This is a genomic window from Streptomyces sp. NPDC049585 (assembly GCF_040675615.1).
In the GTDB taxonomy this organism is placed as follows: Bacteria; Actinomycetota; Actinomycetes; order Streptomycetales; family Streptomycetaceae; genus Streptomyces; species Streptomyces luteosporeus.
The window spans coordinates 396921-444484 of the sequence record NZ_JBFAPE010000002.1 but is presented as its reverse complement, the minus strand read 5'-3'; the positions used below and the strand labels follow the sequence as shown (position 1 = coordinate 444484).

At 73.6% G+C, this 47564-nt stretch carries 26 protein-coding genes, 1 tRNA gene and 3 pseudogenes (1 of these 30 only partly in view); 18 read left to right on the top strand and 12 right to left on the bottom strand.

The window, feature by feature from the left end; genetic code table 11:
* Nucleotides 1-249 (top strand): integrase core domain-containing protein (locus AB0K17_RS04305; protein WP_365982040.1); only part of this gene is annotated, 249 nt, incomplete at its 5' end.
* A gap of 188 nt (nucleotides 250-437) precedes the next feature.
* Here the strand turns inward: AB0K17_RS04305 and AB0K17_RS04300 are convergent.
* The 5 genes from AB0K17_RS04300 to AB0K17_RS04280 form a co-directional block, all read right to left on the bottom strand.
* Nucleotides 438-2798 carry a BTAD domain-containing putative transcriptional regulator gene (locus tag AB0K17_RS04300; protein WP_365982039.1) on the bottom strand — a complete coding sequence of 787 codons (2361 nt, stop codon included), beginning with the start codon at nucleotides 2796-2798 and terminating at the stop codon, nucleotides 438-440.
* Between the two features lie 87 nt (nucleotides 2799-2885).
* Nucleotides 2886-3230, bottom strand: a complete 345-nt coding sequence (locus tag AB0K17_RS04295; protein WP_365969433.1) for a helix-turn-helix domain-containing protein — start codon at nucleotides 3228-3230, stop codon at nucleotides 2886-2888.
* Nucleotides 3231-3393: 163 nt separating this feature from the next.
* A complete protein-coding gene (locus tag AB0K17_RS04290) occupies nucleotides 3394-3813 on the bottom strand; it encodes a nuclear transport factor 2 family protein (RefSeq protein WP_344433257.1) in 420 nt (139 codons plus the stop codon).
* Nucleotides 3814-3889: 76 nt separating this feature from the next.
* Nucleotides 3890-5317, bottom strand: coding sequence for an NAD(P)/FAD-dependent oxidoreductase (locus tag AB0K17_RS04285; protein ID WP_365982038.1), 1428 nt, complete (start codon nucleotides 5315-5317; stop codon nucleotides 3890-3892).
* 194 nt (nucleotides 5318-5511) lie between these two features.
* Complete coding sequence (locus AB0K17_RS04280; protein ID WP_365969437.1) at nucleotides 5512-5892, bottom strand: SgcJ/EcaC family oxidoreductase; 381 nt, start codon at nucleotides 5890-5892, stop codon at nucleotides 5512-5514.
* Between the two features lie 274 nt (nucleotides 5893-6166).
* Between AB0K17_RS04280 and AB0K17_RS04275 the strand changes: the two genes are divergently transcribed.
* The 6 genes from AB0K17_RS04275 to AB0K17_RS04250 all read left to right on the top strand — a co-directional run bounded on the left by AB0K17_RS04275 (nucleotide 6167) and on the right by AB0K17_RS04250 (nucleotide 35005).
* A complete protein-coding gene (locus AB0K17_RS04275; protein WP_365982037.1) occupies nucleotides 6167-19984 on the top strand; it encodes a type I polyketide synthase in 13818 nt (4605 codons plus the stop codon).
* Nucleotides 19985-20053: 69 nt separating this feature from the next.
* Nucleotides 20054-25513 carry an SDR family NAD(P)-dependent oxidoreductase gene (locus AB0K17_RS04270; RefSeq protein WP_365982036.1) on the top strand — a complete coding sequence of 1820 codons (5460 nt, stop codon included), beginning with the start codon at nucleotides 20054-20056 and terminating at the stop codon, nucleotides 25511-25513.
* Between the two features lie 57 nt (nucleotides 25514-25570).
* Nucleotides 25571-32002 (top strand): thioester reductase domain-containing protein, encoded by a 6432-nt coding sequence (locus AB0K17_RS04265; protein WP_365982035.1) that lies wholly within the window; start codon nucleotides 25571-25573, stop codon nucleotides 32000-32002.
* 56 nt (nucleotides 32003-32058) lie between these two features.
* Nucleotides 32059-32823, top strand: coding sequence for a glucose 1-dehydrogenase (locus AB0K17_RS04260; protein ID WP_365982034.1), 765 nt, complete (start codon nucleotides 32059-32061; stop codon nucleotides 32821-32823).
* Nucleotides 32824-32977: 154 nt separating this feature from the next.
* A complete protein-coding gene (locus tag AB0K17_RS04255) occupies nucleotides 32978-33610 on the top strand; it encodes a ScbR family autoregulator-binding transcription factor (protein WP_365982033.1) in 633 nt (210 codons plus the stop codon).
* A gap of 201 nt (nucleotides 33611-33811) precedes the next feature.
* A complete protein-coding gene (locus tag AB0K17_RS04250; protein ID WP_365982032.1) occupies nucleotides 33812-35005 on the top strand; it encodes a transposase in 1194 nt (397 codons plus the stop codon).
* A gap of 7 nt (nucleotides 35006-35012) precedes the next feature.
* Here the strand turns inward: AB0K17_RS04250 and AB0K17_RS04245 are convergent, their stop codons facing one another.
* Nucleotides 35013-35504, bottom strand: coding sequence for a flavin reductase family protein (locus tag AB0K17_RS04245; RefSeq protein ID WP_365969444.1), 492 nt, complete (start codon nucleotides 35502-35504; stop codon nucleotides 35013-35015).
* A gap of 250 nt (nucleotides 35505-35754) precedes the next feature.
* Between AB0K17_RS04245 and AB0K17_RS04240 the strand changes: the two genes are divergently transcribed.
* Both AB0K17_RS04240 and AB0K17_RS04235 read left to right on the top strand, forming a co-directional pair.
* Complete coding sequence (locus AB0K17_RS04240; protein WP_365969445.1) at nucleotides 35755-36537, top strand: AfsR/SARP family transcriptional regulator; 783 nt, start codon at nucleotides 35755-35757, stop codon at nucleotides 36535-36537.
* A 64-nt stretch (nucleotides 36538-36601) separates the two neighbouring features.
* Nucleotides 36602-37777 carry an acyl-CoA dehydrogenase family protein gene (locus tag AB0K17_RS04235; RefSeq protein WP_365982031.1) on the top strand — a complete coding sequence of 392 codons (1176 nt, stop codon included), beginning with the start codon at nucleotides 36602-36604 and terminating at the stop codon, nucleotides 37775-37777.
* A gap of 90 nt (nucleotides 37778-37867) precedes the next feature.
* Here AB0K17_RS04235 and AB0K17_RS04230 read toward each other — a convergent pair whose 3' ends face one another.
* Nucleotides 37868-38449 carry a maleylpyruvate isomerase N-terminal domain-containing protein gene (locus AB0K17_RS04230; protein WP_365969447.1) on the bottom strand — a complete coding sequence of 194 codons (582 nt, stop codon included), beginning with the start codon at nucleotides 38447-38449 and terminating at the stop codon, nucleotides 37868-37870.
* 229 nt (nucleotides 38450-38678) lie between these two features.
* On the opposite strand from AB0K17_RS04230, the gene AB0K17_RS04225 reads away from it, so the two are divergent.
* Nucleotides 38679-39854, top strand: a complete 1176-nt coding sequence (locus AB0K17_RS04225) for an acyl-CoA dehydrogenase family protein (RefSeq protein ID WP_365982030.1) — start codon at nucleotides 38679-38681, stop codon at nucleotides 39852-39854.
* 198 nt (nucleotides 39855-40052) lie between these two features.
* Nucleotides 40053-40940: an NAD(P)-binding domain-containing protein gene (locus tag AB0K17_RS04220; protein WP_365968951.1), complete on the top strand. Its 888-nt coding sequence runs from the start codon at nucleotides 40053-40055 to the stop codon at nucleotides 40938-40940.
* A gap of 179 nt (nucleotides 40941-41119) precedes the next feature.
* Here the strand turns inward: AB0K17_RS04220 and AB0K17_RS04215 are convergent.
* Nucleotides 41120-41530, bottom strand: a pseudogene (locus tag AB0K17_RS04215) (ArsI/CadI family heavy metal resistance metalloenzyme); the annotation flags it as partial.
* Between the two features lie 80 nt (nucleotides 41531-41610).
* Here AB0K17_RS04215 and AB0K17_RS04210 point away from each other — a divergent pair.
* The 4 genes and pseudogenes from AB0K17_RS04210 to AB0K17_RS04195 form a co-directional block, all read left to right on the top strand.
* Nucleotides 41611-42006 (top strand): metalloregulator ArsR/SmtB family transcription factor, encoded by a 396-nt coding sequence (locus AB0K17_RS04210; RefSeq protein WP_365968950.1) that lies wholly within the window; start codon nucleotides 41611-41613, stop codon nucleotides 42004-42006.
* A pseudogene (locus AB0K17_RS04205) lies at nucleotides 42003-42409 on the top strand (hypothetical protein); the annotation flags it as partial. The gene AB0K17_RS04210 and the pseudogene AB0K17_RS04205, both read left to right, overlap by 4 nt.
* Before the next feature lie 46 nt (nucleotides 42410-42455).
* Nucleotides 42456-42869 carry an arsenate reductase ArsC gene (locus AB0K17_RS04200; RefSeq protein ID WP_365968949.1) on the top strand — a complete coding sequence of 138 codons (414 nt, stop codon included), beginning with the start codon at nucleotides 42456-42458 and terminating at the stop codon, nucleotides 42867-42869.
* A gap of 154 nt (nucleotides 42870-43023) precedes the next feature.
* Nucleotides 43024-43122: pseudogene (locus tag AB0K17_RS04195) on the top strand (YjbQ family protein); the annotation flags it as partial.
* Nucleotides 43123-43157: 35 nt separating this feature from the next.
* Here AB0K17_RS04195 and AB0K17_RS04190 read toward each other — a convergent pair.
* Nucleotides 43158-43634: a DUF5994 family protein gene (locus AB0K17_RS04190; protein ID WP_365968948.1), complete on the bottom strand. Its 477-nt coding sequence runs from the start codon at nucleotides 43632-43634 to the stop codon at nucleotides 43158-43160.
* A gap of 306 nt (nucleotides 43635-43940) precedes the next feature.
* Here AB0K17_RS04190 and AB0K17_RS04185 point away from each other — a divergent pair, with 306 nt between their 5' ends.
* The 3 genes from AB0K17_RS04185 to AB0K17_RS04175 all read left to right on the top strand — a co-directional run bounded on the left by AB0K17_RS04185 (nucleotide 43941) and on the right by AB0K17_RS04175 (nucleotide 45210).
* The gene (locus AB0K17_RS04185) at nucleotides 43941-44450 is read left to right on the top strand and encodes a DUF5994 family protein (RefSeq protein ID WP_365968947.1); all 510 of its coding nucleotides are present in this window, start codon (nucleotides 43941-43943) and stop codon (nucleotides 44448-44450) included.
* 2 nt (nucleotides 44451-44452) lie between these two features.
* Nucleotides 44453-44743 (top strand): hypothetical protein, encoded by a 291-nt coding sequence (locus tag AB0K17_RS04180; protein ID WP_365968946.1) that lies wholly within the window; start codon nucleotides 44453-44455, stop codon nucleotides 44741-44743.
* A 218-nt stretch (nucleotides 44744-44961) separates the two neighbouring features.
* On the top strand, nucleotides 44962-45210 hold the full coding sequence (locus AB0K17_RS04175) for a hypothetical protein (RefSeq protein ID WP_365968945.1): 249 nt from the start codon (nucleotides 44962-44964) through the stop codon (nucleotides 45208-45210).
* 144 nt (nucleotides 45211-45354) lie between these two features.
* Here the strand turns inward: AB0K17_RS04175 and AB0K17_RS04170 are convergent.
* The 3 genes from AB0K17_RS04170 to AB0K17_RS04160 form a co-directional block, all read right to left on the bottom strand.
* Nucleotides 45355-45431 (bottom strand) — tRNA-Thr (locus AB0K17_RS04170).
* Between the two features lie 76 nt (nucleotides 45432-45507).
* Entirely contained in the window at nucleotides 45508-47106 is a 1599-nt protein-coding gene (locus tag AB0K17_RS04165; protein ID WP_365968944.1) for an alpha/beta hydrolase, read from the bottom strand.
* A gap of 197 nt (nucleotides 47107-47303) precedes the next feature.
* Nucleotides 47304-47564: the 3' end of a DNA polymerase III subunit delta' gene (locus AB0K17_RS04160; protein ID WP_365968943.1), read on the bottom strand. 930 nt of this gene lie beyond the right edge of the window; only the last 261 of its 1191 coding nucleotides appear in the window; its start codon lies off the right edge, out of view — the gene reads right to left on this strand; its stop codon occupies nucleotides 47304-47306.

The following is a 47564-nucleotide window of genomic DNA, read 5'->3' as shown; positions in this document are numbered from 1 at the left end:
TGCCACGATCTGGGCATCAGCCCCCGGTGGACCCGCCCCTGGCGGCCACAGACCAACGGCAAAGTCGAACGCTTCCACCGCACCCTGCTCGAGGAGTGGGCCTACCACCGGCCCTACACCTCAGACGGTGAGCGGATGGAAGCGTTTGCCGACTGGCTGCACTGGTACAACTACCACCGACCCCACACCGGCATCGGCGGCCACACACCCGCCAGCCGCGGAACCAACCTCGCCGAACAACACACCTAGGGCGTGTCCGGCGGATCATGCAGTGCCCCGTAAGGGGCGCGGGGAACTGCGCGATCGACCAGCGACGGCCCGCAGCTGACACACCACCCCGAGGGGCCGACTGCGGGCGCGTCGTGGCTTGTCGCGCAGTTCCCCGCGCCCCTACAGGGCGCCGTGGTGGCGCGTGACGAAGATCCGCCCCTGACGGCCTAGACCGCCAGGGGCGGTTGGGCGGCCAGGGCGAGTGGGCGGCGCAGGCGCCCGTACAGGTGGTGCAGGGTGCCGGTGGGCGCCCCCGAGGCCAGCAGCTTGCGCAGGTGGCTGCGGCGCGCGGCGGTCTCCTCGCCGACGGCGTCGCGCAGGCTGTCGTCGCCGGCGAGCAGGAACTCCACGAGCCGGTCGATGGCCGCGTCCGAGAGCGGGTCGAGGCCGATGGTGGTGGCGTGCCGCCGGCCCGCGCCCCAGCCGGGGCGGCGCTGCAGCAGCTCGGGCCGGGCGGCGGCGACGACCAGCAGCGGTACGGCGGCGGCCGACTCGACCAGTTCCTCGACGCAGTCCAGCAGCGCGTCCTCGGCCCGGTGCAGGTCGTCGACGACGAGCACGAGGGGCCGGCGGCCGGCCAGGGCGACCAGGAGGTGCCGCCAGGCGTGCAGCAGCCGGGCCCGTTCGGGGCCCGTGCGCCGCCAGTCGCCGGCCCCGGGGGTGACCAGCGGGGTCAGCAGCTCCACCAGGGAGTGCGCCTGCGCGGGGTCGGCGACGGCCCCGCCGACGGTGGCGGCGAGCCGGCCCAGGGCCCGCTCGTCGCTCTCGCCGGGGACGATGCCGCAGGCCGCGGCGAGGATCTCGCCGTGCACGGCGAGCGCGTTGTCCTCGGGGAAGGACGGTGTGCGGCCCACCAGGAACAGGGGCGGCTCTGCCTGCTCGGTGACGATCCGCTCGAACTCCGCCACCAGGCGCGTCTTGCCGATGCCGGGGTCGCCGAGCACGGTCACCAGGTGCGGCACGGCGCGGTGGCGGGTGCGGCCGAGGAGGCCGCCGAGCAGGTCGAGCTCGCAGTCGCGGTCGACGATGGGGACCGTCCGCTCGCCCGGGTACTCGCGGCGGGTGCCGCGCACCTCCCAGCCGCTGGCGGCGTCGCCCGCCGAGGAGACGACGATGGCGCCCTCGGTCCACTGCCGGGTGGTGGCGCACACGCGGACCTCGCCGGCCGGTACGCGGGAGAGCAGCGCCTGGCCGTTGTGAAGCAGCGAGCCGATCATGGTGGGCGGTGCGGCGGGGTCGTCGGGCCGGTAGCGCACGATGGCCTCGCCGGTGACCACCGCGGCGCGGACGGCCGGGCGGCGGGCGGGGCGTACGGCGGCGTACGCGGCGGAGCCGAGCGCGGCGCGCACGGCCAGGCCGGCGTGGACGGCGCGTTCGGCGGCGTCGGCGGCGTGCCGGTCGTCGTCGTGCACGCCGAAGGCGACGAGGGAGACCGGGCCGATGGTGGCGACGACGGTGCCGCCGAAGTACTCGGCCTTCTCCTGGATGGCCGCGGCCACGGACTCCAGGGCGGTGTCGGTCTTCTCGCAGACGCCGCCGGGCGTCCCTGCCTCGCCGCATTCCAGTTCGGTGGCGATGAGGGCGACGCTGACCTGGGTGCGCTCGGTCACCGTGGCCTCCCGCTCGCCGGTGCCGCCGGCCGGGACGGGGGTGAGCGGGGGACGCACGGCGGGGGGCTCCGGCTCGTGGCGCACCGGCGCCTCGCGTACGGGCTCGGGCACCCGGATCACCGTGTACGGCTCGGCCGGGGCCGGGGGGAAGGCCGGGGAGAGCTCGGGGTCGTGGGTGAGGATCGCGTGCTGCAGGCTGCGCAGCGAGCGGCCCGGTTCGAGGCCCAGTTCCTCGACGAGGGTCGAGCGCACCCGGTCGTAGACGGCCAGGGCGTCGGCCTGGCGGCCGCAGCGGTACAGGGCGAGCATCAGCTGCCCGCAGGAACGTTCCCGCAGGGGCTCGGTGGCGACCATCGTCTCCAGCTCGCCGAGGACGGCCCGGTGCCGGCCGCCGGCCAGCTCCGCCTCGAAGTAGTCCTCCATGGCGTCGAGCCGGCCCTTCTCCACCGCCGCCAGCTCGGGCCAGGCGATGCCGGTCTCCACCAGGTCGGACAGCGCCGGGCCCTGCCAGAGGGTGAGGGCCTCGCGCAGCAGGACGGCGGCCTCCTGCGGGGCGCCGGAGGCGAGGCGGGAGCGGCCCTGCTCGACCTGGCGCACAAAACGGTGCAGGTCCACGTCCTCGGGGTCGACCCGCAGGACGTAGCCGGGGGCCTGGGTGAGCAGGGCGGGGGCCGACGGCGCGCCGTCCTCGGCCGTGAGCACGCCGCGCAGACCCCACACGGCGTTCTGCAGGATCTTGCGGGCGGAGGTGGGTGCTTCGTCGGTCGGCCACAGGGCCTTGAGCAGCTGGCTGGTGGCCACGACCCGGTTGGCGTGCAACAGCAGGAAGGCCAGGGTGGCACGCTGCTTGATGCCACCGAGGGCCAAGGGCCTGTCGTGGTCGACGAGTTCCAGGGGACCTAGCATTCGAAACCGCACGCCCGCAGGCTAACCACGCCCTATCGGGGCAACCTTGAGATTCTCTCGAGGCCCGTTCGAGGCCGTCTCGCGACGGTTGTGCGGCCCTCAGCCGGAGGGGCGCAGGGCGCGCAGCTCGTGGTCCGCGCCCCAGGCGGCCAGCGGCTGCAGACTCTCGTGCAGAGCGATACCCAGCTCGGTCAGGGAGTACTCCACGGCCCGGGGCAGGATCTGGTGGCACTCCTCGCGGTTGACCACGCCGTCGAGCTCCATTTCGCGCAGCTGCTGGCTGAGCACCTTCTCGCTGACGCCGGGGATCGCCCGCCTGAGCTCGCCGAAGCGCAGGGGGTGGCGGTGCAGCTCGGTGATGATCAGCGGCTTCCACTTGCCGCCTATGACATTGAGGGCCGCAACCAGACCGCAGGTGAACGACTGCGACAACTGCTGTGCCATGCCCACTCCCCTACCCCGTATCCCGCTGTCCCCACCGCTCCCCGAAGCCGAACCATACCGCATAAACGGTTTGTTTTCGCCCCCGGTGCGGGCATACAGCAGCACACGAAGGCCCCGCCGCCGTGAGGAACACACGGCGGCGGGGCCCCGGCCGGCCCTCGCGTCAGGCCACCAGGCCGCTCTTGGCGACCGGGCGGTCGATGGCCATCAGCCAGCGGCCGTCCTCCACCCGCACCAGGACGTCGGTGCAGTTGCCCTCCAGGCGCAGCGGCTCGCCGTCGGGGCCGGTGGTGTCGATGGCGTACTCCACGCCGATCAGGGCCACGTCGCCCGCCACGTACGAGTGGGTGACCTTGGCCTCCAGCTTCGGCTTGTTCGCCAGGAACTCCTGGAAGAACTTCAGCCGGGCCTCGCCGGTCAGCGGCTCGCCGGAGAAGTTGGAGATGGAGTCCTCCCGGTACAGGCTGTTGAACAGCGCGCCGTCACCGGAGTTGAAGACCTGGAGGAAGATCTCGTTCTGGGTCCAGGTGTCGTCGGTGAGGTCCGGCTTCTCCGGGTCGAAAGGAACGGTGAACGTCGTCATGACGGCATTGCCTCTCTGTTGGGGGTGGTGCTTTCAGGGGGTGTGCCGGCTTTAAGGGGGTGTGCCGGCGGATGCGTCACATCTCGCCGGCGGCCAGCTGGGCCGCGCGCATGCCCGACTCGATCGCGCCGTCGATGAAGCCGCTCCAGCCCTCGGCGATGTCACCGCTGGCGAAGGTGATCCGGCTGGTCGCCTGGTTGAGCACGTCCGGGTACAGCGAGGTCAGCTGCCCGGGCTTGCGGAACGCCCAGCCGCCGCGCGCCCATTCGTCGGCGCCCCAGTTGTGCGCCCGGATGCCGATGATGTCCAGGTCGACGCCGAGCTTGCGCACCGCGTCGCGCACCTGCGTCACGTTGTTCGGGTCGAGGGCCGGGTCGACGCTGAAGCCGATGTAGAGCTGGCCCTCGGCGGTCTTCTTGTTGGGGATGATCAGCGGGATGGGCGAGCCGCCCTCGGCGGCCTGGCCGTAGACCCGGCCCTGGCCGCCCTTGGCGTGGATCCACAGCTTGACCGCGTTCTTCACGGCTATGCCCTGGGTGGTAGCCGCCGTGTGGGCCGCGGGCAGGCCGGGCGAGAACTTGATCGTGTTCCAGGCGTTGACCGGCAGGGCCACGACCACGCCGCGCGCCGAGTAGGTCTTGCCGGACTTGGTGGTCACCCGCGCCCACTTGCCGTCGTCGGTGATCGCCGTGACCGGCGTGTTGAGCATCAGCGTCGGCTTGGCCTCCGCCAGCATCGCCGAGAGCAGGCTCACCGAACCGGTCTTGAAGCGGAAACAGGTGGTGTTCGCCCAGCCGTCCACGTCCCAGCCGCACAGCGCCCACCACTGGGCGAACATCGTCAGCGCACCCTGGGTGCTGGAGCCGCCCGAGTAGATGGCCGTCTGCCCGTTGAAGAGCATCTCCTCCTCGGGGCTGAGCTTCAGCTCCGTGAAGCGGTCGCGCAGCGAGAGCTTGTCGAGCTTCTGCAGCAGGTCCGGGCGGGCCAGCGGCTGGAACGGCTTCTCGAAGTACTGCCGCGAGCCGTCGAACAGCTTCGACATCACCGCGCCCATGCGGGCGTTGCCGTCGTCCGGCGTGAACGCCTTGGGGCCGGCCGGCGTCGGCAGCATCATCCGGTCCAGCGGCTCGTCGGTCTCCAGCTCCAGCTTGTAGCGCTGCAGCTCCCGGCCGATGTTGGGCTGCGTGGCCTCCACCCACGTGCCGCCGATCTCCACCTGCTGGCCGGCGAAGGTGTCCGTCCAGGTACGGCCGCCGATGCGGCCGCGCGCCTCCAGGATCGTCACCCGGTAGCCCCGGGCCCGCAGCTCACGGGCCGCCGTGACGCCCGCGAAGCCCGCCCCGACGACGATGAAGTCCAGGGGGACGCTGTCGGTGCCGTCCTCCGCGGCGTGGGCCGGCCCGGCCAGGGTCGTGGCGGCGGAGGCCGCGAGCGCGGCGGCGCCACCGGCCTTGAGGACCGTACGGCGGGACGGCCGGCGGGCGGCGAGGCGTTCAGTGTTCACGAGGTGCTTCCCCCTAGGCGAAGGCCCGGGACCGCGGTGGGCGATGCCGGACGGGACGAGCTCTTGAGGACGGACGGGGACACGGGGTCACGGGGCCGGGACGGACGCCGGCGCCGCGGGCGGGACGGACGACGGGGCCGCGGCGGGCCGGCTCGCGGCCGGCGCGGCCGCGCGCCGCTCGCGCCCTGCCGCCCTTACTCGGCCTGGCCGTACGGGTCGTCGACCGCGTAGCGCCAGTGGCCGTCGGCACCCTTGCGCAGCACGTCCACGCCCACGCCCTCCAGGTGCTCGGGGTTGCCGTCCTCGTCCACGGTGTCGATCTGCCAGTCGACGATGAGCAGCGCGGTGTCGCCGGTCACGAAGGACTGCCGCGGCACGGCCGTCATCTTCGGGCGGTGGGCGAGGAACTCCTTGACGGAGTCGATGCGGGCCTGGCCGGTCAGCGGCTGACCGGGCTCCCACACCGCGACGGCGTCCTCGGTGTAGAAGGCGTTGACCGCGTCGGCGTCACCCGCGTTGAACGCCTCCACATACAGCGCGGTGTGCTTTTCGACATCATTCGTGAGCTGCGTCATGGCGAGACTGCTCCCAACTTCTTTCGGGTAGGGACGAGTTCCGCAACCGGTGCGGGAAATCGCAGTCGGACAATAACGGGACGCATTCCGCCAAACGCTCACCGCCGGGTCACGGCGGACCCACCGCCCCTTGCCATCAAGGCGATTACCGTGCCGTGACCGCACGCAGAAGTTCCGCTGGAGACCCCGCACCTACGATCGTTGCGCTTTCCACGTTTCCCTAAACGCCTTTGTGCGGTTGCGGAATTCTGCCGAGAAAGGGCTGTCGAGCGCGATGACGAAGAAGCACGATCCCGAAGCCGTCGCGGTGGTCGGCCTGTCCTGCCGGCTCCCCCAGGCGCCGGATGCGGCCGCCTTCTGGGAGCTGCTGCGCAGCGCCTCCAGCGCCATCACCGACGTACCCGAGGACCGCTGGGTCTCCGTCCTCGACGGGCAGGCCGGGCAGGATGGACAAGACGCCACCGGGCGGCCGGCGGGCGGCGTGCGGCGCGGCGGCTTCCTCGACCGCGTCGACGCCTTCGACGCCGCCTTCTTCGGCATCTCGCCCCGCGAGGCCGCCACCATGGACCCGCAGCAGCGGCTCGTCCTCGAACTCGCCTGGGAGGCCCTGGAGGACGCCGGCATCGTCCCCGGCGAACTGGAAGGCAGCCGCACCGCCGTCTTCGTCGGCACGCTGCGCGACGACTACGCCTCCCTGCTGCACCAGCACGGCGAGGCGGCCCTCACCCAGCACACGATGACCGGCGTCAACCGCGGCGTCATCGCCAACCGCGTCTCGTACCACCTGGGCCTGCGCGGGCCGAGCCTGACCGTCGACGCCGCCCAGTCCTCCTCGCTCGTCGCCGTCCACCTGGCCTGCGAGTCGCTGCGCAGCGGCGAATCGGCCATGGCCATCGCCGCCGGCGTCAACCTCAACATCCTCGCCGAGTCCGCCGTCACCGAGGAGCGCTTCGGCGGGCTCTCCCCCGACGGCACCGCCTACACCTTCGACGCCCGCGCCAACGGCTTCGTCCGCGGCGAGGGCGGCGGCGTCGTCGTCCTCAAGCCGCTCGCCGCCGCCCTCGCCGACGGCGACCACGTCTACGGCGTCATCCGCGGCAGCGCCGTCAACAACGACGGCACCACCCCCGGCCTGACCGTGCCCAGCCAGAGCGCGCAGGAACAGGTGCTGCGCGAGGCCTACCAGAAGGCCGGCATCGAACCGGCCCGCGTGCAGTACATCGAGCTCCACGGCACCGGCACCCCCGTCGGCGACCCCATCGAGGCCGCCGCCCTCGGCGCCGTCGCCGGCACCGGCCGCACCTGCGGCACCCCGCTGCTCGTCGGCTCCGCCAAGACCAACGTCGGCCACCTCGAAGGCGCCGCCGGCATCGTCGGCCTGCTCAAGACGCTCCTCGCCCTCGACCACGGCCAGCTGCCGCCCAGCCTCAACTTCGCCACCCCCAACCCCCGCATCCCGCTCGCCGAACTCGGCCTCGCCGTCCAGCGCGAGCTCACCGACTGGCCGGGCGGCGACGCCGAGCGCATCGCCGGCGTCTCCTCCTTCGGCATGGGCGGCACCAACGCCCACGTCGTCCTCACCTCCGCCCCCGCCCCCGCGCCCCGCCCCGAGGCCGGCCCCGGACCGGCCGTGACCCCGTGGGCGGTCTCCGCCCGCACCCGCGACGCGCTCGCCGCCCAGGCCGGCAAGCTGCAGGCCCACGTCGCCGCCGACGCCTGCGCCTCCCCCGCCGGCATCGGGCACGCGCTCCTGACCACCCGCACCGTCTTCGACCACCGCGCCGTGGTGCTCGGCGAGGACCGGGCCGCGCTGCTCGCCGGCCTCGGCGCGCTCGCCGCCGGCACCCCCGCCCCGGACGTGGTCACCGGCACCGTCCAGCCCGGCCTGCTGGGCGTGGTCTTCACCGGACAGGGCGCCCAGCGCGCCGGCATGGGCGAGGAGCTGCACGCCGCCTTCCCCGTCTTCGCCGCCGCCTACGACGAGGCCTGCGCCGCCCTCGACGCCCACCTGCCCCGGCCGCTGCGCGAGGTGATCGCCGACGGCGAGGGCCTGGACGACACCGCCTGGACCCAGCCCGCCCTCTTCGCCGTCGAGGTCGCCCTCTTCCGCCTCGTCGAGTCCTGGGGCGTGCGCCCGGACTACGTGGCCGGCCACTCCATCGGCGAGATCGCCGCCGCCCACGTCGCCGGCGTGCTGTCCCTGGCCGACGCCGCCACGCTCGTCACCGCCCGCGGCCGGCTGATGCAGGCCCTGCCGGCAGGCGGCGCGATGATCGCCGTCGAGGCCGCCGAGGACGAGGTGCTGCCGCTGCTCGCCGGCCGCGAGGACGAGGTGGCCGTCGCCGCCGTCAACGGCCCGCGGTCCGTCGTCGTCGCCGGCACCGAGGCCGCCGCCGAGGAGATCGCCGCCCGGCTGAAGGAGCAGGGCCGCAGGACCAAGCGCCTGACCGTCAGCCACGCCTTCCACTCACCCCTCATGCGCCCCATGCTGGAGGAGTTCCGCGCGGTCGTCGCAGGCCTGGACTTCCGCACCCCCCGCATCGCCGCCGTCTCCACCGTGACCGGCGAGGTCGTCACCGACGACCAGTGGGCCACCCCCGGCTACTGGGTCGACCACGTCGCCCGGCCCGTGCGCTTCGCCGACGCCACCCGCGCCCTGGAGGACGCCGGCGTCACCACCTTCCTCGAACTCGGCCCCGACGGCGTGTGCTCCGCCATGGTCACCGGCTCCCTGCGCGACGCCGGCGCCGGTGCCGCCGTACCCGCCCTGCGCACCGGCCGCGGCGAGACCCGGACCCTGCTCACCGCCCTGGCCACCCTCTTCGTGCGCGGCGCCGCCGTCGACCTCGCCACCGCCTTCGCCGGCACCCCCACCGGCCGGGTGCCCCTGCCCACGTACGCCTTCCAGCGCGAACGGCACTGGATCGACGGCGCCGCCGGCCGCACCGCCGCCCTGCCCGCCCGCACCGCCGCGCCGGCCGCTCCTCGCGGGGAACTCGGCACCCGCCTCGCCGCCTTGCCCCCCGCCGAGCGCGCCCGTGCCGTCGCCGACCTGGTCGGCGCGCACGTCGCCGCCGTCCTGGAGTACGGGCCCGGGCAGGCCGTCGAGACCGGTGCGCCCTTCAAGGAGCTCGGCTTCGACTCCCTGATGTCCGTCGAGCTGCGCGGCAACCTCGCCGAGGCCACCGGCCTGCGCCTGCCCAGCGGCCTGCTCTTCGACCACCCCACCCCGGCCGCCCTCGCCGCCTACCTGGAGGCCGAACTCACCGGCCTCGCCGACGGTTTTGACGACATCGCGCAGGCCGCCGGCGACCACGACGAGCCCATCGCCGTCATCGGCATGGCCTGCCGCTACCCCGGCGGCGTCGCCTCCCCCGAGGACCTGTGGCGCCTGGTCGCAGGCGGCGTCGACGCCGTCGGCGGCTTCCCCACCGACCGCGGCTGGGACGAGGAGCTGTACGACCCCGACCCCACCCGCACCGGCAAGTCCACCGTGCGCGAAGGCGGCTTCCTGCACGACGCCGCACGCTTCGACGCCGCCTTCTTCGGCATCTCCCCCCGCGAAGCCCTCGCCATGGACCCCCAGCAGCGCCTCCTGCTGGAGACCGCCTGGGAGGCCGTCGAGCGCGCCGGCATCGACGCCGCCCGCCTCAAGGGCACCCGCACCGGCGTCTTCGTCGGCGCCACCCCCCTCGACTACGGGCCGCGCATGCACGACGCACCCGAGAGCGTCGAAGGCCACCTGCTCACCGGCACCACGCCCAGCGTCATGTCCGGCCGCATCGCCTACCAGCTCGGCCTCGTCGGCCCCGCCGTCACCGTCGACACCGCCTGCTCCTCGTCACTGGTGGCGCTGCACCTGGCCGTACGCTCGCTGCGCTCCGGCGAGACCACGCTGGCCCTCGCGGGCGGCGCGACGGTGATGTCCTCGCCCGGCATGTTCGTGGAGTTCTCCCGGCAGCGGGGCCTCGCCCCCGACGGCCGCTCCAAGTCCTTCGCCGAGGACGCCGACGGCACCTCCTGGGCCGAAGGCGTCGGCCTGCTCCTCGTCGAACGCCTCTCCGACGCCCGCCGCAACGGCCACCGCGTCCTCGCCGTCATCCGGGGCTCCGCCGTCAACCAGGACGGCGCCTCCAACGGCCTCACCGCCCCCAACGGCCCCTCCCAGCAGCGTGTCATCCGCGCCGCCCTCGCCGACGCCGGCCTCCAGCCGGCCGACGTCGACGCCGTCGAGGCCCACGGCACCGGAACCCGCCTCGGCGACCCCATCGAGGCCGAGGCGCTCCAGGCCACCTACGGCCGCGACCGCGACGAGCCCGTCCACCTCGGCTCCCTCAAGTCCAACATCGGCCACACGCAGGCCGCCGCCGGCGTCGGCGGCGTCATCAAAATGATCCAGGCCATGGAGCACGGCATCCTGCCGCGCACCCTGCACGCCGACACCCCCACCAGCCACGTCGACTGGACCGCCGGCGCACTGCAACTCCTCACCACCGAACGCGCCTGGCCGACCGTCGACCGGCCGCGCCGCGCCGCCGTCTCCTCCTTCGGCATCAGCGGCACCAACGCCCACGTCGTCCTCGAACAGGGCGACCCCGCGCCCACCCCCCGTACCGCCGGCGACCTGCCCGCACCCGCCCCCTGGGTGCTCTCCGCCCGCGACGACGCCGCCCTGCGCGAGCAGGCCGCACGGCTGCGCGACCACGTCGCCGATCGCGGCATCCACCCCGCCGACGCCGGGCTCACCCTGGCCACCGGCCGCACCCTCCTCGACCAGCGGGCCGCCGTCACCGGCCGCACGACCGAGGAGTTCCTCGCCGGCCTCGACGCCCTCGCGGCCGGGGGCAGCGCACCGAACCTCGTCACCGGCAGCGCCGCCCGCGCCGGCCGCACCGCGTTCCTCTTCACTGGCCAGGGCGCCCAGCGCATCGGCATGGGCCGCGAACTGTACGCCGCCCACCCCGCCTTCGCCGCCGCCTTCGATGCCGTCGCCGCCGCCCTCGACCCCCTGCTGGAACGGCCCCTGCGCGAGGTGATCGAGACCGGCGAGGGCCTCGACGAGACCCGGTACACCCAGCCCGCGCTCTTCGCCCTCGAAGTCGCCCTCCACCGGCTCCTCGAACACCACGGACTGACCCCCGACCTCGTCGCCGGCCACTCCATCGGCGAACTCGCCGCCGCCCACGTCGCCGGCGTCCTGTCCCTGGCCGACGCCGCCACGCTCGTCGCCGCCCGCGGCCGCCTCATGCAGTCCGCACGCGCCGGCGGCGCAATGATCGCCATCCAGGCTGCCGAGGCCGACGTCGCGGCCTCGCTCGCCGGGCACGAGGGCGCGGTCTCCCTGGCCGCCGTCAACGGCCCCGACGCTGTGGTGATCTCCGGCGACGAGGACGCCTGCGACGCCGTCGCGGCAGCGTGGCGCGAGCGGGGCGCCAAGACCAAGCGGCTGTCGGTCAGCCACGCCTTCCACTCGCCGCACATGGACGACGTCCTGGAGGAGTTCCGGGCCGTCGCCGCCGGCCTCACCTTCCACGCCCCGCGCATCCCGCTCGTCTCCACCGTCACCGGAGCACTCGCGGACCCCGAGCAGCTCACCTCCCCCGACTACTGGACCGGCCAGATCCGCGAAGCCGTCCGCTTCGCCGACGCCGTACGGGCCCTGCGCGACGCCGGCACCACCGTGTTCGTCGAGGTCGGCCCCGATCCGGTGCTCACCGCCATGGCACGCGCCACCCTCGGCGACGACGACGGCGCCACCGCCGTCGCCCTGCTGCGCACCGGACGACCCGAGACCGAACAGTTCGCGGGCGCCGTCGCCACCGCCCACGTCGCCGGCACACCGCTGGACACCGCCACCTTCTTCCCCGGCGCCACGCCGGTCGACCTGCCCACGTACGCCTTCCAGCGCGAGCACTACTGGCTCACCGCCCGACCCGCCGGCGACGCCCGCAGCCTCGGCCTCGACGTCGCCGGACACCCCCTCCTCGCCACCGCCGTCGACCTCGCCGACCGCGACGAACTCCTCCTCACCAGCCGCCTCGCCCTCGCCACCCACCCCTGGCTCGCCGACCACGCCATCGACGGCACCGTCCTGGTCCCCGCCACCGCCTTCCTCGAACTCGCCGTCGCCGCCGCCGACCGCGCCGGCGCCGGCCGCATCGAGGAACTCACCCTGCGCGCCCCGCTCCCCCTGCCCGAACGCGGTGCCGTCCGCGTCCAGGTCGCCGTCACCGCCCCCGACGCGGGCGGCAGCCGCCCCTTCACCGTCCACGCCCGGCCCGACGGCCCCGACGCGCCCTGGACCCTGCACGCCGCCGGCACCCTCGCGGCGACGGTCTCCCCCGCCCCCGCCGTTGCCGACACCACCGCCTGGCCCCCCGCCGGCGCCGTCGCCGAACCCCTCACCGACGTCTACGCCCGACTCGCCGCCCTCGGCTACGGCTACGGGCCCGCCTTCCAGGGCCTGCAGGCCGTGTGGCGCGCGGGCGAGGAGACGTACGCGGAGGTGGCCCTGCCGGTGGAGGCGGCGGAGGCCGCGGGCTCCTACGCCCTCCACCCCGCCCTCTTCGACGCCGTCCTGCACCCGCTGGTCCTGGCCACCGCCGACCCCTCGGCACCGGAACAGATCCGGCTCCCCTTCGCCTGGAGCGACGTCGCGCTGCACGCGACCGGGGCCACGGCCCTGCGGGTACGCATCGCGCCGACGGGCACCGACACGGTCTCCCTCGACCTGACCGATACGGCGGGCGCGCCGGTCGCCTCGGTGGGTGCGCTCACCCTGCGCCCGGTGGACAAGGCCCGCCTCGGCACCACGTCGCAGACCGACTCCCTCTACACCGTGACCTGGCAGCCGGTGCCCACCCCCGACGGCGCCGCCGTCACCTGGGCCAAGGCGCAGGGCGACGAACTCCCGGCGTTCGACGGCCCGGCACCGCAGGTCGTCGTCGCGACCCCGGTCGCCGAGCAGGACGCCCGTTCCGCGGCGCGGCGCGCGCTGCGCCTGGTCCAGGCATTCCTTGCCGACGAGCGCCTGGACGGCTCCCGGCTGGTGTTCGTCACGCGGGACGCGGTGGCGACGGACCCGGACGAGGACGTGGCCGGCCTGGCCTCGGCCCCGGTCTGGGGCCTGGTACGCGCGGCCCAGTCGGAGCACCCCGGGCGCTTCGTCCTGGTGGACGCGCCCACCCTCCCGGACCGCGAGCTCCTGGCATCCGCCCTCGCCACGGACGAGCCGCAACTGGCGGTGCGGGACGGGGGGCTGCGGGTGCCGCGGCTGGCGCGGGCGGGAGATCTCCCCCACCCCGCCCCTTCCCGACAGAATCACTTGGCGGCTCCGCCGCGGGGGGGCTCCGCCCCGGCCCCCGGCGGCGCGGACGCGCCGGCTGCGGGCAGCGCAACCGCACCGGTTGTGGGCAATCGTCCCGCTGGGCGGTGGGGGCCCCTCCCAGCGGTAGCTGGGGGAGGGTGGGCACAACCGGGCCATCGGGCCGCAGACGGCGACGAAAGCCCCGCCACCGGCGGCCCCGCCGTCCTCGGCACCGACGGCACCGTCCTCGTCACCGGCGGTACCGGTGGGCTCGGGGCGCTCTTCGCGCGGCACCTCGTCACCGCGTACGGCATCCGGCATCTGTTGCTCTCCAGTCGGCGGGGCGTCGACGCCCCCGGCGCCGCCGAGCTCGTCGCCGCGCTCGAAGCCCTCGGCGCGCACGTCACCGTCGTCGCGGCCGACGCCGCCGACCGCAGTGACGTCGAGGCCCTCCTCGCCCGCGTCGACGACGCGCATCCGCTCACCGCGGTCGTGCACACCGCCGGTGTGCTGGACGACGCCACCGTCGAGGCGCTGACCGAGGAGCAGTTGGACACCGTGCTGCGGCCGAAGGTGGACGCCGCCCGGCATCTGCACGAGCTCACCCGCGAGCTGGACCTCGCCGCCTTCGTGCTGTTCTCCTCCGTCTCCGGCATCACCGGCACGGCCGGCCAGGCCAACTACGCCGCCGCCAACACGTACCTGGACGCCCTCGCCGCCCACCGCCGGGCGAACGGTCTGGCCGGCACGTCCCTGGCCTGGGGCCTGTGGGATGCCACGCACGGCATGGGCGGCACCCTCGGCGCCGCCGACCTCGCGCGCTGGACACGTGCCGGTGTGGCGCCGCTGACTCCGGCGCAGGGCCTGGCCCTGTTCGACGCCGCCCTGTCCGGCGGCGAGGCCCTGTACGTACCGGCTTCGCTGAACCTCGCCGCATTCGCCGACGCCCCGCCCGCGCTGCTGCGCGGCCTGGTGCGGGCGCGGCCCGTCCGCCGTACCGCGCAGGCGGCGGCCGCGCCCGCCGGCGGCTGGGCGCAGTCGATGGCGGCGCTGCCCCAGGACGAGCGCGCGGCGGCCGTCACCGATCTGGTGCGCGGTGTCGTGGCGGGCGTCCTGGGTCACGCCACGCCCTCGGGCATCGACCCGGAGCGGGCCTTCAAGGAGCTCGGCTTCGATTCCCTCTCCGGTGTCGAGCTGCGCAACCGTCTGAACGCGGCCACCGGCCTGCGCCTGCCGACCACCGTCGTCTTCGACCACCCCTCCCCCGCCGCCCTGGCCGCGTACCTGCTTTCCAAGGTGGCGGACAGCGGTCCCAAGAGCGCCGCACCGGCCGTACGGGCGACCAGCGACGAGCCCATCGCCATCGTCGGCATGGCCTGCCGCTACCCCGGCGGCGTGGCCTCCCCCGACGACCTGTGGCGTCTGGTCGCAGGCGGCGTGGACGCGATCAGCGAGTTTCCCGTCAACCGCGGCTGGGACCTGGACGCGCTGTACGACCCGGACCCGGAGCGGACCGGCAGCTCGTACGTCCGGCACGGCGGTTTCCTGCACGACGCCGACCTGTTCGACCGGGAGTTCTTCGGGATCTCGCCGCGCGAGGCGACCGCGACCGATCCGCAGCACCGGCTGCTGCTGGAGACGGCGTGGGAGACGTTCGAGAGCGCGGGCATCGACCCGGCCACCGTGCGGGGTTCCCGCACCGGCGTGTTCACCGGCGCCATGTACGACGACTACGCCTCCCGACTGGCGGGCACACCCGAGGAGTTCGAGGGCTTCCTGCTCGCGGGCAACCTCTCCAGCGTCGTCTCGGGCCGGCTGTCGTACACGTACGGGCTGGAGGGCCCGGCGGTGACCGTGGACACGGCCTGCTCGTCCTCCCTCGTGGCCCTGCACCTGGCGGCGAACGCGCTGCGGTCGGGCGAGTGCGACCTGGCGCTGGCGGGCGGTGTGACGGTGATGGCCGGTCCGCACGTGTTCATCGAGTTCAGCCGGCAGCGCGGGCTGTCGCCCGACGGGCGCTGCAAGTCGTTCTCGGCGGACGCGGACGGCACGGGCTGGGCGGAGGGTGTGGGCCTGCTGCTCGTCGAGCGCCTGTCCGACGCACGCCGCAACGGCCACCACGTCCTGGCGGTGCTGCGCGGCTCAGCGGTCAACCAGGACGGCGCGTCCAACGGCCTGACCGCACCCAACGGCCCGGCACAGGAACGCGTCATCCGCCAGGCCCTGGCGAGCGCCGGACTCCAGCCCTCCGACGTCGACGCGGTGGAGGCACACGGCACCGGTACGACCCTGGGCGACCCCATCGAGGCGCAGGCGCTCCTCGCCACCTACGGCCAGGACCGGCCCGACGACCGCCCCCTCTACCTCGGATCCCTCAAGTCCAACATCGGACACGCCCAGGCCGCCGCCGGCGTCGGCGGCATCATCAAGATGATCCAGGCCATGGACCACGGCGTCCTGCCGCGCACCCTGCACGCCGACGAGCGCTCCCCGCACGTCGACTGGGAGGCGGGCGCCATCGAGCTGCTCACCGAGGAGCGGGCGTGGCCCGACGCGGGCCGCCCGCGCCGCGCGGCGGTGTCGTCCTTCGGCATCAGCGGCACCAATGCCCACGTCATCATCGAGCAGCCCCCCGTCGAGGAACCCGCCGGCGAGCGTCCCGCGGCCGGCGGCGTCCTGCCGTGGCTGCTGTCCGGCCGCGGCGAGGAGGCGCTGCGGGCCCAGGCCGAGCGCCTGCACGCCCACGTCACCGCCCACCCGGAGGTCCACCCGGCCGACATCGGCCACGCGCTGGCCACCACCCGGGCGCTGCACGAGCACCGGGCGGCCGTCGTCGGCGCCGACCGCGCCGAACTGCTGGCCGGGCTGGAGGCCCTGGCGCGCGGCGAGTCCTCGCCGGCCGTGGTGCGCGCCACCGGGTCGGGGCGCGGGAAGACGGCGTTCCTGCTCACCGGTCAGGGCTCGCAGCGGCTGGGCATGGGCCGTGAGCTGTACGCGGCCTCGCCGGTCTTCGCCGCCGCCCTCGACGCGGTGTGCACCCACCTGGACAGTGAGCTGCCGCGCCCGCTGAAGAGCGTGCTCTTCGCGGCCGAGGGCTCGCCGGACGCGGCGCTGCTGGACATGACGCAGTTCACGCAGGCGGCCCTGTTCGCCGTGGAGACCGCGCTGTTCCGGCTCGCCGAGCACCGCGGGCTGGTCCCCGACTACCTGCTGGGGCACTCGATCGGCGAGGTCACCGCCGCCCACCTGGCCGGCGTCCTGGACCTGCCCGATGCCTGCCACCTGGTCGCCGAGCGCGGCCGGCTGATGCAGGCGGCGCGCGACGGCGGCGCCATGGCCGCGATCCAGGCGAGCGAGGACGACGTCGTCGCCACGCTCGCGGCCTACGCCGACGACGAGCGCGTCGCCGTCGCCGGCGTCAACGGCCCCCGTTCCGTCGTCGTCTCCGGCGACGAGGACGCCGTCGACGCCCTCGTCGCCCTGTGGCGCGAGCGCGGCGCCAAGACCAAGCGGCTCCCGGTCAGCCACGCCTTCCACTCCCCGCACATGGACGACGTCCTGGACGAATTCCGGGCCGTCGCCGCCGGCCTCACCTTCCACGCCCCGCGCATCCCCGTCGTCTCCAACGTCACCGGCACCCTCGCCACCACCGAGGACCTCACCTCGCCCGACTACTGGGCGCGCCACATCCGCGGCGCCGTCCGCTTCCGCGACGGCGTGCGGTACCTGGAGGAGCAGGGCGTCACCGACTGGCTCGAACTCGGCCCCGACGGCGTGCTCACCGCCCTCGTCGAGGAGAGCCTGACCGGCGAGGCCGGCTCGCTCGCCCCCGCCCTGCGCCGGGGCCGGCCGGAGGACCGTACGGCCGAGGCGGCCTTCGCCCGGCTGGCCGCGCGCGGCGCCCGCACCGACTGGGACGCCGTCTTCCCCGGCGCCCGCCGGGTGCCCCTGCCCACGTACGCCTTCCGGCACAGCCGGTACTGGCTCGACGCCCCCGCCACGGCCGGCGCCGGCGCCGAGGGCCTCGGCCTGGGCGCGGCCGGGCACCCGCTGCTGGGGGCGGCGGTCCAGCTCGCCGAGCGCGACGAGTACCTCTTCACCGGGCGCGTCTCCCGCCGCACCCACCCCTGGCTCGCCGACCACGCCGTCCTCGGCGCGGTGCTGCTGCCGGGCACCGGCCTGCTGGAGATGGCCCTGCGCGCCGGCGAACAGGCCGGCTGCGACTCCGTCGAGGAACTCACCCTCGCCGCACCGCTCGTCCTGCCCGAACGCGGCGCCGTCCGGCTCCAGCTGGCTGTCGGCGCCGCCGAGGACAACGGACGGCGCACCGTCACCGTCCACTCCCGGCCCGAGGACAGCGACGACGAACGGCCGTGGGTCCTGCACGCCACCGGCACCCTCGCCCCCGGCCGCGCCGCCGGGCAGGGGTTGGCGGCGTGGCCGCCCGCCGGCGCGACGGAGGTCCCGCTGGAGGGCGCGTACGAGCGGCTCGCGGAGGGCGGCTACGGGTACGGGCCGACGTTCCGCGGCCTGCGCCGCCTGTGGCGGGGCGGGAGCGAACTGTTCGCCGAGGTCGCCCTGGCCGACGACCTGCGCACCGACGCCGCGTCGTTCGCCCTGCACCCCGCCCTGCTCGACGCCGCGCTGCACCCGCTCCTGCCGGGCGTGACGGACGAGGACGGCCCCTCGTGGCTGCCCTTCTCGTGGGCGGGCGCCACGGTCCACGCCACGGGCGCCACGGTGCTGCGTGTCCGCCTCGCCCTCGACCGGCCCGACCCCACCACCCTCCTGGCCACCCTCACGGTGACCGACACCACGAACACCCCGGTGGCCACGATCGACTCCCTCACCCTGCGCCCCCTCTCGAAGGAGGCACTGGCGTCGACCACGTCGCCGGACGGCCTGTTCAAGGTGACTTGGACGGCCCTGGTTGTGGGCAATCGTCCCGCTGGGCGGGACGGGTGGGCACAACCCACCCACCGGGCCGCACCCGGCGACGAGACCCCGTCGTACGACGACCTCGCCGCCCTCCGCACGGCGTTCGATGCCGGGGCAAAGGCCCCGACCACCGTGGTCGTACAAGCACCCGCGGCCACCGACGGCGACACCGTCACCGCTGCCCACACCGCCCTGCACAGCGCCATGGAACTCGTCCAGGACTGGCTCAAGGACGACCGCTTCGCGGACTCCCACCTCGTCGTCGTCACGACGCACGCCGTCGCCGCCGGCACCGAGGACGTCACCGACCTCGCCCACGCCGGCATCTGGGGCCTCCTGCGCTCCGCGCAGAACGAGAACCCCGGCCGCATAGCCCTGGTCGACCTCGACGAGGCGGCAACCGCCGACCAGTTGGCCGCCGCCGTCGCCACCGGCGAGCCCCAGGCCGCCGTACGCAACGGCACCGTCCTCGTCCCCCGCCTGGCCCGCGCCGAGCGCTCCGCGGACGTGGCCCCCGCCTGGGACACCGGCACGGTGCTGGTCACCGGCGCCACGGGCGCCCTCGGCGGGATCCTGGCCCGGCACCTGGTCACGCAGCACGGCGCCCGCCGTCTGCTGCTGCTCAGCCGCCGCGGCATCGACGCACCCGGCGCGGCGGAGCTGAGCGCCGAGCTCACCGAGCTGGGCGCGCACGTGACCGTCGAGGCCGTCGACGTGACCGACCGCGCCGCGCTCGCCGGCGTCGTCGAGCGCATCGACGATGCGCACCCGCTGACGGCAGTCGTGCACACCGCCGGTGTCCTGGACGACGGCGTGCTCGCACAGATGACGCCCGAGCAGCTGACCACCGTCCTGCGGCCCAAGATCGACGCGGCCTGGAACCTGCACGAGCTCACCGCGCACCTGCCGCTGAACGCCTTCGTGCTGTACTCCTCCGTCGCCGGTCTGCTCGGCACGGCCGGGCAGTCCAACTACGCGGCCGGCAACGCGTTCCTCGACGCCCTGGCCGCCCACCGCCGGGCCCAGGGGCTGCCCGCGGTGTCCCTGGCCTGGGGCCTGTGGGCGGACACCGGGTCGATCGCCGGGCACCTGGGCGAGGCGGATCTGCGCCGCCTGGCCCGTGTCGGCCTGCTGCCGCTGCAGACGAAGGAGGCCATGGAGCTGTTCGACGCCGCTCCGGCCACCAAGGAGGCGGTCCTCGCGGTGACCCGTCTGGACACGGCCGCCCTGCGCCGCGGGGAGCCGCTGCCGATGCTGCGCGGCCTGGTCCGTACGCCTGCCAAGCGGGGGACCGCGGCAGCCGGCCCGGCGGCGCAGGACGGCGGTTCGCTCACCGAGCGGCTGGCCGCCCTGTCGCCGGCCGAGCGCGGCCGGGCGCTGACCGACCTCGTCCGGGCCCAGGTGGCCCAGGTGCTCGGGCACGCCGACCCGTCCGGCATCAGTGCCGAACGGCCCTTCCAGGAGCTGGGCTTCGACTCGCTGACTGCGGTCGAGCTGCGCAACCTGCTGAACAAGGCCACCGGGCTGCGGCTGCCCACGACGCTGGTCTTCGACCACCCCAGCCCGGCCGCGCTGGCCGCGCACCTCGAAGGTCGCCTCGACATCCGGCCGGTGTCCGCCGCCGATCCGGTGCTCGACGGTCTCGACGGGCTGCGCGCGGCGATCGAGACGGCGGCCGCGACCGGCGGTGACGAGCGCGAGCGCATCACCGTACGGCTGCGGGAGCTGCTGGCGGCCGCCGAGGCGGCGGGCGGCGTGGCCGCGGCCGAGGAGGAGCCGGACGCCGACGCCGACCTCGACGAGGCCAGCGACGAGGAGCTCTTCGCGCTCTTCGACGGCCTCGAGTGACCCACCGCCCCCTACTCCCCCTACTGCCGCCCACTGACGACCAGACTGACGACCAGGAGCTGAACACACGTGGCTGACGAGGTAAAACTCCGCGAGTACCTCAAGCGGGCCATCGCCGACGCCCGGGACGCCCGCAAGCGTCTGCGCGAAGTGGAGGGCAAGGACCAGGAGCCGATCGCGATCGTCGGCATGGCCTGCCGCTACCCGGGCGGGGTCGCCTCGCCCGAGGACCTGTGGCGTCTGGTCGCGGGCGGCGTGGACGCCGTGACCGAGTTCCCGGAGAACCGTGGCTGGGACGTGGACGCCCTGCACGACCCGGACCCCGACCAGGTCGGCAAGTCGTACTCCCGTGAGGGCGGTTTCCTGCACGACGCCGACCTGTTCGACCCCGCCTTCTTCGGCATGTCGCCGCGCGAGGCGCTGGCCGCCGATCCGCAGCAGCGGTTGCTGCTGGAGACGGCGTGGGAGACGTTCGAGCGGGCCGGCATCGACCCGGAGGGGCTGCGGGGCAGCCGCACGGGTGTGTTCACGGGGGTGATGTACAACGACTACGGTTCCCGGCCGAACCTGCCGCCGGAGGGCTTCGAGGGCTACCTGTTCAGCGGCAGCGCCGGGTCCATCGCCTCCGGCCGGCTCGCCTACACCTACGGGCTGGAGGGCCCGGCGGTGACCGTGGACACCGCCTGCTCCTCGTCCCTGGTCACCCTGCACCTGGCGGCGAATGCGCTGCGGCGCGGGGAGTGCGACCTGGCGCTGGCGGGCGGGGCGACGGTGATGTCGACGCCGGTGGCGTTCATCGAGTTCTCCCGGCTGCGCGGGCTGGCCAAGGACGGCCGCTGCAAGTCGTTCTCGGCGGACGCGGACGGCACCGGCTGGGCCGAAGGCGTGGGCCTGCTGCTCGTCGAGCGCCTGTCCGACGCACGCCGCAACGGCCACCACGTCCTCGCGGTCCTGCGCGGCTCGGCCGTCAACCAGGACGGCGCCTCCAACGGCCTGACCGCACCCAACGGCCCGGCACAGGAACGCGTCATCCGCCAGGCCCTGGCCAGCGCCGGACTCCAGCCCTCCGACGTCGACGCCGTCGAAGCCCACGGCACCGGCACCACCCTCGGCGACCCCATCGAAGCCCAGGCGCTCCTCGCCACCTACGGCCAGGACCGCCCCGACGACCGCCCCCTCTACCTCGGCTCCCTCAAGTCCAACATCGGACACGCCCAAGCCGCCGCCGGCGTCGGCGGCGTCATCAAGATGATCCAGGCCATGGACCACGGCCTGCTGCCGCGCACCGTCCACCTGGAGGAGCCCTCCCCGCACGTGGACTGGGAGTCGGGGGCCGTGGAGCTGCTCACCGAGGAGCGCAAGTGGCCCGAGACGGGCCGTCCGCGCCGCGCCGCGGTCTCCTCCTTCGGCTTCGGCGGCACCAATGCGCACGTCATCATCGAGCAGCCCTCCGCCGAGGAGCCGGTCGACGGCGAGGAAGCCCACGCCCCCGCCGCCCCTGCCGTCACCACCGAACTGCCCGCCGTGCCCTGGCCCGTCTCCGGGCACACGCCCGAGGCCCTCCGCGAGCAGGCCCGCCGGCTGCTGGAGCGCGTCGAGGCCGATCCGGGGCTGTCCCCCACCGACGTGGGCCTGTCCCTGGCCACCGGCCGCTCGGCGCTGGAGCACCGGGCCGTGGTCACCGGCACCGACCGGGCCGGGCTGCTCGCCGGGCTCGCCTCGCTGGCCGACGGCACGCCGGGGGCGGGTGTGGTGAGCGGGGTGCGCGGCACGGGCCGTACCGGCTTCCTGTTCACCGGCCAGGGCGCCCAGCGCGCGGGCGCGGGCCGCGAGCTGTACGCGGCGTTCCCCGTCTTCGCCGCGGCCCTGGACGCGGTGTGCGCCGAGCTCGACCCGCTGCTGGGCCGGCCGCTGCGCGAGGTGATGTTCGCCGGGGCCGGGAGTGAGGAGGCGGCGCTGCTGGACACGACCGGCTTCACCCAGCCCGCGCTGTTCGCCCTGGAGGTCGCCCTCTTCCGCCTCGTCGAGTCCTGGGGCGTGCGCCCGGACTACGTGGCCGGCCACTCCATCGGCGAGATCGCCGCCGCCCACGTCGCCGGCGTCCTGTCGCTGCCCGACGCGGCCCGGCTGGTCGCGGCCCGGGCCCGGCTGATGCAGGCCCTGCCGGGCGGCGGCGCGATGATCGCCGTGCAGGCGGCCGAGGAGGAGGTGCTGCCGCTGCTGGCCGGGTACGCGGACCGGCTGGCGATCGCGGCCGTCAACGGACCGCAGGCCCTGGTGGTCTCCGGTGACGCGGACGCCGCCGAGGAGGTCGCCGCCCGGCTGAAGGAGCAGGGCCGCAAGACCAAGCGCCTGACCGTCAGCCACGCCTTCCACTCGCCCCACATGGACGGGATGCTGGAGGAGTTCCGGGCGGTCGCCGCCTCGCTGGCCTACCGCGCGCCCGACATCCTCGTCGTGTCCACCTCGACGGGCCGGGTCGCCACCGGCGAGGAGCTGCGCAGCGCCGGCTACTGGGCCGACCAGGTGCGCGGTACCGTCCGCTTCGCGGACGCGGTCCGCACCCTGGAGGCGGAGGGCGTCACCACCCTGCTGGAGCTGGGTCCCGACCCGGTGCTGTCGGCGATGGTCCGCGAGAGTGCCGGGGAGGCCACCGCGGCCGTCCCCGTGCTGCGCGCCGGGCGTACGGAGGCGGCCACGGCCGTCGCCGCCCTCGGGCAGGTGCACGCCCGGGGCACGGCCGTGGACTGGGCCGGTCTGTTCGCCGGTACCGGCGCGCGCCGGGTGGACCTGCCCACGTACGCCTTCCAGCACCAGCGCTACTGGCTGGAGCAGCTGCCCGTGGCGACCGACCCGTTCGGCGTCGCGGCCGGCACCGACGGCAAGCAGCATCCGGTGCTCGGCTCGCCGATCACCGTGGCCGGGGCGAACCAGCTGCTGTTCGCCAGCCGACTGTCGCTGAAGACCCACCCCTGGCTCGCCGACCACGTCGTCCTCGGCTCGCCCGTGCTGCCGGCCTCCGCGCTGGTCGAACTGGCCGTCCACGCCGGCGACATGATCGGCTACCCGGTGATCGACGAGCTCAACCTGCAGGTGCCGCTGGTGCTGCCCGAGGACGGAACGCTGCAGCTGCAGGTGCGCGCCGGCACGCACGACGACTCCGAGCGCCGCTGCCTGTGCCTGTACTCGCGCCCCGACTCCTCCGACGCCCCCTGGACCATGCACGCCGAGGGCTACTACCTGCCCGGGACCGCCGAGCCCGCCGAGCGGCCGCAGGGCACGGGCAAGGTGATCGAGTACCGGCTGCCGGAGGAGCTGCACGAGGAGGCCGGCCGCTACGGCCTGCACCCCGTCCTGCTGAACGCGGCCGTGCCCGTCCGGGCCGCCGACCCGGTCGGCGGCACCGTGCCCGTACCCGCCGACTGGTACGGCGTACGGCTGCACGCCACCGGCGCGACGGCCGTGCAGGCGCGGGTGACCGAGCTGGACGCGAACAGCGTCGCGCTGGAGCTGACCGACATGGCGGGCGAACCGGTCGCCACCGTCGAGTCGATCGTCTTCCGCGACATCCCCGACAGCCAGTTCACCCCGCACGTCGACAGCACCGGCCGCGACTCGCTGCTGCGCGTCGACTGGATCCCCGCCCAGCTCCCCCCGGCCGGCGAGGCCCCGCTGTGGGGCACGCTCGGCGACACGGACCTCGGCGGCACGGACCTCGGCGACACCGACGAGACCCTGGCGGCCCAGCGCTTCCTCGACCCGGCCCAGGCGGCCACGGCGGTGCAGTCCGGTACGCCGGTGGACGCCGTGCTCGCACCGTGGGCTGCGGCGGGCACCCCGCTGCCCGCAACCCTCCACACCGTGACGGCCCGCGGCCTCGAACTGCTCCGGCGCTGGCTGGCCGAGGACCGCCTCGCCCGCACCCCCCTCGTCGTCCTCACCCGCGGCGCCGTCTCCACCGCCCCCGGCGAGGACGTCACCGACCTCGCCGCGGCCGCCCTGTGGGGTCTCGTGCGCTCCGCACAGTCCGAGGCCCCCGACCGGGTCGTGGTCGTCGACACCGACGGCAGCCACACCCCCGAGCTGCTGGCCGCGCTCCTCGCCTCCGGCGAGGAGCAGGCCGCCGTGCGCGGCGGCAGGCTGCTGCTGCCGCGGCTGCAGCGCCTGCTCGCGCCCGAGTTCAAGCCGCCCCGCCCCGCGTGGCGGACCGACGGCACGGTGCTGATCACCGGCACCGGCGCGCTCGGCGCGGTCTTCGCCCGGCACCTGGTGGCCGAGCACGGCATCTCCCGGGTGCTGCTGGCCTCCCGCAGCGGCGCGGGGACAAAGGGCCTGGCCGAGGTCGTCACCGACCTGCAGTCCCTGGGCGCCGAGGTCACCGTCGCCTCCTGCGACGTCGCCGACCGGGAGGCGCTGGCCGCGCTGCTGGCGCAGATCCCCGCCGAGCACCCGCTGACCGGCGTCGTGCACACCGCGGGCGTCCTCGACAACGGCCTGCTGCCCTCCCTCACCCCCGGGCGGCTCTCGGCCGTGCTGCGGCCGAAGGCGGACGCGGCCTGGCACCTGCACGAGCTGACGAAGGACCTCGACCTCGCCGCGTTCGTGCTGTTCTCCTCGGCCGCCGGCGTCCTCGGCGGCCCGGGCCAGGCCAACTACGCCGCCGCCAACGCCTTCCTCGACGCCCTCGCCGAACACCGCCGGGCCGCCGGCCTGCCCGGCACGTCCGTGGCCTGGGGCCTGTGGTCGGTGCCCGGCGGCATCAACAAGGACCTGGACGAGGCCGACCTCAACCGCTTCGCCCGCGACGGCTTCCGGCCCATCGCCCGCGTCGAGGGCCACGCGCTGTTCGACCGGGCCCTCGCCCACGACAGTGCGGCCCTGGTCGGCACCCCCGTGGGGGCGGCGGCCGTACGGGCCCAGGAGCGCGTCCCCGCACTGCTGCGCGCCCTGGTGACCCCCGCGGCCCCCCGGCCCACCGCGCAGTCCGGCAGCGGACGGACCGAGTCGCTCGCCGAACGGCTGGCGCAGCTCACGACCCCGGAGCAGGAGGCACTGCTGCTGGACGTCGTCCGCACCGCCGTCGCGGCCACGCTCGGCCACGCGGACGCGGCCCGCATCGAGCCCGAACGGACCTTCCAGGAGCTGGGCTTCGACTCGCTCACCGCGGTCGAGCTGCGCAACCGCCTGACCGTCGCCGCGGGCACGCGGCTGCCCGCGACCCTGGTCTTCGACCACCCCACCTCCGCCGCGCTCGCCGCCTTCCTGCACCGCGAGCTCGCCCCTGACGGCGCCGGGGCCCCGCACCCGGTACCGGCCGCCCTGGACCGGCTCGAAGAGCTGCTGCCGGCCCTCGCCCCCGACGACCCGCTGCGCGCGGGCGTCTCCGTCCGCCTGCAGACGCTGCTGGCCCGGCTCAACGAGAGCGCGGCGCAGGAGGAGCAGGAGGACGTGACCGACCGGCTGGAGGCGGCCTCGGCCGAGGACATCTTCAGCTTCATCGACAACGAGCTCGGCCGCTCCGGCGGCTGACGGCACGCGCGGCCGGAGCCCTCGCCTTCCCCCATCGCCCAGGAGAGACGATCCCTGATGTCCAGTCCCAATGAAGAGAAGCTGGTCGAGTACCTCAAGTGGGTGACGGCCGACCTGAAGAAGGCCCGGGCCCGGCTCGCCGAGCTGGAGGCGGGCACCGAGGAGCCCGTCGCGATCGTCGGCATGGCCTGCCGCTTCCCCGGCGGCGTGGCCTCGCCCGCGGACCTGTGGCGCATGGTCGAGGGCGGCGTGGACGGCATCTCGCCGTTCCCCGCCGACCGCGGCTGGGACCTGGAGAAGCTCTACGACCCGGACCCGGCCACGCCCGGCACCTCCTACACCCGCGAGGGCGGCTTCCTCGACGGGGCCGGGGACTTCGACGCGGCGTTCTTCGGCATCTCCCCGCGTGAGGCCCAGGCGATGGACCCGCAGCAGCGGGTGCTGCTGGAGACGGCGTGGGAGGCCTTCGAGCAGGCCGGCATCGACCCGGCCGGCCTGCGCGGGCAGCGGGTGGGCGTCTTCGCGGGCGTGATCGAGCAGAGCTACCTGGGCCTGGACGGCCCGGAGGAGTTCGAGGGCTACCTGCTCACCAGCAAGCTCAGCTCGGTGGCCTCCGGCCGCATCGCCTACACCTTCGGCTTCGAGGGCCCGGCGCTGTCGGTGGACACCGCCTGCTCGTCGTCGCTGGTCGCCCTGCACCTGGCCGTGCAGTCGGTACGGCAGGGCGAGTCGGTGCTGGCCCTGGCCGGCGGCGCGACCATCACGGCCACCCCGGGCGGCTTCGTGGACTTCTCCCGGCAGAGCGGGCTCGCCCCCGACGGCCGCATCAAGTCCTTCGCGGCCGCCGCGGACGGCACCTCCTGGTCGGAGGGCGCCGGCCTGCTGCTCGTCGAGAAGCTCTCCGACGCGCGCCGCAACGGGCACCGCGTCCTCGCCGTCGTGCGCGGCTCGGCCGTCAACCAGGACGGCGCCTCCAACGGCCTGACCGCACCCAACGGCCCCTCCCAGGAACGCGTCATCCGCGCCGCCCTCGCCGACGCCCGCCTGACCCCCGCCGACGTCGACGCCGTCGAGGCCCACGGCACCGGCACCACCCTCGGCGACCCCATCGAGGCCCAGGCGCTGCTGGCCACCTACGGCCAGGGGCGGGACGGCGGGCGGCCGCTGTACCTGGGGTCGCTGAAGTCCAACATCGGCCACACCGTGGCCGCCGCCGGCGTCGGCGGCGTCATCAAGATGATCCAGGCCATGGACCACGGCGTCCTGCCGCGCACCCTCCACGTCGACGAGCCCAGCCAGATGGTCGACTGGAGCGCCGGCTCCGTCGAACTGCTCACCGAGGCCCGCCCGTGGCCCGAGAGCGGGCGCCCGCGCCGGGCGGCCGTCTCCGCCTTCGGCGTCAGCGGCACCAACGCCCACGTCATCCTCGAACAGCCGCCTGCGCAGGAGAGCGTCGAGGAGCCGGCGACGGTCACCCGGCCCGTCCTGCCGTGGCTGCTGTCCGCCCGCAGCGCCGAGGCGCTGCCCGCCCAGGCGCAGCGGCTGCTGGAGAGCGCGGGCGAGGCCTCGCCGCTGGACGTGGCGTACTCCCTGGCCACCGGGCGCTGCGCACTGGAGCACCGGGCCGTCGTCACCGGAGCCACCCGCGACGACCTGCTGGCCGGCCTCGCCGCGCTGGCCGCCGGCGAGCAGCACGCCGCCGTCGTGCGCGGCACCCGGGCGGCCGGCAGGACCGCCGTGCTCTTCACCGGGCAGGGCGCCCAGCGCGCGGGCATGGGCAGCGAGCTGTACGCGGCGTACCCGGTCTTCGCCGAGGCCTTCGACGCCGTCGCCGCCGCCCTCGACCCGCTGCTGGGACGGCCGTTGCGCGAGGTGATCGAGAGCGGCGAGGGCCTGGACGACACCGCCTGGACCCAGCCCGCGCTGTTCGCCGTCGAGGTCGCCCTCTTCCGGCTCCTGCAGTCCTGGGGCGTACGGCCCGACTACCTCGCCGGGCACTCCATCGGCGAGATCGCGGCGGCCCACGTCGCCGGCGTGTTCTCGCTGGAGGACGCCGCGAAGCTGGTCGCCGCCCGCGGCCGGCTGATGCAGGAACTGCCGCCCGGCGGCGCGATGATCGCCGTCCAGGCCGCGGAGGAGGAGGTGCTGCCGCTGCTGGTCGGGTACGAGGAGCAGGTGGCCGTCGCCGCCGTCAACGGCCCCGCATCCGTGGTCGTCGCGGGCGACGCGGACGTCGCCGAGGAGATCGCCGAGCAGCTGCGCGAGCGCGGCCGCAAGACCACGCGGCTCACTGTCAGCCACGCCTTCCACTCCCCGCACATGCAGCCCATGCTGCCCCTCTTCCGCAAGGTCGCCGAGAGCCTCACCTACCACCAGCCCGAGATCCCGATCGTCTCCGGACTCACCGGCGCCCTCGCCGACCCCGCCGAACTCGCCAGCGCCGACTACTGGGTCCGCCACGTGCGCGAACCCGTCCGCTTCGCCGACGCCGTGCGCGCCCTCGCTGCCCAGGGCGTCACCGCCTACGCCGAGGCCGGACCCGGCGGCGTCCTGACCGCCCTCGCCCAGGAGACCACCGACACCGGCACGGCCGTCGCCCTGCTGCGCCGCGGCCCCGCCGAACCCGCGGCTCTCATGGAGGGCCTGGGCCGGCTCCACGCCCACGGCGTGCCCGTCGACTGGCGGGCCTTCTTCGCCGGCACCGGCGCCCGGCGCGTCGACCTGCCCACGTACGCCTTCCAGCACCGCCGCTACTGGGTCGAGTCCGCCGCCGCCACGACCGACGCCACCGGCCTGGGCCTCACCCCCGCCGCCCACCCGCTGCTCGGCGCCGCCCTGCCCGTCGCCGGCGCCGACGAGGCCCTCTTCGCCGGCCGCATCTCCCTGCGCACCCATTGCTGGCTCGCCGACCACCGCGTCCACGGCACCGCCGTCGTCCCCGCGGCCGCCCTCGTCGAGCTCGCGCTGCGCGCGGGCGACGAGGTGGGCGCGGACGTCCTCGCCGAGTTCGCCGTCGACGCCCCGCTCGCGGTGCCGGACAAGGGCGCCGTCCAGCTCCAGGTCCGCGTCGCCGCGCCCGGCACCGGCGGCCGCCGCGAGGTGACCGTCCACGCCCGGCCCGAGGGCCCCGACGCGCCCTGGACCCTGCACGCACACGGCCTGCTGGCCGACGGTGGTCCCGCGGACGGCTCCTTCGACCTGACCGCCTGGCCCCCGCAGGACGCGACGCCGTACGCCCCCGAGGAGGCGTACACGGCGCTGGCCGCGGCCGGCCTCGCCCACGGCCCCGCCTTCCACGGCCTCGCCGCCGCCTGGCGCCGCGGCGACGAGCTCTACGCCGAGATCCGCCCCGACGCCGGCACCGACCCGGCCGGCTTCGGCCTGCACCCCGCCCTGCTGGACGCCGCCCTGCACCCGCTGGCCGCCGGCCCCGCCGACCGCTGGGAAGGCGTCCGGCTGTACGCCACCGGCGCCACCGCCCTGCGCGCCCGCCTCGCCCCGGCCCCCGACGGCGGCTTCTCCCTGCACCTCGCCGACCTCGGCGGACAGCCCGTCGCCGCGGTGGAACGCGTCCGCACGGGGACGTACGCGGCCGCCGACGTCGCCGACGCCCTCGTCCGGCCGCACGACGCGCTGTTCCGGATGGAGTGGACGCCGGTCGCCGTGCCGGCCACCGGCGACGCCCGGTGGACGGTGCTCGACCCCGACCGCCCGGACCTCGCGGCGGCCGCCGCTGCTGCCCACCGCCACGACGCCGTCCTGCTCCCCCTGCCGGCCGAACCCACGACCGACGTCCCGGCCCACGTCCACGCCACGGCCCTGCGCACGCTGGGCCTGGTCCAGGAATGGCTCGCGGAGGACCGCCTGTCCGACGTACCGCTGGTCGTGATGACCCAGGGAGCGGTGTCGACGGCGGGCGAGGACGTCACGGACCTCGCGGCCGCAACGGTCTGGGGCCTCCTCCGCTCGGCCCAGTCCGAACACGCGGGCAGGATCGTCCTGGTGGACGGGGCGAACGAGGCCGAGGCAGCCGCAGCCGCCCTCTCAGGCGAGCCCCAGGCGGCGATCCGCAACGGCAAGCTCCTGGTCCCCCGCCTTGCCCGCCCGGCTGTGGGCAATCGTCCCGCTGGAGGTCCCCCCAGCGGTAGCCGGGGGAGGGACGGGTGGGCACAGCCCACCCACCGGCCCGCACCGGGCAACGCACCGCTCCGCGCAACCGGAACGGTCCTCGTCACCGGCGGCACCGGCAACCTGGGCGCCCTCTTCGCACGACACCTCGTGCAGACGCACGGCGTCCGTCACCTCCTCCTGACCAGCCGCCGCGGCCCGGCCGCCCCGGGGGCGCAGAAGGTCGCCGCCGAGCTGCGCGCCCTCGGCGCGACCGTCACCGTCGCGGCCTGCGACGCGAGCGACCGCAACGCCGTCGCGCAGCTGCTGGCGCAGATCCCCGCCGAACACCCCCTGACGGCCGTCGTGCACACCGCCGGTGTCCTGGACGACGGTCTGATCACCTCGCTCACCCCCGAGCGCCTGGCCGCCGTCCTGCGGCCGAAGGCGGACGCGGCCTGGCACCTGCACGAACTGACGAAGGACCTCGACCTCGCCGCGTTCGTGCTGTTCTCCTCCATCGCCGGTGTCGTCGGCGGCCCCGGCCAGGCCAACTACGCCGCGGCGAACGTCTTCCTGGACGCCCTCGCCCAGCACCGGGCGGCGCACGGCCTGCCGGCCACGTCGCTGGCGTGGGGCCTGTGGGAGCAGGACAGCGGCATGAGCGGCCACCTGGACGAGGTCGACCTCAAGCGCATCGCGCGCAGCGGCTTCCGTCCGGTCACGGCCGCACAGGGCACCGCGCTGCTGGACGCCGCGCTGGGCCTCGGTGAGCCGGCCCTCGTCGCCACGCCGCTGGACCTCGCCCCGCTGCGCACCCAGCCCGCGCAGGCGCCGGTCGTCCTGAGCGCCCTGGTCCGCACCCCCGTGCGGCGTACCGCGCGCAACTCGGACGTCGTGGACGGTTCGCTGGCCGACCGGCTGGCCGGGCTGGCCCCGGACGAGCAGCAGCAGACGGTGCTGGCCATGGTCGTCGGCGAGGTCGGCGAGGTGCTGGGGCACGCGGGGACGGGTGGCGTCGACGCCGGGCAGTCCTTCCCCTCGCTCGGCTTCGACTCCCTCACCTCGGTCGAGCTGCGCAACCGGCTCGGTGCCGCGGCCGGCGTCAAGCTGCCCCCGACGGTGGTCTTCGACCACCCCACGCCCGAGCGGCTGGCCGCGTTCCTCCTCACGGAGGCGCTGACGGCGGGCGCGGGCGGGTCGGCCGGGCAGGCAGCCGTCGACTTCGCCGCGGAGATCGTGCTCCCGGACGACATCCGCCCGGCGGACGAGGTGGTGCGCTCGGCGGACGATCCGCGCGACGTGCTCCTCACCGGCGCGACCGGCTTCCTCGGCGCGTTCCTGCTGCGGGACCTGATGCGTACGACGACCGCCCGCGTCCACTGCCTCGTCCGCGGTGCCGACCGCGACGCGGCGCTGACGCGGCTGCGGGAGAGCCTGGAGTACTACCGGGTCTGGGACGACATCGACGCCGAGCGGCTCGTGCTCGTCCTCGGCGACCTGGCGGAGCCGGGCCTCGGGCTGGCCCCGGAGGCGTACGACGAGCTGGCGCGCACGGTCGACGTGGTCTACCACAACGGCGCCCACGTGCACTGGCTCCACCCGTACACCACGCTCAGGGCGCCCAACGTCCTCGGTACGCAGGAGGTGCTGCGCCTGGCGGCGCGGCACCGGACGGTGCCGGTGCACTACGTCTCCACCGTCGGCGTCTTCGACGGTGCGGTGGAGGAGGGCGTGCCGCTGAAGGTCACCGACCCGACCGGGCCGGCCGAGGCGCTGCCGAGCGGCTACCTGCAGAGCAAGTGGGTGGCCGAGCAGATCATCGGCATCGCGCGCGAGCGCGGGCTGCCGGTGTCGGTCTACCGGGTCGACGTCATCTCCGGCGACCAGGAGCACGGCGCCTGCCAGACGGCCGACTTCGTCTGGCTCAGCCTCAAGGGCCTGCTGCAGGCGGGCGCGGTGCCGGCGACCAGCGGCGGCCGCTTCCACCTGCTGCCGGTGGACTACGTCAGCGCGGCGATCCTCGGGATCTCGCGGGGGGCGGAGCACACGGGCGGCACGTTCCACCTGTTCAACCAGAGCTCGCTGTCGCTCGCCACGTGCGTGGAGTATCTGCGCGGCATGGGGTACGCGCTGGGCGAGCGGGAGTGGGGCGAGTGGAGCGAGTCGGTGCGTGGGGACCGCGAGAACGCGCTGTACCCGCTGCTGCACGCGTTCGAGATGATGACCTCGGACACGGACGCGTTCTATCCGCCGATCGACACGACGGAGACGGAGACGGCCCTGTCGGGCACGCCCATCACCTGCCCGCCCCTGACCCGCGACCTGTTCGAGAAGTACGTCGGCTTCTTCGTGGAGGCCGGCCACTTCCCGCGCCCCTGACGCCCCTGACGTCCCGCCAGCCGGGGGCGCTTGCCCCCGCTGGCACACTCGCGATCATGAACGAGAAACTGCTCACCGGCAAAGTCACCCTCGTCACCGGCGCCAGCAGCGGCATCGGCGCCGCCGCCGCCCGCGTCTTCGCCCGCGAGGGCGCCGTCGTCGTCCTCGCGGCCCGCCGCGAGGAGCGGCTCGCCGCCCTCGCGGAGGAGCTCCGCGGCACCGGAGCCGACGCCTCGTACGTCGTCGCGGACGTCATACGCACCGGCGACGCCCGCCGTGCCGTGGAGTTCACCGTCGAACGCCACGGCCGCCTCGACGCCGCGTTCAACAACGCCGGCATAGGCGGCGACCGCACGCCGTTACACCTCATGGACGACGACGTCTACGACGGCATCATGGACACCAACGTCCGCGGCGTGTGGAACTGCCTGCGCCACGAGATCGCCGCGATGCTGGCGTCCGGTGGCGGCAGCATCGTCAACAACAGCAGTGTCGGCGGCCTGGTGGCCATCCCCGCCGCCGCGCCGTACGTCGCCGCCAAGCACGCCGTGGTGGGCCTGACGCGGGCCGCGGCGGACGAGTACGCCCAGCAGGGCATCCGGGTCAACGCCGTGGCCCCCGGCACCACCCGCAGTGAGATCACGGCCGACTGGTTCGGGCGCAACCCGGGTCTGGAGGACATGGTCAACGCACTGACGCCGCAGGGGCGGACCGCGGCTCCGGAGGAGATAGCGGAGGCGGCGGCCTGGCTGCTCAGCGACCGTTCGCCGTTCCTGACGGGCGTCGTGATGCCGGTGGACGGCGGTTTCGTCAACCAGTGACGGCCGGCCTGCGGCCGCCGGTTCGGCGGCGGGTGGGGCGACTCGCGGAAAGCGGACGCCTCCCCGCCGCCGCACCGGAAATTCTCCTGCCCCGCGGACCGTACGATTTCGGAATTCCGGGTACCACCGGGCAGGACATGAGGAGGGGGATTCCATGGCTCAGCAGGAGCGCGCCAGGCGCACCCGGCTCGCCATTCTCGAGGCCGCCGGAACCGTCTTCGACGAGTGCGGCTACGAGGCGGCGACGATTTCCCAGATCCTGGCCCTCGCCGATGTGACCAGGGGGGCGCTGTACTTCCATTTCAGTTCCAAGGAGGACCTGGCGCGGGGCGTGCTCGACCTGGCGGTGACGACGGAGGGGGTCGTTCCGCAGCAGTTCAAGCTGCAGGAACTGGCGGACGCCTCCCTGTTGCTGGCGGACCGGCTGCCGAAGGAGCCCATGCTCAGGGCCGCGCTGCGGCTGTCGGTGGACCAGCGGGCCCGGGCGCTGTTCGGTACGCGCTGGCCGGACTGGATCAGCGTGGCGGAGGGGCTGCTGGCGGAGGCCAAGGAGCGCGGCGAGGTCCTGGCGCACGTGGACCCGCACGAGACGGCCCGGCTGCTGGTGGCGTCGTGGACGGGCGTGCAGCTGATGGCGGAGGCCGTGCCGCAGCGCGAGAACCTCGTGCACGAGATCTCCCTGCTCTACCAGTTGCTGCTGCCCAACATCGCCGTCCCGGCGGTGCTGGCCCGGCTGGACATCGCACCCGATCGCCCGGACCGGCTGCGGCAACAGGCGCGCTCCTGACACGCCACTAATCATTGGCCAGACTTTCACCCGCTGAAACCGATCGTATGGTTTATTAACAGTAGTCACCCGCGGTGCCTTCGCACCCGCTTCGGGTGCATTTCCGCCCGCCCGGCCACGGGCTCGAACGCTGCGAACAGCGCTCGGCGGATCGACATGCTCGCGCAGGACGCAGGTCCGGCATGACGGTGGGGGGATGCGATGACAACTGATCAGGTGATCGACGACATCGGCGCGGTCCTCTTCGACTCGCTGCCCCGCAGCGACCAACGGCTGCGCGCCCAGCAGTACGTCCGCGGGCTGCTGACCGCCGATGGCCGCAAGACCCTGCGCAACATCGCCGAACAGATCGGCGGCACGACGGCCCGGCAGAGCGTGCACCACTTCATCAGCGATTCCTCGTGGGACTGGCGCCCGGTACGGCAGTCGCTGGCCGCCCACGTCGAGGCGCTCCTGCAGCCGCGGGCCTGGGTGGTGCGGCCCACCGTGATCCCGAAGGCGGGCGTGCACTCGGTGGGCGTCGAGCCCCGGTTCGTACCCGCCACCGGGCAGACGGTCAACAGCCAGCAGGCCTACGGTGCCTGGCTCGTCGGCAGCCACGCCGTACCCACCGACTGGCGATTACAGCTGACCGAGAGCTGGCTGGCCGACGCCGGGCGCAGGCAGCGCGCGAACATCCCCGAATCGGTGAACACCGCCACCGCCGAGGCGTGCGTACGGCAGCTGATGCCGGCCTCCGGGGCCGGGCCGCAACGCCTGCCGGTGGTGGTGAGCGTGCCCGGGCTGGACGTCACCGAGTGCGCCCGGCACCTCGAAGGGGTCGCCGGCCCCCTGCTCTTCCGCCTCGACCCCGGCACCCGGCTGCGGCCCGACGGGGCCGTCCTGCAGCCCTACAGCGACCGCACCACGACCGCCGGACAACTGGCCGAGGCGGCAGGACGTCTGCGACGGCCGGCGGAGTGGACGCGCACCCGCGACGAACGGGGCGAGACCCTGGCCACGACCCTGCCGGTGCACCTGCCCGCGCCGGCGCGGGAGCCGGCCGCGGGCCGCTTCGACAGCGCGGCCCGCAGGCCGCTGCGGCTGGTGGCCGAGTGGTCCGGCGACGACCGGCGACGACCGCGCCTGTGGCTGACGGACTCCGCCGACCTGCCGCTCGGCACCCTGCTGCGGCTGACCCGGCTGACGGACACCGCCGACCGCGACGCCGCGCGGATCGCCGACGCGGTGGGCATGCGCGACTTCGTGGGCCGCTCCTACCAGGGCTGGCACCGGCACGTCACCCTCGCCTCGGTGGCCCACCTGGCCGTCGTCCTGGCGGGCACGGCCGCCTTCCCGGCGACCCGCCCGCAGCAGGAAGCCGGGCCGGCGGGCCCCGCCGGCCACGTCGCCTGAAGGTTTCTCAGCCCACCGGGTTCAGCTCGTGGAAGCCGCGCTGGTAGTACACCAGCGGCTCGCCCTCGCCGTCCTGCGCGTGGTGCACCTCTCCGATGAGGATCAGGTGGTCACCACCCGGAATACGACGCTCCGTGCGGCACTCGAGGCGGGCCAGCGCCCCCGGCAGCAGCGGCAGCCCGCGGGAGGAGAGCTGCACGTCCGTACCGGCGAACTTGTCCGCGCCCTTGCTGGCGAAGCGCCCGGCGAGGTCCTGCTGCCCCTGGGCCAGCAGGTGCACCACGAACCCCTCCGACTGCTGGAACGCCTCGAAGCAGTTGGCCCGGTTGTCCAGGCACACCAGAACGAGCGCGGGGTCGAGCGACACGGAGGAGAAGGCGCTGGCCGTGAAACCGTGGCCGCGCCCCTGGGCGTCGCTGGTGGTCACCACGGTGACGCCGCTGGCCCAGCGGGAGAGAGCAGCGCGGAACAGGTCGGGGGAGATCGTCTCTGTGAGCACCCCTCCAGCCTGTGCTCAGGTGCTCGAGGCCGGATCCAGGGCGGCGCGATGCGCCTGCCGGGGGCCGCTCGAGGCCCGATCGAGGCCGGATCGAGGGCTTTTCCCAACAAAAATACTTACCGTCCGGTAACCTGACACTCTTGGGTTCTCTCGGTAGGAATCCTCACCCGGTGTGCCTAGTGTCGGAATCACCCTTTCAGGTGATCGGCGCAGGGGGTCATCGGCAGCGCCGGGAACAGGAGTGTGCACAGTGAGGTTCAACCTCATCGGGCCGTTCGAAATAGTCGCCGACGACGGCAGGACGTACGTACCGAGCACCCCGAAGGTCTGCCAGGCCCTGGCGCTCCTGCTGACCCGGCCGGGCGAGATCGTCACCGCCGACGCGCTCATCCAGGAACTGTGGGGCCAGAAGCCGCCCCGAAGCGCCCTGACCACGCTGCAGACGTACATCTACCACGCACGCCGGATGTTCGTGAGCGAGGAGCTCGCCCCCGCGGGCCGTACGCTCCTGATCACGCGCGCCCCCGGGTACGTCGTCCAGGTCGACGACGACGAGGTCGACATCAAGGTCTTCGAGCGACTTGTCGCCCGCGGCCACGCCGAACTGCAGGACGGCGACCCCGAGACCGCCGTCGTGCACCTCAACCAGGCGCTCGGGCTGTGGCGCGGCCCGGTGCTCTCCAGCATCCCCTCCGGGGACCTGCTCGCCGGCTCCATCGCCCACCTCGACGAGCTGCGCATCCGGGCCCTCGAACTGCGCATCGAGGGCCAGGGCCGGCTGGGCCGGCAGCGCGAGTCCATTCCCGAGCTGCGGCTGCTCGTGCACGCCTACCCGCTCAACGAGTGGTTCCACGGCCAGCTCATCTCCGCCCTGCACAGCGCCGGACGGCGGGCCGAGGCCCTCAAGGCGTACCAGAACCTCTACCGCATCCTCGACGAGGAACTCGGCCTGGAGCCCTCGCCCGAACTGCAGCGCCTGCAGCACGAGGTGCTCAACCCCGAGCCGGATTACCGGGCCATGACCGCGGGTTGATCACCCGAAGTGAGCTCCTCAGTAGCGTTCCGTACCGATAGCCGGAACGACGAGGAGCCCCCGCATGGCCGTGAACGGCGACCTTGCATCCGTCCTGGATGCGGTCAAGAGCATCGTCCCCACTCTCCGCAAGAACGGCCGGGAGGCCGAGGAACGCCGCTGGATCCCCGAGGAGAACATCACCCTCCTCGAGGAGGCCGGCGTCTTCCGCATGGCCGTGCCGCAGCGTTTCGGCGGGCTGGACCTGCCGCTGGCCGACCAGACGAAGGTCATAGCCGAGATCGCCCGCGGCTGCCCCTCCACCGGCTGGCTCACCATGGTGTGGGTGTCCAGCACCTGGGCCGCCACCCTCTACCCGGACAAGGCCCAGGAGGAGATCTTCGCGGACGGCGACACCCGGGTCTCCATCGTCTTCGCCCCCACCGGCACCCTCACCCCGACCGAGGGCGGCTACCTGCTCAACGGCACCTACCGCTTCAACTCCGGCTGCCGCGGCGCCCACTGGAACTTCACCGCCGCCGTCCTCGAGGAGGCCGACGGCTCCCACCGCGAGGTGATGGCCATCGTCCCGATGGACAAGATGACCATCGCCGACGACTGGCACGTCTCCTCCGGCGCCGGCACCGGCAGCTCCACCACCACCGCCGAGAACGTCTTCATCCCCGCCCACCACATCGTCGACTACGGCGAGGTCATGGTCTGCGCGACCGGCGACCGCTCCAACACCGGTGCCACCGGCCGCAACTACGGCCTGCTGGCCTTCATCCTCGCCGAGGTGACGGCCGTCTTCCTCGGCATCGCGCAGGGCGCGTACGAGCTGTTCCTCGAGCGCCTCCCCGGCCGCGGCATCACCTACACCAACTGGACCGACCAGAAGCAGCACCCCCTCACCCAGATCCAGGTCGCCACCGCCCGCAACAAGATCGACGCCGCCGAGGCGCTGTCGGAGCGCTGGCTGGAGGTGCTGCAGCGGCGCGCGGACACCGGCGAGCAGCCCACCGACGAGGAGAAGGCCATCGTCCGCGGGCAGACCGCGTTCGCCACGCAGCTCGCCAAGGAGGCCGTGGAGATCCTCTACAACGCCAGCGGTGGCTCGGTCATCCAGCGCAGCGTCGACCTGCAGCGCTTCCAGCGCGACATCCAGGGCTTCGCCCTGCACGCCCTCGTGCAGCAGGCCGCCAACCTGGAGGTGCAGGGCCGCATCCTGCTCGGCATGGACCCGGACACCGACTTCCTGTAGGCCGCGACGAGGCCGTGATCGGCACGAGCCACGGGTGAGGGCCCGGACCGCCGAGGTGGCGGTCCGGGCCCTCGGCCGTCGACGGGTGGATCAGCGGACGGTGCCGTCCCAGCGCCAGTTCGTACGCCGCGGCAGCCCGGGCAGGGCGATGCGGCCGGTGCACCACAGCAGGGTCTGCGCCGGGGCGTGGCCGGTGGGGGCGTCCCGGAAGAGGCGCTCGACCACGGGCGCGCACAGCTCGTCCGACGGCGTCCAGTCGATGCCGTGCGCCAGGGCGATGTCACGGCCGTGCACGACGAGCTCCTCCACGCCCATGGCGGCGAAACCGGGGCCGTCGGAGTGGCCGTAGGGGTGCCAGGCGCGCACCTCCGGCTTCGCGTCGCGCACGGTGGTCGCCAGGAGGGTGCCGGCGATGCGGATGCCTTCGAGCGCCGCCGGGACCGGGGCCTGGGGGTCGATCGAGGAGAACAGGGTGATGTAGCGGTCCTGCGGCTGGGCGATCAGCAGGCCGGCGTAGCCGACGACGCCCTGCGCCATGTGGGAGAGGGTCTCGCGACAGCTCCACTCCAGGTCGGCGGCGCGGCGGTTCCAGTTCTGGTCGGCGGCCTTCTCCAGCACGCTGGTGACATCGGTGGCGGCGGTGGTCACGAGGTCGGGCCAAGAAATCGTCATGCGACGGATGGTGCCACACGGAATTAACACCTCCGCCCAATCCCCGCACACCACAGGGGTTTTCGGCCGCAATACGCGCCGCGAGGTAAGCGACCGGCAATCGAGCGGGAATCGGCCGGTAATCGCGCGGTAATCGGCAGCGCGTTACCGGCGCATGACCTCCAACTGTCCGTATATGCACCGGCCATCAGTATGGTTGCCCGGGCAACCTAACGACGAGGAGCCGGAATTGGCCGCCAACGACAGGCTCGCATCCGTATTGGACGCGGTGAAAAGCATCGTCCCCATTCTCCGCAAGAATGGCCTCGAGGCCGAGGACCGGCGCTGGATCCCTGACGAGAACATCGAGCTTCTCGAAAAGGCCGGCGTCTTCCGCATGGCCGTGCCCGAGCGTTTCGGCGGCCTCGACCTGTCGCTCGCCGAGCAGGCCAGGGTCATCTCCGAGATCGCCCGCGGCTGCCCGTCCACCGGCTGGGTGACCATGGTGTGGTCCTCCAGCGTGTGGACGGCCACCCTCTACCCGGACAAGGCCCAGGAGGAGATCTTCGCCGACGGCACCGTCCGCATCTCCAGCGCCTTCGCCCCCACCGGCACCGTGGTGCCCACCGAGGGCGGCTACCTCCTCAACGGCTCCTGGAAGTTCAACTCCGGCTGCCAGGGCGCCCACTGGAACTTCACCGCCGCGATGATCGAGCACCCCGACGGCTCACACGGCGAGGTCATGGTCGTCGTCCCGATGAGCGACCTGAGCATCACGGACGACTGGTACGTCTCGGCCGGCACCGCCACCGGCAGCGCCACGACCACCGCCAAGGACGTCTTCGTCCCCGCGCACCACGTGGTCACCTTCGAGGAGGTCATGGTCAGCGCGACCGGCGACCGCTCCAACACCGGCGCCACCGGCCGCAACTACGGCCTGCTCAGCATGGTCATGGCCGAGTGCGCAGCCGTCTTCCTCGGCATCGCCCAGGGCGCGTACGAGCTGTTCCTCGAGCGCCTCCCCGGCCGCGGCATCACCTACACCAACTGGACCGATCAGAAGCAGCACCCCCTCACCCAGATCCAGGTCGCCACCGCCCGCAACAAGATCGACGCCGCCGAGGCGCTCTCGCAGCGCTGGCTGGAGGTCCTGCAGGCCCGTGCCGACGCCGGCGAGCAGCCCACCGACGAGGAGAAGGCCATCGTCCGCGGCCAGACGGGCTTCGCGGCCCAGCTGGCCAAGGAGGCCGTCGAGATCCTCTACAACGCCAGCGGCGGCTCCGTCATCCAGCGCAGCGTCGACCTGCAGCGCTTCCACCGCGACATCCAGGGCTTCGCCCTGCACGCCCTGGCCGCGCCCAACGTCAACCTCGAACTGCAGGGGCGCGTCCTGCTCGGCCTGGAGCCGGACACCGAGTTCCTGTAGGCCGCAACCACCCCGCGAACGGGAATGTCCCGATCGCTTACACGCCGGTAAGTACCCACTTTGAAGTGGGTACTTGTGGCACCCGAATGACGTCCGTCAACCTACGAGTAGTGAGCGCCGGTCGCAGCGATCGCCCGGGCCTGATCCGCACCCCAGGCGCCCTATCCGTAGCGAAATCATGTGCACTGGAGGATTCCCATGGGCGACAACCGCGCCCCGGTGACCGTCATCGGCCTCGGCCTGATGGGGCAGGCGCTTGCCGCCGCGTTCCTCAAGGCGGGTCACCCCACCACCGTCTGGAACCGCTCGGCCGACAAGGCCGACAAGCTCGTCTCGGAGGGCGCCGTCCTCGCCGCCACCCCGGCCGAGGCCGTCGCCGCGAGCGACCTGCTCGTCGTGTGCGTCTCCACCTACGACGTCATGGACAACGTCCTGGACGGCCTCGACGAGGCCCTCGAGGGCAAGGTCCTGGTCAACCTGACCTCCGGCTCCTCGGACCAGGCCCGCTCCGCCGCCGACCGCTTCGGCAAGCTGGGCGTCAAGTACCTCGACGGCGTCATCATGATCACCCCGCCCGGCATCGGCGCCGACACCTCGGTGCTCTTCTACGCCGGTGACGAGGAGGTCTTCACCACCCACGAGCCCACCCTCAAGCTCCTCGGCGGCGGCACCACCTACCTCGGCGCCGACTACGGCATGCCGGCCCTGTACGACGTGTCGCTGCTCGGCCTGATGTGGGGCACCTTCAACGCCTTCCTGCACGGCGTGGCCGTCGTCGGCACCGCCGACGTCTCCGCCAAGACGTACCTGCCGTGGGCCCACATGTGGCTCGACGCCATCAAGATGTTCACCACCGACTACGCCAACCAGATCGACGCGGGCGACGGCGAGTTCCCCGCCAACGACGCCACCCTCGAGACCCACCTCGAAGCCCTCAAGCACCTCGTCCACGAGAGCGAGGCGCTGGGCGTGGACGTCGAGCTGCCGAAGTACTCGCAGAACCTGATGGAGAAGATCATCTCCCAGGGCCACGCGAAGAACAGCTACGCCGCGATGATCAAGGCGTTCCAGAAGCCGTCCGCGTAACCTCCCGGCTTCCCCTTCCCCCGGGGCCGGTCCGCGCACCCCCGTCGCGGACCGGCCCCGCTTTGTGCATTCACCGGTAGGGCCTGCCCCACCCCCGGCCCGGGGGGGGCCGTCGGAGTGCCCGGGCACGGCCGCGCGTGACCGGCGGCTCGGCTGCCGCCGGAGGGCTGGCTGCCGCCGCAGCAGGTGCCGTCTGCCTGGCCAGCGCTCTTGCCAAGGGTGCCGGCGTCGGCCTTGACGACGTAGACCTCCCAGGGCTCCTTGCCGGGGCCGTGGACCCAGACCTTGTCCTGGAGGGCGTAGCAGCAGGATGTGTCGTTCTCCTCGAAGGTCGCCAGGCCGGCTTCCCTGAGGCGGTTGGTGGCGGCGGTGACCTGGTCGGTGGTCTCGACCTCGACGCCGAGGTGGTCCAGGCGGGTTTCCCGGCCGGGCTCGCCTTCGATGAGGACGAGCTTGAGCGGGGGTTCGGTGATGACGAAGTTCGCGTAGCCGGGGCGGCGCTTGGCCGGTTCGACGCCGAAGAGCTTGGAGTAGAAGGCCACCGATCCTTCGAGGTCGGCGACATCGAGGGCAAGCTGAACGCGGGACATGGCGATCTCCCCAAAGGGGTTGCATTGACGTTCTTCGATTCAAGCTTGCACCTTGCATCGAAGAACGTCAACATAGAGGCATGTCGAATCAAGAGTTCGTGGTGCTCGGACAGGACGGCCCGGACGGCTGCTGCCCCGGCCTGCTGACCGCACCGCTCGCCGAGGACCAGGCCGTCGAGCTGGCGAAGGTCTTCAAAGCCCTGGGCGACCCGGTACGGCTGCGGCTGCTGTCGATGATTGCCTCACGGGCCGGCGGTGAGGTGTGCGTCTGCGACCTGACCCCGGCATTCGACTTGTCGCAGCCGACGATCTCCCACCACCTCAAGCTCCTGCGCGAGGCAGGACTGATCGCTTCCGAGCGTCGCGGGACGTGGGTGTACTACCGGCTGCTGCCGGAGATGACCGATCGTCTCGCCGGAATCCTCACGCGCCCTGCCGGGCAGCCCCTGCCCGAGCCTGCCGAGGCCCCCTCGTGACCCGCAAGGCCACCGCCGCGGCAGGGCCGGTGACGTCCCGGCTGTCCTTCCTCGACCGCTACCTCGCCGTTTGGATCCTCGCCGCGATGGGCGTCGGCCTCGGTCTGGGCCGCCTCGTGCCCGGGCTGGGGGACGCACTGGCGAAGGTCACTATCACCGGCGTCTCGCTGCCGATCGCCCTCGGTCTGCTGATGATGATGTACCCGGTACTGGCCAAGGTCCGCGCACGACGACGCTCGCCTTCACCGCAGCCGGCAACAACTTCGAGCTGGCCATCGCCGTGGCCATCGCCACCTTCGGCGCCTCCTCCGGCCAAGCCCTCGCCGGGGTCGTCGGCCCACTCGTCGAAGTCCCCGTGCTGATCGGCCTGGTCCACGTCGCCCTGGCCTCACGCCGCTACTTCACCCACCCGCCGGCGGCCGAGGCCGCCCTTTCGGAAGGTTCCGCCCGTGTCCGAGACCAAGCCCTCCGTCCTGTTCGTCTGCGTCCACAACGCCGGACGCTCCCAAATGGGCGCCGCCTTCCTCACCCACCTCGGCGGTGACCGCGTCGAGGTGCGGTCGGCCGGCTCGGCGCCTGCGGAGACGGTCAACCCCGCCGTGGTGGAGGCCATGGCCGAGGTTGGCATCGACATCTCCGCCCAGTCGCCGAAGCTGCTCACCACCGAGGCCGTACAGACGTCCGATGTCGTCATCACCATGGGGTGCGGCGACGCCTGCCCCGTCTTCCCCGGCAAGCGGTACCTGGACTGGAAGCTGGAAGACCCGGCCGGCCAGGGCGTCGAAGCAGTCCGGCCCATCCGCGACGAAGTCGAGCGGCGCGTCCGCGACCTGATCAGTGACCTTCTGCCCGCGGAACGCTGACGGCGCATCGGGGCCGGGGCGGCCGGCGTCCTCCCAGGCGGCGAGCCGGCCCCGCAGCACGGTCGATTCGCACAGCCGACAGTTCGAATCGACCTCGATCAACCCACTGGGGGCGGCTTCGGTGATCGGAGTCCGGCGGAACAACCCGCCACGCTTGCCGGTGGTCGGCGGTGAGCTGGAGCTGGGGACCTCGCAGTCCGTCGTTCTGCTGACCACTGGCCGGGACACCCCCGGCCTAAAGGTCCGGCTGTCTTCCTCGGCTGACCGTACGCCGCGCTGCCCGGGCGTTCAGGTCTGCGGAGTGCTGCCGGTGTCGATGAGGATCTGTCCGGCCTGGGTGACATTGTCGGCCCGTACGGCTCTGGCCATTGCGGCCCGTGCCGCGTCGGGTGCCGCGTCGGGCGGGACCACCAGCAGGGCGAAGTGATCGTTGTCGCCCCGGGTGATGAGGACCGTGTCGTCACCGACAGGAAAGGAGTCGATGTGCACGACCCGGTCGTCGACGGTCAGCCGCGCCGGGAGTTCCTCCCAGGCACTCCCGTCCAGGCCCACGCGCACGATGGGCCCGAGGTGCTCGGTCAGGGCGGTGATCAGACCGGGAAGCTCGGCATGGATGTCGCGGGAGCGCGGCCACCACGCGCCGTCCAGGACTCCCCCGCGCTCTTGTGTCGTCTCCAGCCGCAGGAGCGCCGTCCCCGGTCTCACGGCGTGGTGAATCCCCTCCGGCAGAAGCCCGGGAAGGCGTGGGGTGTCGGAATCGGCCATGGTGTGCTCGCCTGTCTCCGAGAGTTCCGCGCATTCGCTCGTCGTCCGGAACATGCCGGCAGCACCGGGCGAAGCGCTCGTGGTAACCCCACCGTACTCCGCAGGCCGGTGGCGGGGTCGCCCCACAGGGCCGTCGCACGGCCCGCGTTCCCGCAGGATTGCCTGGTCGCGCGGGGCCTGTGGACCGCCTGCCGGAGTAGGGTGGGGAAACCGGGAACACTTCGTACACCGGCCTCCATGCGGGTGTCGTCCCCGGCGAGTCACCATGCCGGGCCTCGACGAGAGCCCGGAGGCAGGGTTGGCATCATGGCCGTGACCATCGACCGTACGACCACCAAGGAGCATGCCCCTCCGCCGCCCGTTCGCCTGTCCCTGACGCCAGGAACGGCGCCGGGGCTTCTGGACGGCGCCTGGTGGCCCCGCTCGCGTGACCTCTCCCGCGAGCTCCCCGCACTCGCGGAAAGGCTGGACCACTCCTGGGCGCGGGTCACCCGCGTCACGGTGAATCCGGCATTCTGGCCCGTGATCCCGCGCAAGGTTCCCGTCACCGGACACACGCTGCACGTGGGGTGGTTCACCAAGGAACAGGACCCTCACAAGCTCCTCGTGTTCTCCTGCACCACGGACCGCCTGGACCTGCTGATCATCCCGCCGGAGACCGACCCGGCCGCGGCCGCCGGACTGATGTCCGCCGCGACCACCCCCGGAAGCCTCCTCACCGCGAGCAGGCTGATGGAGGACGAGCGAGCGGCCGACGACGCGGCGGAGTCACGGGACCGCGAACGCCGCCGGATCTTCTCCGCACGGAGGCGGTGAACATGACGTCCGCACACACCACGCCCACTCCCGCACCAGCGGATCCGGTGCCCCCGGCGGGGCACGCCGACGTTCGCGTCGTCGCCGCGTCCCCCGAGACCGCCCGCCTCGTCGCGGAAGTCCTCCGACGCTGCTTCGATTCCACCGAACAACGCAGCTACCCGGCCGGCCGCGAAGGCGGTACCCGGCTCCACCTCACCGTGGACACCACGCATCCCGCCGAACCCGCGCGATCCTGGCTGGCGACCAGCCGGGCTTCGGCTGCCGACCACCCACAGCAGGGCGACGTCTGAACAGCCCATGCAGTGCATGCCCTGCACAAACCCCCAGGTCAGCGGCCCGAGGGGCCATCGGTGCATCGCCACCTCGACGTGCCCGGCTTCACCCTGTGCGAAGGAGACTCCGTCCCCTGCCAGGCTGCCGTGAACAGGAGCAGGGCCCCAGCCGGCGGACGCCGCGCCCCCCTTCGCCCCGGAGGGCGAAGCCCACGAAAGGACCGTACCGTTGGTCCATGAGCGTCTTCATCAAGCTGGTGGAGAACCGGCCGCCAAAGGAATACGCGAACGAGCGCAGGGCGGATATCTCCTACGACGACACCGTCGAGGGGAATTCCGAGATCACGTACCAATACGATGTACTTCCCAGCGGGGCCCTGAGAATCCTCCGGGTCACGAGAGGAGAGGAAGCCGTCATCCATGCGGTCTACGCCCCGGGCCTGTGGTTCCGCGTCGAGGGCCTCTGCCGCGGCACTACGGAATAGGGGCCCGAACGGGGCACGAACAGAAAAAAGAGCCATATCCGGGCAACACTGCGCGAGACGGCGCGAAAATCATCGCGTTCCGCCCCCGCCGCGTCCCGGCATAAGAAAAAGCCCAGGTCACGGGCGATGTGACCTGGGCTTCTCTGGAGCCGCCTTCGGGATTCGAACCCGAGACCTACGCATTACGAGTGCGTTGCTCTGGCCAACTGAGCTAAGGCGGCAATCTGTGGAGCCGTGATCGGCACCAGCAGCGCGCCTAAGTCTACAGGGTCCCGGGGAGTGCTCCGAACACAGTGCTCAGGAGCAGCGGCGGGAGGCGGGGGGCGGGGCGGTGCCGAGGAGGTAGTCGTTGATCGCGCCGTCCACGCAGGAGCTTCCGCGGGTGTACGCCGTGTGGCCGTCGCCCTCGTACGTCAGCAGGCGGCCGGAGGAGAGCTGGCGGGCCAGGGAGCGGGCCCACGGGTAGGGGGTCGCCGGGTCGCGGGTGGTGCCCACGACGAGGATGGGTGCGGCTCCCCGGGCGGGGATGCGGTGGGGGCCGCCGGTGGGGCGCACGGGCCAGTAGGCGCAGCTCAGGGCCGACCAGGCGAAGCTTTCGCCGAGCACCGGGGAGGCCTTCTCGAAGGCCGGCAGGGCCCGGCGGACGTCCGCGGGGCCGCTGAAGGCGGAGGGCAGGTCGAGGCAGTTCACGGCGGCGTTCGCGGGCATCAGGTTGGTGTAGTGGCCCTGCTCGTTGCGCTCGTAGTAGGCGTCGGAGAGCCGCAGCAGCAGGCCGCCGTCGCCGGAGTCCGCGTCGTTCAGGGCGCGGCGCAGCAGCGGCCAGGACGCCTCGTCGTACATGGCGGAGATCACACCCGTGGTGGCCAGGCTCTCGGTCAGCGGCCGCGACCGGCCGGTGGCCAGCGGGTGCTGGTCGAGGTGTTTGAAGAAGCCCCGCAGGCGGGCGCTGGCGACATCGGCGCGGCCGCTGTCGAGCGGGCAGTCCTCGTGCCGGGCGCAGTCCTGGACGAAGGACGACAGGGCCGTCTGGAAGCCGGCCGTCTGGTCGCGGTTGACCTGCCGGGCGGACAGGCTCGGGTCCAGGGCGCCGTCGAGGACGAGGCGGCCCACCCGGGACGGGAAGAGCCCGGCGTAGGTGGCGCCGAGGAACGTGCCGTAGGAGGCGCCGACGTAGTGCAGTTTGTCGTCGCCCAGGGCCGCCCGGAAGACGTCCATGTCGCGGGCCGCCTCCACGGTGGAGACGTGGCGCAGCAGTTTGCCGGAGTGGGCGGCGCAGGCCTGGGAGAACTTCTTGTACGCCGCGACCAGCCCGCGGACCTCCCCCTCGTCGTCCGGCGTCGCGTCGACCTGCGCGAAGTCGTCCATCTCCGGGTCGGACAGGCAGGTGACGGGCTGGCTGCCGGCCACGCCGCGCGGATCCATGGCGACCAGGTCGTAGCGGGCCCGGACCGGCGCCGGGTAGGCGGCGGCCGCGTACGCCTGCAGGAAGTCGATCGCCGAGCCGCCCGGGCCACCGGGGTTGAGCAGCAGCGACCCCAGGTGCCTGCCGCTCCTGGCCGCCTTCTTGCGGGAGACGGCCAGCCTGACGTCGCCCGCGCCGGGCGAGGCGTAGTCGAGGGGGGCGCGCAGGGTGGCGCACTCGAAGCCGGAGCGCTTGCCGGAGCAGGTGTGCCAGCTCAGACGCTGCTGGTAGTACGGGCGCAGGGCGCGCGGTACGCCGGTGGGCAGCGGGGCCAGCTCGGGCGCCCCGGCCTCGGGCGCCCCGGCCTCGGCCGCCCGCAGCGGTCTGGCCGGCAGCCCGTCCGCCTGCGCAGTGCCCGGCACGGCGGTGGTGATCAGCAGGGCCGCGGTCGCGGCGAGCGTGCCGTAGCTGCGGAACAGGCGGCTGGAGTCCATGGGCTGGTCCCCTCGCTGTGGGAGGCAGGCGGGCAAAAGGCATACGTACGACCTACGTATGCATACGGAGCGTATCGGCACACTTACCCGACTTGGCCAGCCCCACGGCCCACTAGTCCTCATACGAGTGAGGAATCACCCAACCTGCGGTGTGCCCCGTCCGCCCCGGTGTTACTCCCCCGATCGCCCCCGACGCGTCAGCCCGCCCGCAGCGCGACCGTCATCGCCTCCACCGCCAGCAGGGGCGCGACGTTGCGGTCGAGCGCCTCCCGGCACGCCGAGATCGCCTCGATGCGGCGCAGCGTCTGCTCCGGGCGCGACGCGCCGGCCACGCGCTCCAGGCTGTCGCGCACATCTCCGTTGGCCAGCTCCACGCCCGAACGCAGCTGCATCGCCAGCACGTCGCGGTAGAAGCCGGCCAGATCCGTCAGCGCCAGGTCCAGGCTGTCGCGCTGCGT

What these genes read in the sequence shown, in the direction of transcription:
- AB0K17_RS04185 (WP_365968947.1), top strand. Translation starts at nt 43,941, where the DNA reads ATGGCCGTGACCATCGACCGTACGACCACCAAGGAGCATGCCCCTCCG.
- AB0K17_RS04275 (WP_365982037.1), top strand. Translation starts at nt 6,167, where the DNA reads ATGACGAAGAAGCACGATCCCGAAGCCGTCGCGGTGGTCGGCCTGTCC.
- AB0K17_RS04255 (WP_365982033.1), top strand. Translation starts at nt 32,978, where the DNA reads ATGGCTCAGCAGGAGCGCGCCAGGCGCACCCGGCTCGCCATTCTCGAG.
- AB0K17_RS04210 (WP_365968950.1), top strand. Translation starts at nt 41,611, where the DNA reads ATGTCGAATCAAGAGTTCGTGGTGCTCGGACAGGACGGCCCGGACGGC.
- AB0K17_RS04175 (WP_365968945.1), top strand. Translation starts at nt 44,962, where the DNA reads ATGAGCGTCTTCATCAAGCTGGTGGAGAACCGGCCGCCAAAGGAATAC.
- AB0K17_RS04290 (WP_344433257.1), bottom strand. Translation starts at nt 3,813, where the DNA reads ATGACGACGTTCACCGTTCCTTTCGACCCGGAGAAGCCGGACCTCACC.
- AB0K17_RS04190 (WP_365968948.1), bottom strand. Translation starts at nt 43,634, where the DNA reads ATGGCCGATTCCGACACCCCACGCCTTCCCGGGCTTCTGCCGGAGGGG.
- AB0K17_RS04220 (WP_365968951.1), top strand. Translation starts at nt 40,053, where the DNA reads ATGGGCGACAACCGCGCCCCGGTGACCGTCATCGGCCTCGGCCTGATG.
- AB0K17_RS04235 (WP_365982031.1), top strand. Translation starts at nt 36,602, where the DNA reads ATGGCCGTGAACGGCGACCTTGCATCCGTCCTGGATGCGGTCAAGAGC.
- AB0K17_RS04295 (WP_365969433.1), bottom strand. Translation starts at nt 3,230, where the DNA reads ATGGCACAGCAGTTGTCGCAGTCGTTCACCTGCGGTCTGGTTGCGGCC.
- AB0K17_RS04250 (WP_365982032.1), top strand. Translation starts at nt 33,812, where the DNA reads ATGACAACTGATCAGGTGATCGACGACATCGGCGCGGTCCTCTTCGAC.
- AB0K17_RS04265 (WP_365982035.1), top strand. Translation starts at nt 25,571, where the DNA reads ATGTCCAGTCCCAATGAAGAGAAGCTGGTCGAGTACCTCAAGTGGGTG.
- AB0K17_RS04280 (WP_365969437.1), bottom strand. Translation starts at nt 5,892, where the DNA reads ATGACGCAGCTCACGAATGATGTCGAAAAGCACACCGCGCTGTATGTG.
- AB0K17_RS04260 (WP_365982034.1), top strand. Translation starts at nt 32,059, where the DNA reads ATGAACGAGAAACTGCTCACCGGCAAAGTCACCCTCGTCACCGGCGCC.
- AB0K17_RS04165 (WP_365968944.1), bottom strand. Translation starts at nt 47,106, where the DNA reads ATGGACTCCAGCCGCCTGTTCCGCAGCTACGGCACGCTCGCCGCGACC.
- AB0K17_RS04180 (WP_365968946.1), top strand. Translation starts at nt 44,453, where the DNA reads ATGACGTCCGCACACACCACGCCCACTCCCGCACCAGCGGATCCGGTG.
- AB0K17_RS04230 (WP_365969447.1), bottom strand. Translation starts at nt 38,449, where the DNA reads ATGACGATTTCTTGGCCCGACCTCGTGACCACCGCCGCCACCGATGTC.